This is a genomic window from Turicibacter sp. GALT-G1 (assembly GCF_025594995.1).
Lineage (GTDB): Bacteria > Bacillota_I > Bacilli_A > MOL361 > Turicibacteraceae > Turicibacter > Turicibacter bilis.
The window spans coordinates 57,672-102,331 of sequence record NZ_JAMQUS010000015.1 but is presented as its reverse complement, the minus strand read 5'-3'; the positions used below and the strand labels follow the sequence as shown (position 1 = coordinate 102,331).

The following is a 44,660-nucleotide window of genomic DNA, read 5'->3' as shown; positions in this document are numbered from 1 at the left end:
ATTTTGATACAGCCCCTTTTTTTATGAAATTAATAAAAGTAAGAAAAAGTATAGATATGTCTGTTATCTTTCAAAATTAGACAAATGAATCATCCATTCTTCGTTATAATAACAATAAAGTGATTGGGCTATGAGTTGAAAAAGTGTAATGCTTTACAGTAACAACAGTTCTTTTCAATCAGATAATGTAGATTATAATTAAAAGGACTAGGTCTAGACTATCACTGTTGTTTACTAAGGGGGAAATGTGAATGTTTGAATTTGAATTAGCACAAGAGAATCGCCAATTATTTAAGAATGAGATTAAAAAGAATTTAGTAAAAAAAGTGAAGCCGTATTGTCAATTTACTGAGATTGATCGATATCTTTTTAGTGAAGGAACACATAAACAACTTTATAAGAAATTTGGTGCTCATGTCGTTCAGAATGAGAATGGAGATTTAGGAACTTATTTTTGTGTGTATGCACCACATGCAAAAGCTGTATCCGTTGTTGGTGATTTTAATAATTGGAATGGAACTCATCATGAAATGATTGGAGATCATGGAATCTGGTCGCTATATATTCCAAAATTAAAATCTGGTGAAACATATAAATATGAAATTACAACTTCATGGGGGGCAAAAATCCTTAAAGCTGATCCATATGCTTTCTATGCTGAGCATCGTCCACATACTGCATCAGTCGTTTATGATATTGAAGATTTTGAATGGACAGATGAGGTTTGGGTGGAATCACGTAAACAATCTAATATCTTTGAACAGCCACTTAACATTTATGAATTACATTTAGGATCATGGCGCCGAGGTGAAGATTTAGTTGAGGCGGAAAACTTCCATAGTTATGCAGAAATTGTTGACGATTTAATTGAGTATGTACTTGAACATAGTTATACGCATATTGAGGTAATGCCACTTTATGAGCATCCATTCGATGGATCATGGGGATATCAAGCAACTGGTTATTATGCAGCAAGTAGCCGTTATGGTGAACCGAAAGATTTAATGATGTTTATTAACCGTTGTCATGAAGCAGGAATTGGTGTAATTATGGATTGGGTTCCAGGTCATTTTTGTCGTGATGCACATGGATTATATCAATTTGACGGTGAACCTGTTTATGAATATCCATTTGCAGATGCCGCAATTTCTGAATGGGGAACAGCAAATTTTGATTTAGCAAAAGGTGAAGTCCGAAGCTTTTTAATTTCAAATGCATTATTTTGGATGAAATATTATCATGTCGATGGTTTTCGTGTCGATGCTGTTGCTAACATGATTTATTGGGGCGGAAATAAAGATCGAGGTGAGAATCATGGAGCCATCGAGTTTTTAAAACGATTAAATACAGCACTCTTTGCTGAAGATGATAAATTATTAATGATTGCTGAAGATTCAACAAGTTATCCATTAGTAACAGCTCCGGTATCAGTGGGAGGATTAGGATTTAGTTATAAATGGAACATGGGATGGATGAATGACACACTAGATTACATTGAGTTAGATAATATATATCGTCCATATCATCATAATTACATCACCTTTGCGATGGCCTATGCTTATAGTGAGAACTTCATTTTACCATTTTCACATGATGAAGTTGTACACGGTAAAAAGTCATTAGTAGATAAAGCACCAGGAGACTATTGGCAAAAGATGGCTCAGTTTAGATTATTGTGCACGTATCAAATGACCTTACCTGGGAAAAAACTTAATTTTATGGCCAATGAGATTGCGCAGTTCCATGAGTGGAAAGATAAAGAACAAGTTGATTGGCATTTATTAAAATATCCTGCGCATGATGCATCGAATCGTTACATTAAAGATTTAAATAAAACATATTTAAATGATGCAGCATTCTGGGAATTAGATCACTCATTTGAAGGATTTGAGTGGATTGATGTTAATAATAATGAGCAAAGTATGTTCTCATATATTCGTAAAGCAAAAAATCCAGATGATTTTGTAGTCGTTGTATTAAACTTTAAACCTGTGGCATATCATCAATATCGAGTAGGTGTTCCAATGGAAGGGGAATATGTAGAGATTTTAAATAGTGATCGTGATTATTATCATGGATCAAATCAATATAATGGTTTACCTTTAAGCTCACAAGAAGGAGTCACTCATGGAAAGCCTTATTTTGTTGAAATGACTATTCCACCTTTTGGAGCGGTTATCTTAAAATATCAAGCCAAACCTTTAAAAGAAGACGTTTTATTAGATGAAAAAGAAGACGTTTTATTAGATGAAAAAGAGGATGTTGAAATTGTATTAGAGGAAGATGTTATAAACATTAACATCGATTAGTTTGAAGAATTAGAGGGGGATGAAGGGATGGCCGTTAACGTTGTTGCTATGATATTAGCGGGAGGAAAAGGAACTCGCTTAAAAGAATTAACCATTCATCGTCCCAAACCTGCTGTTTCATTTGCAGGAAAGTATCGCTTAATTGATTTTGTATTAAGTAATTGTACGAATTCAGGGATTGATCAAGTAGGGGTTTTAACACAGTATGAACCATTAGAGTTAAATAGTTATATTGGAGAAGGTAGTTCATGGGACTTAGATGTACATGGGGCCTCTGTCACAGTGATGGGGCCTTATACCTCTCGTGATTACGGCTTTTTATGGCAAGGTGGAACAGCAGAAGCTGTGATTTTAAATATGCCATTTGTTGAGCAGCATAATCCAGACTATTTATTAGTTTTATCTGCTGATCATATTTATAAGATGGATTATCAAAAATTAATCGATTATCATATTGAGAAAAAATCTGAATTAACGATTTCAACCATTCGTGTGCTAGAAGAAGATACGAATCGATTTGGAATGTTAAAGGTTGATGATCAAAACCGTGTGGTTGAGTTTGAAGAAAAGCCAAAGCAAACGGATAGTCGCTTAGCTTCTATGGGGGTGTATGTGTTCAGTTGGCAAAAGTTTAAGGAGGATATTGCTCATAAATACTATAAGCATCTTTATGATGGGGTTGATTTTGCTCAAGATGTGATTCCTCATTTTATTGATGTTGATTGTGCGGTATATGCCTATGAGTACGAGGGTTATTGGCGCGATGTCGGGACAGTTGAGGGCTACTGGAAAGCACATATGGATTTATTAGATCCTGAAAATGATTTGAATTTACACGATTATAGTTGGCCAATCTTCTCAAAAACTCCTAACTTACCTCCACATCATATTCTAAAAGGTGCAAAAGTTCATAATGCTTGGCTAAATGAAGGAAGTATGATTTTTGGTGAGGTACATAACTCGATTATCGGGCATCGTTGCGTCGTTCAGGAACGTTCGATTGTAGAAAAGAGTGTCATTTTAACGAACGCTTATATTGAACATGATTGTCATATTAGTTATGCCATTATTGGCGATGAAGTTATTATTCCAGCTCATACTGATATTCAAGGGGATGAAAATCATATTATACTAGTGACTAATGATAATTTGGAAGAAATTCTTGAGAATCAAGGTAGGGGGGATGAATAATGAAGAATAAGGCTTTATGTGTGATTGATGGAACGAATACGTCACAATCACTACAAAACTTATTAAATCAACGCTGTGTCGCAGCTTTACCCTTCGCCGGTCGTTATCGTTTAGTTGATTTTGCACTATCGAATGCTGTGCATTCTGGAATTACAAATGTCTCTATTTTCCCAGATGGTGATTATCACTCATTAAGTGATCATATTCGTTCGGGCAAGTTTTGGGGGCTTGATCGTAAGGTCGATGGTCTTTTCTTGTTACCGCCTAAAAAAGAGGTGAGTGCGATTGCGAATACATTGACTTTTGCGAGGATGAGAGAATATATTGAATATTTTCTACGTTCAAGGCAGACGTATGTTGTTATGTATCATGCTAATATTATTACGACCATTCGATTTGAAGAGCTTGTTAAATCTCATATTGAATCGGGAGCCGATGTGACGCAAGTATACTATCGTAATAAGCCTGTGAGTATCTTTGTTTTATCACGTGAGTATTTGATTGAGTTAATTTTAAGGTATGAAATTTCACCATATCAAACAGTAATGGATTTAGTTGAGATGAATGATGGAATTAAAATCAATCGATATGAACATACGTTATATACGCGTACAATAGATTCCATTTTATCTTACTATCGTGCGAATTTAGATATGTTACACTATGAGTACGGCTTTCAAATCTTCTTACTGGAACGTCCTGTTTTAACGAAAACGAAGGATGAATCCCCAACGTTTTATACGAAACAGGCTGATGTCAGTAATTCAATGATCGCAAATGGCTGTCATATTGAGGGGAAGGTTGAAAACTGTATTCTATTTCGTGATGTAACGATTAAGCGCGGGGCAATTGTAAGGAATTCGGTTATTTTACCGAGAACGGTGATTGGTGAAAACAGTATTGTTGAACAAGTTATTACAGATAAGCATGTTTATATTAGTGATGGCGCAAGGTTAAGCGGACAAGAGTATACACCTGTTGTGATTGGAAAAGGACAGCGTGTTATCGGAAATAAAGGGATTAATGTCGTTCAAATTTCAACGGAATGCGTTCCTTTCTATAAAACAGGAGGCTTGGCTGACGTAACATCCGAATTAACGCAGGAGTTAATTAATCAAGGATTAAATGTTGATGTGATTCTCCCGCTGCTTAATTCCTTAGCTGAACGTTATCAAGAAAATTTAAGTCATGAATTCCGTTCTGTTGCGGTGATTAATCAGTTAGAAGTGCCATATGATGTGTACCGCTATTCAAAGGATGGGATTAATTATTACTTCATCTCCTGTGGAGAGTTAACGCGTGAGAAGCTATATGGCTATAGTGATGATTGTCGACGCTATGAATTATATTGTTATTTAACCCTCGATTTTATTGAAAAATGTGGATTGAAATATGACGTGGTTCATTGTCATGATTGGTTGACGGGATTAGTTCCTTATTTTATGAAGTATGTGTTTATGAAGCGAAGCAATTATTTTATGTTTACGAAAACCGTCTTTACGATTCATAACATTCATTATCAAGGAATTTGTGATGTATCAGATTTAGCAATTATCTCGCAGTTTGATTCAATTCCAAATGAAGTGATGTTGTTTGAAAAGGTTAACTTCATGAAGACAGCAATTGTCATCAGTGATGAAGTTACAACAGTTTCTAAAACATACTGTAATGAAATCTGTTATCCATACTTTGCTGAAGGTTTGGATCGCTTTATTGTCGCACGTAAAGATCATCTTCATGGCATTTTAAATGGAGTTAATTATAATTATAATAATCCAGCAACGGATTTGAGTATTTATAAACGTTACTCGGCCAAAAATGTAGAGGTCAAAAAAGAAAATAAATGTCAAATGCAACGCGAGCTTGGACTCCAAGTCGATCCGAATGTACCAGTCATTGGAATGGTTTCGCGTTTAGTTGAACAAAAAGGGTTTGATTTAATTTTAAAAGTTTTTGAAGAGCTCATGTGTGAAAATGTTCAATTTGTATTGTTAGGTGATGGTGATTATAAGTACACTAGCTTCTTTAAAGCAATGGCACAAAAATATCCGACTAAAGTTTCTGTGAATATTGGTTTTTATTCTTATAATTCACAGATGATTTATGCAGGAAGTGATCTGTTTTTAATGCCATCGAGATTTGAACCATGTGGAATTAGTCAGATGATTGCCTTGAAGTATGGAACGATACCAGTTGTTCGTGAAACAGGTGGCTTAAAAGACACGATTATCCCATATAATGAATTTATTCAGTATGGAAATGGATTTGGATTTGCTCATTATAATGCGCATGATATGTTATTTACACTAAAGCGCGCGATTAATTTCTATCATATGCCAGAACATTGGAATAAGCTTGTTCAAAGCGCTATGGCACAAGATTTAAGTTGGAAAAGTTCAACAGAACAGTATATTAACCTCTATCGAAATTTAATAAACGAAGAATAAAGAACCAAAATTTCATTGGTTCTTTTTTTATAGTCTTTAATCATAAATGAGATAAAAAGTTTGGCTCTGTTTTAGATAAATGTTGATGCTTAAAAACATTGATATTAACTACTGTATCTTGAAGTTATCGAACGACGATTTAAGTAAATTAGTATGTTTTAAATAAATATCAACACTCTTTTAAAACAGAGCCAAAAGTTTATTAAACAATAAGAGATTATAGGAAGGAATCATCTCATGGATCTTATTTACTCAATCTATACTTTTTTGAATAGGGCGCAATCTGTATTTGCTTATTGAAAGAGTTAACAGAGGCTCAATAGGGATAACGTTAGATGCTATTTCTATACATAAATCGATCAACTATTTACATGAATTCCGCGTAAGTTGAATTTTTAAAATTTTAGCGATTATTATATAGAAGTAATAGAATTTTTTGCAATTTAAAAAAGTTATAAATTTTTATAGCTCTCTAATTTTCACAACACGAATTCCATCACAAGAAAAAAATACAAGATGGAATGTGAATCTTGTATTTTTTAGTGCTTTATAAAGTTTAATTCAACTGAGTTTAAATTGGGTTAATTTAATTGTTGAAATTTCTTCACCGAACTCTGATTCAACTAATTTTAGGCAGGCGATTAAACAGAGTTCTTTTGACATAAACCTATTTTTTTAGCAAGTGTTCTGTTAAAGATGATGATATTTTATATTTCTAAAGAAGTTATATTAAATTATCGGTTCACTATTTCATAGAGCAAGTCTTTTTAAATCCTTGTGAAGGTGACAAAAAAACAGAAGATTGAGAAGCTAGTGGTTAAATCCAGAGAAAAAAAATGTAAAAAATCCATTGTTTTTATCTACAAAAGGAACGCGTTACATGGGAAACAATGGTTTAATATCGATGATTATCTGCTATAATAAGTTTATGAAATGGAAAAATGTGTAACGTCAGAGGGGTGTTACATATATGGAAGGGAGATATCTTCTTATGGCTAATGTATTTGCTAATAAAGATGTATTCAAAGAAGCGTTTCAAACACGTGTGGAACAAATTTATGGGGTTAAATTCGAAGAAAGTACACCACATCAACGTTATTTCACGCTTGGGACACTTGTTCGTGAGTATATTTCATCAAATTGGATTGAGACAAATGAGGCAATTGCAGAGGGGAAACACAAACAAGTCTATTATTTCTCAATGGAATTTTTGATGGGACGTTTATTAACTAATAATATTATGAACTTAGGCATTCGCTCAGTGATTGAAGCTGGGATGAATGAATTAAATATTGAATTAAATGAATTAGAACGTATTGAGGCTGATGCGGGTCTTGGTAATGGAGGACTTGGACGTTTAGCAGCGTGCTTTATGGATTCGATTGCTTCATTAGGATATCCTGGGCATGGAAATGGGCTTCGCTATCGATATGGTTTCTTTGAACAAAAAATTATTGATGGTTATCAAGTAGAGGTTCCAGATAAATGGTTACAACGTGGCTATGTTTGGGAAGTTCGTAAATCAAATGAATCAGTTGAAGTTCCATTCTATGGACAGGTGACAGTTGAGCACGTTGATGGAAAAGACGTATATAAACATGTTCCAACTGAGTATGTTCGTGCCGTACCTTACGATGTTCCTCTTGTAGGTGACATTTCAAATGGAAATAAGACGGTGAATACGTTACGTTTATGGTCATCAGAACCAACAGAAAATCAATATCCAGATCATCTTTCAGCCGTTGAATACGAAAAAGGTGTTCGTAATATCTCAGAGTTCTTATATCCAGATGATTCAACAACGGAAGGAAAAATTTTGCGTTTAAAACAACAATATTTCTTTGTTGCTGCAGGGGTACGTTGGGCAGTTCGTCAACACAAAGAAACTTATGGGACGCTTGATAATTTCCATGAAAAAAACGTGTTACATATCAACGATACACACCCAGCGTTAATCGTTCCTGAATTAATGCGTATTTTAATTGATGAAGAAGGTTATGGTTGGGATGAAGCATGGGAGATTACGCAACATTCATGTGCTTACACGAACCACACAATTTTAGCTGAAGCGCTTGAAAAATGGCCAGTTCGTTTATTCCAACCGTTATTACCACGCATCTATATGATTACAGAAGAAATTAATCGTCGCTACTGTTTACAATTATTAGAGCTTTATCCAAATCAACCACAAAAGGTTGCAGAGTTAGCGATTATCGGTTATGATCAAGTTCGTATGGCTCACTTAGCAATTGTTGGGTCATTTAGTATCAATGGAGTAGCACAATTACATACAGATATCTTGACACATATTGAAATGAAAGATTTCTATGATATGTATCCAGACCGATTCAATAATAAAACAAACGGAATTACACATCGTCGCTGGTTATTACATTGTAATCCGGAATTAACAACTATTTTAGATCAGGAAATTGGAACAGGATATCATACAAATACATTTGAACTAGCGAAGTTAGAGGAAAAAGTTAAAGATAAAGCAGTTCAAGAAGCTATTACGAAAATGAAATATGCACGTAAAAAAGCATTAGCAGAACGTATTGAACGTGAACAAGGAGTTAAATTAGATCCAAATTCTATTTTTGACATTCAAGTAAAGCGTCTTCATGCGTATAAGCGTCAGCTATTAAATGCGATGCATATCATGTATTTATATAATCGTTTAAAAGAAGATGAAGTATTTAAAGCGAACTTCCATCCTCAATCATTTATTTTTGGTGCAAAAGCAGCTTCAGGGTATTATTTTGCAAAGAAAGTTATTAAGTTAATTAATTCAATTGCCGAAAAAGTAAATAATGATCCAGATACATGTGACTTATTAAAAGTAGTCTTTGTAGAAAACTATAATGTGACATATGCAGAGTTAATTATGCCAGCTGCCGATTTATCGGAACAAATCTCAACGGCTTCAAAAGAGGCTTCTGGAACAGGAAATATGAAATTTATGATGAATGGAGCTCTTACAATCGGAACAATGGATGGAGCGAACGTCGAAATTCATGAATTAGTTGGAGATGACAATAGCTTTATCTTTGGTTTAACTGCAGATGAAGTAAATGACTATTATCAAAATGGTGGCTATAATCCATGGGATCTTTATAACTCAGACTCACGCATTCGTCGTGTGCTAGATCAATTAGTAAATGGATTCTTAACACCAGATACAGAAGAGTTCCGTGATATCTTTAATGCAGTCACACATAACGGAGATGAATACTTCGTATTAAAAGATTTCGATGCTTATGTTCGTGCTCAAGAAGCTGCAAATCAAACATATAAAAATCGTAAAAAATGGATTGAAATGTCAATGATTAATATTGCACGTTCTGGTAAATTCTCATCAGATCGTACAATTGAAGAATATGCAGACCAAATTTGGCATTTAGAAAAATTAAAGTTTTAATAAATATCAATAGAAGCAACTCTTTTTAGGGTTGCTTTTTTGATGTGCTAGTATCTTTTTAAGGAACTAAAAAAGATACCCTCAAACGAGAGTATCTCTAAATAGATTTAGCCAATAATTGATTCGTATAAGTTTGATTTGGCTGCAAAGTATTTTGTTGAGGCATCAGCATAAGCTTTGTATGTTTCCTCAAGTGTTGAGAAGTCATTGTTTAATCCGTTGAAGTATTGTATAGCCTCACTCGGTTTTTTTGTGTAAAACATCTCTTCTGTTTTAGATAGCTTTGAGTTTAATGCTTCAATTTGTTTATGTAAAAGTGATAATTCATTTAGACGAGTTGTTTCTAATTCAATAGCTTCATCTGCTAATTTTTTTTGCTCAGCTGATAATTTGGAAGTAGTATTTTCTAACTTATTAGTTAAATCCATATTTATTAAGTCTGTTAGCTGTGACTGTAATAGTTGAGTATTTTGATAAGCTATATTGAATTGTTCAAAGGTAGTTGTTACATCTGTTTCTTCTGTGTAAGTTTCTCCAATTGTAATTAAGTTCTGCACAGATGATTGTAATTCATTTAAATTTTGTGCCATTGATTGAGTATTTACTTCAATATTTTGTTCAATTTTTGTATCAATATTACTTAAGGCTGTATAGGTTCTTGTTTCAGGAACCTGATATGAAAAGGCAGCCATTAATCCAATCACTAAAATAGCAAGTAAAATAACGATTGATAATGCTTTTTTCATGATGGGTACCTCCTAAATTTCATCACTATGGAAGAAGTTTCGAGTAAAGTGTTGCTCTGGATTATAAGGTAAGAATTCATACCCTAAACTTTGATAATATTCAATAACACGTGGTAAAACTTCTAATGTTGAATTTTTTTCATGGAATAAGACAACTAAGTTGGTTGCATCTTTTCTTAGCTCTGTATAGTGTTGAACATTTTCAAAGACTTGGTTGGCATCAGTATATTTCCAATCAAGAGAATCAACGTCCCAATCCCAACATTTAAATCCTGCTTCATTTAAATCTTTAATATGTTCAGGTTTGAAAGTGCCTCCTCCAGTTCCATAAGGTGCACGACATAATTCACTTTTGAATCCACCAGTTATTTCTTCAATTAAAGCTTGCTCTTCTTTTAATTCAGCAACAAAGTTAGCAGGTCCATTCTCACCATATAAGTGATTGTAGTTATGAGTCATTGTATGCATTCCAATGTAATGACCTGAGTCCTTCATACGTTGTAATAATTCTTTTGAGTTAGCGTTATTACTTATAGAGGTTCCTAACACAAAGAATGTTCCTTTAACATTATACTGGTCTAAAAGATCCATTATTTTTGAAGCGTTATTAGATGGCCCATCATCAAATGTTAAATAGACAAATTTAGCTTCTTGATTGTGCCAGCGTTTAATTGGTGTTGTTTTTTCAAATGTTAATTGTTCAACAGGCTGTTCATTGTAAGTTAAATGTCTGCGTTGTTGCGAGAGGTTGGCAAAAAGTCCTCCTACAATGATCGCAACGATTACCAAACTAAATACGATATAAAATAATGGTGATGGTTGCTTTTTAGTTGAGTAGTAGCTTCGATTATAGTTTCCCATAAATAATCTCCTTTTCATTTAATGTATGTCTAATTGTTCATTATTTTCTAATATAATTAGATCTTCCTTCACTGGAAGGCATTTTTTAAGATAATGAATAAGCTCTTGTTTGGTTTTAAATTTAATTAATTGATATGGATAAATTGGGGCATATTTTTCTAAATAGTATAAATCAGTAGCTGTATAAAATAAAAGTCCTGATTGTTCAATATAAACTTGGTTATGACTTTTATCATATATGAAAAGATTGATTAACGATAATTGTTCAGGTGGATGAAAAGATAGTGTTCGGCTTTTCCAAGTCTTTTTAATTTCATTAATCATTTGTTGTTGATCACTGTCAGAGACTTCAATAGGAGCATAAAGGGCTGTAAAGAGTTTGAATTGATCTGAAGATAAAGTAGCATATGGATTAGTTTCTATCAGATCTAAATCAAAACTAGAGATGTTAAATATTGAATCTGATTGAAGTTTTAAATAATGATTAAATAGGCGAAAGGACAAAAGTTTAGAATCCAAATCATAATAAGGTAAGTTGTTTTCATACCAGGTATCCATCAACTCTTTAGCTGGATACTCAATTTTAGAAGTACTCATCTTTGTTTTAATGAGTTGATCTTTCTTCATCATATTATTGTAATCAGAAATAGTATTCCAAAATAGTGTTAAATCCTTTTGAGGAATCGTTTTGGGAATGAGAGTTTCTAATAGTTGTTTTGATTGTTGATCGTCAAGATTAGAGTAGGTATAGGTGTCTTTTTTTACAAGGTAACCCCCTATGAGAATAAGAGTTAATAGCCAAAAGATTATTAGTTTACGTTTCATTTAAGTTCATCTCCATCGGTAGATTGATGATGAATTCAGGATAGCCCATATATCCTGGGGCGATTTCATAACGATCAAAAGAAATAACAACTTGTCCTTGTTCATTAATATAAAATTTTTCTTCATTTTCAAGAACTTCAAAAATATTAATCTCATCAAAGAAGAGCATATTTTCATCTTCTTTCTTTTTAGATTCAATTTGTTTATAGATTTCAGTTCCTACTTTTGTTAAATAATCAGGACCAAATAATGTCCGAAGTGTGATGTGACCTCCAGTTTGTAAATCAACGTTGTAGTAGTATTGTTCTTTATCAACTGTAGAGTAAGGAATATTCTCATACTTTTTAATGATAAATGATAGATATCGATCATTATAGAACGTTGTTTGATAGTCAACCTCAACTAATAATGGTTCGATTTGAGACGGCTTGTATCCTGCTTGAATGTAAGTATCATAAAGTTCTTTAGCTAACTGTTCTGATTTAGAGACGCTGAAATCAATTTGTTTTTTTATTTCATAATTGATTCGATCTTCGAGTTCATTATTTCCTGTATTTTCAAGAACAGGGATCCTAACATAAATATTTTTCATCTCATCCATTGTTTGATAGTTTCTAAAGGTTAAGACTTTAACGATCTGAGTTAAGAGTGGAATATCTGATAAGTTGCTAGCTAACACAGGGGAGGTGTTTAAAAGAATCACAAAGACAGTAGTCATTGCAAGGGTTAGAGGAACAAGAAGTTTAAAGAAATGTCTTGTTGATCGAGGTGGAGAAGTTTCATTAACGGTTTGTTGGATGATTTCACTTAAGTTATCAGGAACTTCAATCTGGTCATATATTTTTTTCGTATTTTTAAGCTTATTCATAAGGGTCAATCTCCTTATAATTGAGTTTTAATAGTTTTAATGCTTGGTAAAGTCTTGATTTAACCGTACTTAAGTTAGTATTTGTAATAGTTGAGATTTCTTCAAGAGTCATTTCTTCATAAAACCTTAAAATGATAATTGTTTTTAGTTTATCGGGTAATTTATTGACTTCTTGGTATAAATTTAATTCATCCAAGTTGTATAAATCAGAGTGTGGAATCTGTTCAATTTCTGATGAAAAAGTGAGTAGTTGCTTATTCGTTCGAAGATAAGTCAGACTTTCATTAACGAGAATGCGATAAAACCATGTTTTAAGAAATTGAATATCTCTTAAAGATTGATATTTAGTTAAAGCTTTATAGATAGCATTTTGAACAGCATCAAGCGCTGCTTGTTCTTCACGCGTATAACTATATGCAAATCGATAAAAGTGCTCTTGATTTGTTGTTACAAACGTAACAAGCTGTTCATAAATATCTTCCTTGTTATTTATTTTGAACACAACTGTGAATCTCCTTCCAACCTCATCCTGTTAATTTAGTTATCTTTAACAGTCCTCCATTTATTAGACGTATATTTGTCTAAAAAAGTTTAAATAAAATAAAAAAAATGTTCTTTTTTAGCTTATTTTATGTAATTAAAGCAAAAATAATAGTTAAAGGAGCGGTATTAATGGAAAAACGCTGTGAATTATGCGAACGTAGTGATATCAAATTAACCAAACATCATTTAATTCCAAGAGAAGAAGGTGGAACAGAAAAAGATATTGTCATGATTTGTTCAGATTGTCATCGGCAAATCCATGCTTCGTACTCAAATCAAGAGTTAGCACTTCGATTATTTTCTATTGAAGCGTTAAAAAGCGACGAAAAATTAAAAAAGTTTATTCGATTTATAAAGAAGCAACCTGCATCAAAACGGATATCTATTGCCAAGTCTAGAGATAGAAAGTGTAAATAATTGATAATTGATTTATTAAGGGCATAAGATAGTATTTATAAGCCATTAAAAGAGGGAAGATTAAAAAGTTGAATTTCATATTTCAGTTTGTAGTTTGATGGTGTTGTAAAAAGAAGAGTTTGTTTCAAGGTTAGTATTGCAAAGTATGAACTATATGTTAGGGGGATGTATCGTGGAAGTATAAATCTCATTCATTTTTTTCTAGAGTGCGGTCATTCAGTTTATAAAAGTTCTAATAGGTGAAGCAATGAAGGAGGTAGCAGTTTAGGAGCCAAGTGAGTATGGAATGTTAAGGATAAAATCTTAATTTAGATAGTTTCATTTTAAATTGTGCTCCTAGACGAGTACATACTGGTGAGGAATAGATAGATTTGAACGAGTGTATAATCACTTAACAGAGGTGTTAACAGCATCAGCTATATAAAAAAAGACTGCGAGTCTTTGCAGTCTTTAGTATGATAGTTGATAAATTAAGAAGCGTTCTCGGTGATCACGTTTGTAGTTAGGTAAAGTGATTTCTTGTTTCAGTGTAAATGCGGTACGATGTTCAAGGAAGTATTGATATTCATCTGAAGCATAATAAAGAATTAGTTCAACTTCTCGAGGCGTATTTTCTAGTGAGATTAAAATATTTTCCACGATCTTTCTAAAAATTTGAATGGAGAATGGATTAAAGAAATAGAATTTGTTATCTGTTGGTTGAATGAGGTAGTCTTCAGCTAAACAGCAATAAAAATCAATGCAATCTTTTGGGCGACGATGTTTTTTTAGATAGTTATCTTTATTTCGCATTGCATCCTCATAAAAGGTTTCGTTTAATTCTATTCCTATGACATGCGCATGAAAATAATGTTGGATATAGAAGTTTAAACGTCCTTTTCCACACCCGTAATCAACGACATGGTCGGTTGATTTGAGCTGATATTGTTCAAATAAATAATTTAGCATCTCATAAGGGGTTGGTTCATATCTGTGATAAAGATGAGAGGTATGATATTTATCAACACCACTTGTTTCAATATTTAATAATGTTTCATAATCTTTTTCATTCATTTCATTTATCCTCATTTATTGTGATGATTTAATTGTATGAGTTTATCCAAAAAGTTTCAAGAGAATATGTGTGGATAACTCATAAAAAGGAGAGATTTAATTGAATAAGTCTAATAATAGAGTTCAGATTAAAAGCTCTAGCTTTGAGGAGTTAGGCTATGTCAAAAAGCTTTGAGCAGACGAAGAGACGATGCGTGATGTTGGTGGAATCATTGAATTTGTACCCGAGCGTCATCAAAGTTGGTATGAACGTATGGTGAAAACTAGGTGATGGCTGTAATGTCTATTGTTTGGTTTATAACGAAAATCAGAGGCCCGTTGGTGAGATTAGTTTTCATTGTTATGATGAAAATGAAAAAAGTGCCTCGTTTAATATTAAGATACAAGCTCGTTATCGAGGGAAAGGATATGCTAAAGCCACAATGGATTTAATGCTTGGTTATTATTTTAATGAGTTTGGTGGCGAAGTCATGATCGATGAGGTCATAAATGAACGTGGGATTCGCGTCCTTATGAGTTATGGTTTTGAGAAGGTAGATAAAACTGAAGTTGGAATATTGTTAAGATTAACAAAAGACAAGTTTAATCAAATTCAAAAGAGTGACTAAATGTTACTCTTTTTTATGATGACATTGACGTTTGATGAATATCTTTTATATAATAGAAAGCTGTATGTAATTTTTATAAAAGTGAGGTTATCGATGAAAAATTTAAGGCAAGAGTGGTTAGGGAATACAAAAGGTGATATTTTAGCAGGAATTGTTGTGTTTATGGCGTTAATCCCAGAAGTGATGGGCTTTATGATTGTAGCAGGTGTTGACCCGATGGTTGGGGTCTATGCAACGTTTTGCATGACGATGATTACGGCTATTTTTGGAGGTCGTCCAGGGTTAATCTCAGCTGCAGCGGGAGCTATGGCATTAGTTTTAGCAAATTTAGTTCGTGATTATGGGATTGAATATATGTTTGCAGCAACTATTTTAACGGGGATTTTACAAGTTATTTTTGGATATTTAAAAATCGGGAATTTACTAAAGTTTATTCCTAAACCAGTGATGCATGGATTTGTGAATTCACTTGGAATTATGATGTTTATTTCGCAGTTAGAACATTTCCAAGGAAATTCTATCTTATTGCTACTAGGTGCAATTGGAATTGCGATTATTTATCTGTTCCCTAAAGTAACAAAGAAAATTCCATCTCCAATTGTGGCGATTACAGTTGTTACAACAATTGTGCTTACATTTAAAATAGATATTAAAACGTTAGGAGATATGGGGCGATTAACACGTGAATTACCAAAGTTCATGATTCCTAATGTTCCATTTAATTTAGAGACGTTATCAATTATTTTTCCCTATGCGATTTCGTTATCCATTGTAGGGATTGTAGAGTCATTATTAACAGCGCAGTTAATTGATGAAATCACTGAAACGTCAAGTCATAAAAATAAAGAAACAGTGGCACAAGGACTTGCTAATGTAGTGTCAGGATTCTTTGGTGGGATTGCTGGTTGTGGTATGATTGGTCAATCAATGGTGAACTTGAATTATGGTGGACGCGGGCGTTTAGCGAGTGCAGTCGCAGGATCATTAATGTTAGGCTCAATGATCTTATTTAGTCGATTTGTGATTAAAGTTCCTGTTGTTTCATTAGCGGCAGTGATGGTGGTTGTTTCATTGACCACGATTAATTGGCAATCGTTCAAGCGAATGCATAAAGTTCCATTAACCGACAATGTAGTGATGTTAACAACAGTAGGGATTGTGGTAATAACACATAACTTAGCTTATGGAGTTGTGGCAGGAACGTTATTAAGTGCTATTTTCTTAGGAATCAAAAGTTCAAAAGTACAAGTAATTAAAGTGGATCATACTTATATGGTTAGTGGACAATTATCATTTGCCTCTGCTTCCGACTTTATCGCTGCTTTTGATTATCAAGATGAAGACAAGACAATAACGATTGATTTTACAAATGCTCGTCTTTGGGATGAGTCAGCAGTTGATGCTATTGATAAGGTTATGCTTCGCTTAGACAAAAATGGTATTGAAGCAACATTAAGCGGATTAAGTCCAAGTTGTAAAACATTAGTGGATAAATGTGCACTTCATAATAAAACAGATGAATTAAAAACAGTCTCAGGCCATTAAAAAGAGCGGTAAAACGCTCTTTTAATTTGTCAAAAAACATGATAATTCGATATAATAAAGCTAAGTTTAGATGAAGGATGAGGCAATATGATAGGTGCAGGAGAAATTCGGGTGAAACTAAAGCGTAACCCAAAACAGTTATATGAACATCAAGTAGAGGCATTAGAGGTATTAAAACAGATAGATCAGCACGAGTCATTTAAATCAGTCTTAGTGATTCCAACAGGTGGAGGAAAAACATTAACTGCTTGTTGGTGGTTATTAAATGGTGCACTGAATAATAAGAAGAAAGTTTTATGGTTAGCACATCGACAACTTTTATTAGAACAGGCGGCTAAGACTTTTGAGCTAAATGCTTATGCAGATGTGATGACTAATCGATGGGGATTTAACTATCGAATTATTTCTGGTACTCATCAGTCAACTCAAATGATTGAACGTACCGATAATTTATTAATTGTCAGTAAGGATAGCTTAGCTAAGCGTGTGAAGAGTTTAGATTGTTGGTTAAAAGGTGAAAAAGAATTATATATCATTGTAGATGAAGCTCATCATGCGAGTGCGCCAACTTATGAGAAGATTTTAAATCATCTTCAGACTAAAGTTCCAAATATAAAATTACTTGGGTTAACGGCAACCCCTTTCCGAAGTGATGCTCGTCATCTAAGTGAAGTGTTTCCAGATGATATTGCCTATAAAATTGATTTAACAGATTTAATTAAACGAGGGATTTTATCGCTTCCTCATTTTGAAGAATGTCAAACAGATTTAGTTTTAGAATTAACGAAAGAAGAACAAAAAAAGTTAGAGCTTGAAGATTGGATTCCATCTGATATTGCTATTAAAATGGCGAAGCATAAACTGAGAAATGCTATGATTGTGAGGAAATACGATTATAAAAAATATGGACAAACCATTGTTTTTGCTATTAATCGAGTCCATGCCTTAGTTTTAAAGTCATTATTTGAAAAATCAGGTGTGAAATGTGGGGTTATTATTTCCCGGGAAACTGATGATATTTTGGAAATGAAACAATTTGGTGCAGAAAATGAGGCTGTTATTACGGCTTACCAATGTGGGGAAATCAATATATTAATTAATGTCAATATTTTAACGGAAGGGGTAGACCTTCCTCAAACTCGTTCTGTTTTTTTAACCCGCCCAACGACTTCAGCAACATTAATGACCCAAATGATTGGTCGGGCTTTACGCGGAAGTAAAGCAGGTGGAACTAATGAAGCCTATATTGTCAGCTTTATTGATGATTGGCAAGATAAGATTACTTGGGTGAATGCAAAGACATTGATGAATGAACAGAAAGAGTTACGAGAAGGAGAGTTGAGTGATCGGGTCGAAAAGATTTATGAGCAGATCTCATTTGCTAAATTAGAGGAATATATTCATTTATTAGATGCAAGTATTGATACAACTCAATTCGAGTCGATTCGGTTCATTAAACGAATCCCATTAGGAATGTATGCTTTTACGTTTGTTGATCGAGGGATTGAACGGAGTCATCAAATTTTAATATACGATAGTACGAAGCGTCGCTACGATCATTTGATTGAACAGTTACCACAGTTTTTTAATTATCATCAAATTAAAGGTGAGATTACTTCACCTCATTTATTACAAAAGTTAAGTGATATTTGTGCACGACGTTGCTTTTTAGGTGAGTTCATTCCCGCCTATGATGAACGTGATGTTAAAGCCTTGCTTCAATATTTTAGTGTTCATCAAGAAGCGCCACCATTTATTCCATTTGAACAATTAGATCGTGAGCGTGTGGATTTATCGAAGGTGGCTCAAACTATTATTGACGAGCATTTGACGCGTTCAGAGCAACGTGCTTATATCGATCAGTTGTGGAATAGCCCAGAGTCTTTATTCTCTATTTATTTTCATAAAAAAGTATTTTTTATGCGACAACTAAATATTGAATTGAGAAAATTAGTGGAGGGAGAGACACGTGGAGTTAGTTAATGTCTATGATATTGCAACATTTTTATCTGTTATTGACGTTTCATATATAAGAGAACGACAAATCATTAGTGAATTATATCGGGATTTACAATATGAAGGATCTTTGAATGAGTTTATGTTAAACGTTGATGAGCAATTAGAACAATTAGACGTTCAAGTGATGAAAGAGATTGATGAATTACAATCACAAATGAAAAAAAATCTAATTAGTTGTCACTTTGAAAAAGATATGGCGCACTATTTGAAAGTTATGAAACTTAGGATGCAATATACTGAGGCTGACTATGTGAAAATCAAGCTACGCACTCTTTTAAAGCAATTAGGTTATAAGCGCCGTAGTGATAAATTAGTAGCGGAACTAAATAAGATGTTTCAACAATTAGGTTTAATGGTTTATAAAAAAGGGGGGATTTTAGGTGATTTATCTGAATTAGCATTAGATGAATTTATGACTATTCGATTAAGGAGTGAATAAGATGATTAAAAAGCAGATTCAATCATATGTTCCGATGAATGAGCAAGAAGTACAGGATCAAAAAGTGATATTAAATTATATCAAATTATTTGAGCATAATATTTTAACAAGAGAAAATGAATTTGCACATCTGACAAGTTCAGGATTTATTTTAAATGAGGCAAGAGATAAAGTTTTAATGATTTATCATAATTTATATAATAGTTGGGCTTGGACAGGTGGGCATGCTGATGGTGAGGCAGATTTATTAGCAGTGGCAATAAAAGAAGCTAAAGAGGAAACAGGGGTTACAAATATTCGTCCATTAAGTACAGAAATCATGTCATTAGATATTTTACCGGTTTGGGGTCATATGAAGAAAGGGAAGTATGTAAGTTCTCATCAACATTTAAATGTTTCTTATTTATTAGTTGGAAGTGAGGAAGATGTATTACGTATTAAAGAAGATGAGAATAGTAATGTCGGTTGGATTCCAGTTAATGAAATTGAAACATACTGTCAGGAACCACAAATGATCCCTATTTATCAAAAGTTACTACAACGTGCAACAGTTCTATAAAAAGTTGATAAAAGAAAAGTCTTAGAAAGTATTTTTTCTGAGACTTTTTTATTTATGTAAAGGGGCAGTTTTATTTTCAAAAATGTTCTTTTTGTGTTCTATGTAAAAATAGTGGTGAAAATGTTGATTTTTGTATAGAATTTGGATATAATGCTTTCGTAAGTAAAAAGTACTAAAATTATCCAAATTTAAGGATGAGATTTTAGCGAAAAAATTCAATGGCCATATTGAATAGGAGGGCATGAAAGTGAAAAAATTAGCAGCATCATGTGCAGTATTATTTGGACTATCATCAATGGTAGCTTGTTCAAATCCAAATGAAAATCAAAACGAACAAGAAAACAAAGATTTATTGACTTCAATTGAAAATCCAGTTGAAATCGAATTCTGGCATGCTATGTCAGGACCAAACGAAGCAGCAGTTAATCAATTAGTTGAAGATTTTAATGCGACAGTTGGTCAAGAAAAAGGAATCACAGTTAAGCCTATCTATCAAGGGGCTTATAATGACTTAAAATCAAAGGTAACAGCGGCAATTAAAGCAAAAACAGCACCAGCTATTTCTCAAGCATATCCTGACTGGGTAGCAGAGTATTTACAATCTGGAGCGGTTGTTGAATTAGATAATTATATTTTCCATGAAGAAGTAGGGATTGAAAACTTTGATGATATCGCTGAAGCATATCGTAAAGAAAATAGCCAATACGAAGGGAACAAATTTTACTCTTTACCATTTAATAAATCAACAGAAGTTTTATACTACAATAAAACATTCTTCGAAGAGCACAATTTAACAGTGCCAACAACTTGGGCAGAAATGGAAGAAGTTTCTAAACAAATCACAGAAATTACTGGAAAGCCTTCATTCGGATTCGATTCAGCAGAAAATGCCTTCATTACATTAGTTAAACAGTTTGGTGGAGAATATACAACATCTAAAGGTGAAGTATTATTCGGTGAATCTGATGCAGCTGTTGAAATGTTAGAAATGATTAAACGTAATACTGATGCTGGATACTGGCGTTTACCAGGTGAAGATAAATACATGTCTGGGCCATTCACAAGTGGTTTAGTTCAAATGTTTGTTGGATCAACTTCAGGGGCTTCACATGTAATCAACGGATTATCAGGGGCTGAGAATGCATTTGAGTGGTCAGCTGCTCCAATTCCACAACAAAGTGAAGATACTAAAGCAGTTATCCAACAAGGAACAAACGTTGTTGTTATGAAACAAGGGAATACAACAGATGAGCAAGTATATGCTGCTTATGAATTTGCAAAATTCTTAGGAACATACGATGCTAACCTTTACTGGACAATGAATACAGGATATTTACCGATTCGTCAAACAGTTGTTGACTCAGAAGAATATCAAAACTACATTGTTGAGTCAGGAGATATGACAAAAGAAGCTGGACCTGCACAATCAGACTACTACTTCTATGATGTTGTTTTCACAAATGATGACTTCACATCATACAATGTGCGTACAGCTGCTGGGGTTGCAGTTGAAAATGTTGTATTAAATGGTATGGAACCAGCAAAAGCAGTAGAAGAGGCTTTAAGATCATTAAATTTAAAATAATCTTTTAATTGGGATAGTCTTGATGACTATCTCTTTTTTATTTTGATTAATACCATTTTGTTTTTTGTCGAACTTTGTTATAATATTAAAAAGTAAATAGATGAGGAGTTAGATGTTATGTTAGTGGATTTACATATGCATTCTTATTATTCAGATGGATCATTTTCTCCATGTGAAGTGGTTGAATTAGCGAAGCAAAAAGGATTGGGATTTATTTCGATTACAGATCACAATACGATTGAAGCACACGAAGAGTTTGAGTTAGCTTGTCAACAACTTGGCATGAAATATGTACTTGGTGTTGAGTTAGATTGTGTATTTGGGGAACGATCAGTACATTTATTAGCCTATGATTTTAAAGTAAATGAAGAATTTGCTGCTATTATTAAAAAATCACGTCATCAATTAGATCAAATGGGTGTTGATTTGATTAAGATTATGGAAAAAGAATATGATCATATTTCATTAGCTGATTATGAAGGTTATACATATGATCGCCGTTTAGGGGGATTTAAAGGTATTCATTATTTACATGATCGTGGATTTACTGAAAATGTGATGGATGGATTAAAAATTTATCGTGATTATGAAGTTTTTTATAGTAACTATGACTTCCCAACGGTAGAAGAAGCGATTAAACACATTCATATATGTGGAGGAAAAGCAGTTCTAGCACATCCAGGTAAGTATTATCGTAATAGTACGATGGAAGAGGTTATTACTGATTTTGAGAAGTTATTAGCAAGTGAGATTGATGGGATTGAATGTTACTATCCGATTCATAGTGAGGAATTAACGGCTTGTTGTGTGAATTTCTGTGAAGAGCATGATTTGATGATTACGGTTGGGTGTGACTGTCATGGAGAGATGAGTAAAAAAGAAAACGAGTATATCATGGGATGCATTAAAAAAGATGAAACAGAATTAAAACTTAAATTTTAATTCTAAAAAAGCGAAGTTGAACTTCGCTTTTTTAGAATGTAACCGGTATCTCAACATGTGTAACCGTTAACAGTGTATATTACATGTATTGAATGTATGCGCTTTAGGTGGTATATTACCTAATGTGAACAGCTAATAAAATATGGGGGGCATAGAAATGAAAAAATTATTATCAATCGGATTAGTTGCGTCATTATCATTAACAGGTCTTGTAGCATGTGGAAATGATGGGAATACAAATACACCATCGTCAACATCTGATGCTGGAGAACAGGGTGGACAAACAGGAAGCTCAGAATCAACAGCAAATGGAGACAAAGTTGAAATTAAATTATGGTTAGATGATGATGATTTTGCAGCAGCTATTGAGCCAGCAATCGAAGAAGCACTGCCTAACATTGATATTATTTATGAAAAAGTTGGGTCTGTAGATGCTCGTAAAAAGCTTGCGTTAGATGGTCCAGCTGGATTTGGGGCAGATCTATTTATTCAGCCACATGATGGAATGAGTGATTCTATTCAATCACAAATTTTATTACCATTAGGATCTGAGATTGGAGCAAATATTGAAGAGCGCTTTTTAGAAGGATCAGTTGGAACAGTTAAATCAGGAGATAATTATTATGGTATTCCACTAGCAACTGAATCAATTGCATTATTCTATAATAAAACATTATTAGAGGAAAACGGATTTGAAGTCGCTACGACATTTGAAGAGTTAATTGAACAAGCTAAACAATATAATGATGCCGCAGCAAATAAATTCTTATTCCGTTTTGATGCTGGTAACTCATATACAATGCATCCATTTTTAACGTCTGCAGGATTTGAACTATATGGACCAAATCATGACGATGCTTCACAAGTAAACTTAAACACACCAGAAGTAGTGAAAGGATTAACATTCTATCAATCATTAAAAGAAATTTTACCTGTCCCATATGCCGATTTAAATTGGGATTCAATTGAAGTTGAATTTGCTAAAGGTAATGTTCCTTATATTATTACTGGACCTTGGTCAATTGCTGAAGTTCGTAACCAAAATACAGGATTTGAATGGGGAGTTACAACAATTCCAACTATCAATGGTGTACAACCTGAAACATTCTCTGGAAACATCATTGCTTGTATTAGTGCCTATACACAACACGTAGCTGAATCTAAACAAGTTCTTGAATTCTTAGCATCAGAAGAAGGATTAAAAATTCTTTATGATGTAAAAGGAAGTATTCCAGCATTAAAAGATAATTCAGTTATTGAAGGTGTTTTAGAAGATCCATATGTTTCAGGAATTTTAGCACAAGCAGAATTCTCTCAACCAATGCCAATCTTACCAGAAATGTCAAGTTACTGGGGACCAGTTGAAACAATGTATCGTTCAGTATGGGAAGGATTAGCAACTCCAGAACAAGCAGCAGAAAAAGCATTAGCAGATTATAATGCTGCATTAGAATTAGCACAATAACACACACATTAAAAGGGTTATCTCATTATAAATTGAGATAGCCTTTTTTTATAAGTTTACGTCATCTTCTGTGAGTTCGTATGTTTTTTCATTGATTGGTGGTAATGCTTCAATGAGACTTTCTTTCTCAAAGCGAGACAAAAGTTTGTAAAGTATTTCTGCACCAACTATCAGTTAACTCTTAAATATCCCCCATAATTGTGTAACCATGACGAGTCGAAAATATAGTATATTCATTCAGTTAGTATCCTTAAAGATGGTCTAGCTACCTATTTTCTCTTTATATCGAATATTTATATATCTAATATCAACACAAAATGATTGGTTATAATGGCAAATAAAAAGTGTCGATATTAGGAAGAAATCATATGATTATAAAGAGTATAGATTTTATGAAAAGAGGTTTTAAGATGGATGGATTTATTTCTGAAGAAACCAAAGCAAAGCTAAAAGGGAGTAAGACAGAACAAAATTTAAAAGATGCTTTTGCTGGACAATCGATGGCACAGACTAAATATCGAATGTTTTCAGATGTGGCTAAAGAAGAAGGGTATGAACAAATCTCTGAAATCTTTATGAAGACAGCAGGAAATGAAAAGGAACATGCAGAAGTATGGTATAAAATTTTGCATGATGGCTTAGGTGATACATTAGCTAATTTAAAAGATGCTGTCAGTGGAGAAACTCATGAACATACGAGTATGTACCCTGATTATGCAAAGATTGCTAAAGAAGAAGGATTTGATGACATAGCAAAATTATTCGAACAAGCTGCTAAAATTGAGAGAAGTCATCAAATGAGATATGGAGAATTAGAAAAAAACATAGAGGAAGACAGAGTATTTAAAAAAGATCAGCCAGTCGTTTGGGAGTGTCGTAATTGTGGGAATCGAGTATATGTGAAAGAAGCGCCTGAACGTTGTCCATTCTGTGGCTATCCGCAAGGATTTTTCGAGTTGCCTTGTCATAATTATTAAGAAGCAGATAAGATACCTTATCTGTTTTTTTATCAAATATTTGGATTTATTTCCAATAAACAGGAATATTTTGGTATAATGTTTGATGGATGAAAGAGGTGGAGAGAGTGAAGAAAATTGGATATGTAATTGATGAGGCAATTGGCTATTTCACACCAGATATTTCCCGAATTAATCATCTTTTTAAGGTATATAGTTATGCCAAAACGATTGGGGAAATGGAAAATCTAGATGAAAAAATGCAAGAGATATTAGAAGTAACAGCTGTTCTTCATGATATTGGAATCAAGGTAAGTGAAGAGAAGTATCAATCTAGCGCAGGCTGTTATCAGGAAATTGAAGGGCCAGGGATTGCAAGAAAAATACTAGAACAATTAGGATATGATGAAGTTTTTATTGAACGTGTTTGCTACATAATTGCACATCATCATACATATCATGAGATTGATGGATTAGATTTTCAAATCTTAGTTGAAGCGGATTTTTTAGTTAATATTGATGAAGATCAAATGAGTAAGGAAGCAATTCAATCAATTAAAGAGAAAATTTTTAAAACCCGCACAGGAATTAATTATATAAATTATTTATATTTATGAAGTAGTAAAAGTATAATTTTAGGATTATCTCAGACTGACAGCTTTATAATAGAGACATTTAGGGTGAATAATCCTTATAATAAATAACTAAATAATTTCACAAAAATTTGGTATGTAAATATTTATGCTTTAGCCACTCAACTTAAGAACAAGCATGCTCACTTATAGATGAAAACTTCTTGATATGTGAGCACCAGGAATGATAGAGGAAATTAGGTGCTTCATATGTAGAGGATGATATTTATTTAATCGTGTACTTTAAATAAAAAGCGTAGAACAATATAGTTTTACGCTTTTTTAGATGAGATGAAAAAAGACGCCCATCAAATAATGGTGTCTAATGATTTCTTATTTTATTTCTTGAAAGTATGCTTCTTCATTTAAACAGTTTTCTGATTTAGCAACCACAACAGCTGTTGCAGAGTCTCCAACCACGTTTAATGCTGTTACTAACATTTCTACTGGGCGGTTGATCGCTAAAATTAACGAGTAAGCTAATAGTGCTGCATCATTTTGATATCCCATTCCAGATAAGACTGTAAATAAGATAACAGCTCCGGCACCTGGTGCAGCTGGTGTTCCGATTGAAGCGATTAATGCTAAGATAGCAATTAATGAAATACTTCCGAATGTTACGTCATAGCCTGCACTTGAAGCGATGAAGATGGCAGCAATGACTTGCATGATTGCTGTTCCGTTCATGTTGATTGTCATTCCTAGTGGTAAGATAAATGAGGCAACTTCTTCATTTACTCCTAATTCTTCAGTTGTTGTTTTTGTGTTTAACGGTAATGTAGCAGCTGAAGATGAAGTTGAGAACCCAAACATTGCAACTTTTCCAATCTTTTTAACGAATGGCATTGGATTTAAACGAGTTGTAATTAAGATGAATAAGGCATAACCAACTGTTAAGAATACTAATAAAGTAACAATGACTGTGATGACATAGGCTAAGGCAGGTTTTAAATGTTCAACACCATAAATGGCAAAGGTGCGAGTTAATAATACAAAGATAGCGAATGGTCCGAATTTTGTAATTAAGAATGTTAAGAAGACGGTGATAATTTTATTGACATCTTCTAATAATTTTTTAAGAACTGAGATTTGATCGCCTAAATGATTGATTGATAAACCTGTGATGACTGCTAAGAAGACGATGGATAAAATGCTTCCGTTTGTTGCAAAAACTGAAGTGATGTTGTTAGGGATAGCTTTAACAAGGATTAATAATGGATTTGATCCGGTTGTTCCAGTTTGAGTTGTAATATTATCAATGCTAACGTTAAATACTCCAAGTTTATTTGCGAATAATCCAACGACACCTGCTAAAATTAGAGCGAAAAATGAAGTAGTTAAAAATCCAGTGATTGTTTTGTATGATAAGCGTCCTAATGTTTTTGTATCAGAGATACGGCACATTGCTAATGCAATTGATGTAAATACCATAGGTACAATAACTAATTGCATTGAATTTAAGAATAATTGACCTAGGATATAGAAGATTCCAACAGCATCTGTTGCACCTTCAACACTAATATCTTGGAATAAGATTTTATTGATAGTGGCCCAAAGATCAGCATTTCCTCCCGCTAATAAGTTTTCACGTAACATTAAGAATAATGATCCTGTTACTAAACCACAGACAAGGGCAATGGCCATATGAATGGCTAAACGATTTTTATTTTGTTTTTTAGTCATTGAATAAGTCTCTCCTCTATTATAGATGTTAGGACCCAATCATCTTATTAGATTAAACAGGGTTATTGTCTATAAGATGAATAAAAAAAGCCTTAAGTTCCATTAGATATCACGAACTTAAGGCATAAATGAATACAGCAATATAACTAAAAGATAGACCAATACTATCATTTAGTATAAAATAACGACTATATTTTTCCTTAATTACTTCTCGTGAGTAATCTTAAAGGGTTCCTACTTGAAAATAAATATACTGATTTCTAGTCGTAGAGTCAAGCTTTTTTTGAAATAATAGTATAAAAAAGTCGTAACTCGTCGATTTAATTCATATTTTTTCTTAGTTATCTTATTTTGGTAGACCTGTATACAAATGTTAGAGCATACTATCATTTGATAAAATAGACAATAAGTCACTAGATACTCTGAGATAAGATTGTGTTACAATAAAGGTGAACGCAGGAGTTACCGTAAGACATACTCAACAAATAGGAGAGATACTTATGAATAAGAAACTTGTTGCGATTATGACTTTTGTTCTTGTTGCTTTAGGAGCAACAATGACGATTACAAGTCACAAAATAGAAGCAGAAAATCCGAATGAAATAGCGATGGTATCTTCATTACGACTGCCACAGTTTAAAGAAAAAGGTACGATATCATCTATGGAAATAAAACAACCTGTAAAGCAAGAAGAACAGCCTTTCTTACTATCAAATGAAACTAAAACAGATGATGTATTTATGGCAAAAGAAGAGAAGTTTGAAGAAAAATCTTTATTACAGCCATTAACAACAGAGCCAACAGGTGGAACAGTAGCAGAATCCGTTGATGGATTTATGCCGTATGTTGAGCAGCTGATTTTTGAAAAGGTCAATCAAGAACGTGAAAAAGTTGGATTATCACCTCTTGAGAACAATCAGATCATGGGTCAATATGCTCGAACAAAATCACAAGATATGGGTGATCGAAATTATTTTGCTCATGAAAATCCTGAAGGCGATTTAATGAGTGCCTTCATGCAACAGGATGGAGTTATTTATCAAGCATGGGGTGAAAATATTGCCTATATTGGTCGCGATATGAATGAAAGTCTAGAGGCGTTAGCACAACAATTTATGTCTAATTGGATGAATTCGAGTGGACATCGAGCTAATATTTTATCTACTAATTTTTCTAGTATTGGAATTGGTGTTTATCGATGTGGAGATAAAGTTTATGCCACTCAAGAGTTTTATCGTTAATTATATTTTTAGGCTATGTTAGACAATTATGTGATAAATAAATTAATATTATTCCTCATAATTTATGACTTTTTCTAAATTCGAGGGATGGCGATTTTCTCGGTAATATAAGCACTTTTTGAGAATTGTTCCATTTTGAATCCCAAACAGAAATAACCTCAGGGTGTTTTGAGCTTATTTTCAGGCACGAAAAAAGCAGGACCAAAGTCCTACTCTGTTCGGCATATTGGAATTTATTCCATCTTCCATGCTCCGCCTTTGCTCTCGTAATAGTCTTGCAATGCATGGACTACCTCTGGAATAGTTTTTAAGGAATGAATATCTATTTCCTCATAAACTGTTTCATCACCCTCAATTTCTAATATTTTACCGTCATCCCTCATTTTTATGTAAAACACCTCAGTTTCACCGCCTAATTCGCAAGTGATAGTAGATTCCATTGTAATACTCTGAGAAGTCGTTGGGAACAGTATGAAGCCGATTAACGCAACAACGATTAAGACAAACACAAATATCCCTTTCTTATCTACTTTCTTAAATAGCACCACGAACATAATGAGAAGAAATATAATACCCAAAATGCTGTTTGCTAAATTTGTATGCGAATAGTAGAACTTCATGCAGTTGTTAATCGTATCAACTAACATACCCGCAACAGGAAGTGCATACAACACACTACCCCAAACTGTCTTTTTGTTCCAATAGAACAAGACATAAGCTACAAGTCCGCAAAGAACAGCTATACCAATCCAGTGGAATAGATGATTCCATTGGAGAAACTTATCAACTGTTACATTTGGGGTAAAAAAATCAATGATACTTTGTAACAAATAATAACTGATACACATACTCGATAAATATGAGAAGGTATTTATCATTGCATTTTTATTAGAAGAACTAAAGTAAATCACAAACGTTGTTGAGAATATCCAAAATCCAAAAGAGCCTGCAATAGAACTCCAACCCCACAAATCATCATTAGGATAAAAATTCAATAACTCAGTAATCAGACCAATAATTGCACCAAAACATATTACCTGTATATATGATTTTTTCTCATATTTAGATTTCATGCCTTCCTCCCTTTCAAATTTATATAACAATTGCGAACTATCTTATATTACTTGTATTATATAACTTGTTAAATAATATTTCAATCAATAAACCGTCTTATTAAGGGTTTCTTAGCTTTAAGCTAATTCAATATATCTATTCCTAATAGTATTTATAGTTATACAAGTTTCTTTAGTTGCTACATTAACCAACATATCCTTGATTCTATCATTCTTTTTGTTCTTCTTGCTTAATTGTAAGAATTTAAACCAAGCCAAGTAATTAGAAATATATTTAGTAGAAACGCCATTAAAGGGCATTAACCATCTCTTAAAGCTACTATGAAGAGAATTTACATGTTGTAGATGGTAAACACTATCTAGCATAGATTTACCTCTAGGAACTCGTTTTAATTCAACATTTAGGTCTTTATTTATACTAAAATAAGATTTGTGGCTATCAACTACGAAAGTAACATCTTCTCCTATTTTTCCATCAAAAAATCTAACGATATCATTAGTTGTAATTCTACCATTACAAACTGCTCCCATTACTATATTTCCTTTACGGTCAATACCAGTTTCAATGCAAATTTGGTCATTAGAAATACCTCTTTTTTTCTTATCTTTTTTTCCTTTACCTCTTTTTCTAGGTTCTCTAGGCATCTTAAAAGTAGTACTCTTTGAATGATTACCTTTATATGATTCTCGAATAAAAACTTCGTCTACTTCTACAATACCTTCAACCATATCATTTTTTAATGATAGATTAATAACATCTAAAATCCTATGTCTCATATAAAAAGATGTTTTAACTCCAACTCCAATTTCAGTTGCACATTGTCTTATAGAAAGTCCTAATATCATTAATTCGCAGTATTTAAGCCATTTATCTAATCCTAAGTTAGTGCTAGAGAAAGGAGACATAGTAAACTCATCAAAAGAACAACGACATCTTTTACAAATATATCTTTGTCTACCTCTAGTCTTTCCATTTTTATTAACATCCTTACATTGACATTTAGGACATTCATATCCCTTAGAAAATCTACTTTCCTTAATATTATCCTTGATTTCATCAGAGCTAAATAAAGCACTTAAAACTCCTTGTGCTACAGAAATTAAATCTCTAAGTTCTTCTTTATTCAAATTTTTAACTATGGCTTTTATATCTACTTTTTGCATAATATAAGTAATCCTTTCTATATAATATGGTGAAGTATAGTTAATACCTATATTATAACCTATTTTCTGTATATTAATCACACAATTGTATAACATAGCCTATTTTTAAAGAAATTACATGTCTTTCGGTTTTGGAGTGGAATTTTCAAAATGACATGACTAATTACATAAAAAAACTGCGACTATTTTATAGTCGCAGTTTTTTTGTTGTATCAATGATTATTAGGATTATCTTTGAAAATATATTAAGTTTTACAATAGCTTTTGAAAGAGTCGAAACTCCGTTATAAATTTATGATTGTTTATTTTATTCAGTGAAAATAATGACATTTTTTATAGAAAAAAGTGATGTAAATTTACTTTTTCAACCCTAAAACTGAACCTGTTGGTATTGATTAGGATTACCTTTTTATTAGTAAAGCTATCAATTATTAAAATTATTTATTTCTTTAACATTTTTTTCTATAATAAAAGAGTAGTTAGTGAAGAAATATGAACGTTAATAATAGTACAAAAAGGAGGATGGCCATGGAGTCACGTATTAGTGGAACAACTCAATTAATAGGGATAATTGCAACACCTATTCGTCATAGTATTTCACCTAAAATGCATAATGCAGCTTTTTCTAAGTTAGGACTGGATTATACTTATTTAGCATTTGATATTGAACAGTCTCAATTAGAGGATAGTGTGAAAGGTTTAAAGGCAATGGGAGCTAGAGGGTTTAATGTATCCATGCCATATAAAACAGCAATCATTGAGTATTTAGATGAATTATCGCCTGCGGCAAAATTATGTCAAGCAGTCAATACAGTTGTGAATGAAAATGGTAAATTGGTTGGACATATGACGGATGGAAGTGGATTAATTCGTTCACTACAAGATGAAGGTTATGATATTCGAGGGAAAAAAGTAACGGTGATTGGTTGTGGTGGAGCTGGAAAAGCGATTCAAATTCAAGCAGCGCTAGATGGAGTATCGGAACTCTCTATTTTTAACCGTTCAGCTGAGCGAGGACAACAAGTCGTTGACTTAATTAACAAACATACAAATTGTAAAGCAACCTTTTATCACTTAAATGATGAATTAGCATTAAAAGAACAGTTAGCAGATAGCTATCTTCTTATTAATGCGACGAGTATTGGGATGGCTGAATTAGAAGGCCAGTCTTTTATTAGCGATTCTAGTGTTTTACATCCTGGCTTAATCGTCTGTGACATTATTTATAATCCAAGAAAGACGAAGTTGCTACAACAGGCGGAAGAAGCGGGATGCAAGGTTATGAATGGAGTTGGGATGATTATTTATCAAGGAGCAGAAGCCTTTAAGTTATGGACAGGTGAGGAGATGCCGATTGATTATATTAAAGATGTTTTAGATCTTAAATAAGATAGGAGAGGTATTGATGAAAATCTTAGTCTTAAATGGTCCAAATTTAAACATGGTTGGAATTCGTGAGCAAGGTATCTATGGAAATCGTAGCTATGGAGATATCGTAGCCTATATCAAGGAAGAAGGAACAAAACGTGGACATGAAATTGAGGTTCTTCAAAGTAACTATGAAGGACAAATGATTGATTGGTTCCAAAAAGCATACTTTGAAAACTATGATGGGATTATTATTAATCCAGGAGCATATACTCATTACAGCTATGCCATTCATGATGCAATTAAATCAGTCGTCACGATTCCAACGGTTGAAGTCCATCTTTCAAATGTTCATGCCCGTGAGGGATTCCGTCATAAATCAGTGACAGCTCCAGCTTGTATTGGACAATTATGCGGATTTGGTGAGTTTGGATATATTCTAGCCATTCAAGCGTTAGAAGATTATAAAGCAAAACAAAAGGCTTAATTGAAGTTAATTTGAATCACAAAAAGACTTTCTAACTTTTCTTAGGAAGTTTTTTTTCATGGTAACAAAACAGTCAGTTATTTTTTAGTTGAAGATGAGATAATAAAAATAAGTTCTTCTATAATAGTTTGAGGGGAAATGGCATATAATTTAGTAGATTGTTAAATTTTAATGAATATTCTTTATAAAGGAAGTGCACGGGATGAAAAGACGATGGATGTTAATCATGACGATGGTGGTTTTATGTGGATACCTTTTTTCATGTTCAGCAAAAGCGGATCAAACGGGAAGTCAACCACCACAATCGCAAGAATCTCATCAACGTGAGCCGTGGAGTTTGATTTATTGAGTAGTATTTTTTAAAAGATTAACCATAAGATTGAGTTGAATGAAAAGAAATAGCCTTATCGGGAAAATGATAAGGCCTTTTTATTTGGTTAATATAGGATTTTTAGTTTATAATATTAAATAAAAGGGGTGATTTCGTTGTATCAAACACGAGGGCGTATTCGATTTAGTGAAATAGGTGAAGATGGACGGTTAACACTGCATCATTTAATTAATTACTTTCAAGATTGTAGTACTTTTCAATTAGAGGATATTGGGCTTGGCACAGATTATTTTATGCAACAAGACTTAGCTTTTTATATATTATCGTGGCAAATCGAAATCAATCGGTTACCTAGACTTGGTGAAGAGATTAAAGTTGGAACGTTAATCTATGATTGTAGAGGGATGTTTGGCTATCGTAATTATGTTCTGTTTGGTGCAAATGATGAAGTTTTAGCGTATGCTAATGTGTGTGGGTGCTTCTTAAGTGTAAAAACCGGATCTTTTGTTAAATTAACGATAGATGAAATTGAAAAATATCCAATTGAACCGAAGTGGGAGATGACCTATTTACCACGAAAAATCAAAGCACCTAAGGCTGAGAAATATATGGATGCGATTCGTGTTAGTCAATTTCAAATCGATACAAATGGCCATATGAATAATAGTCAATATGTGGCAATTGCTTCGGAATACTTACCTGCACAAATTCAGGTTAAGCAAGTTCGAGTCGAGTATAAAAAGGCAGCAAAGTTAGGAGATTGTTTAGTCCCAACTATTGCAAGGCAAGAGGATATTTATTATGTCACCTTATGTGATCAAGAATTGAATCCTTATGCCATTGTTGCGTTTCAGGTTGAATAAAAATTTTACTCCTTTTATCACTGATTTGTGTTTAGGAGGTTTTAAGCCTGTCACTTTGATGAATTTTATGTAAGTTATATATCTGTTTTGTTAAAGAACCGTGAATGAATGGTTCTTTTTTTGTTATAATGTGTCATTTTTTTAATTTAGGCTCATACATTATATTAATAAGATCTATTTGTAGATTTTTATGTTCAGTGAGAAGTGAAGGAGAACAATGGAATAGGTGTGGGGGGGATGAGAGGATGACAGTCGTAGAAGATGGATTCATGAGCGATGAACGAGCAACCTCAATCATTCAGGCAGCCAATGATATGCTTGATTATTGTGAGCTTTGCGAAAGTAAAGTGAATGATTTTATAAAAATCGCCAATTGTATTTTAACTCGTCAAGAATATTATGATTTCTTAGCATTATATAAACGATTTGATAATAATTTCGGAATTTTAGAAAGTTTAGTCTCACAATTAACTTATCCAACAACTATTTTGCAAGCCGTATCTATTTCAGCTGTCATTAAAGAAATCCAACGAAATATGGATGAGTTAGTTGACATGATGGAAACCTCAAATGTACGAATTGAAGCTCAACAAATTAATGTCAATATGGCTAAGCTTATTGAAGAATTAATTAACTTCATGGATTTTGATGCGATTGATTATGATGATTTAGATGAGGCGATGACACGCACGTTTATTATTTTAAAAGTAGTAGATGTATTTGATAAAGAGTATAAGCAAGCCTATTACCCAATGAATGTTTTACATATTATTTCATTTGATACGAAAGTCGAAGCCTATACGTATGCACTTGAACATGGAATTAGTAAAGATTTTATTTTAAATAGATATGGGCACCTCTTATGAAATCATAAGTGGTGCTTTTTTTAAAAATATGTCTACTGAGTGCTTAATCTGGATCAAGAGTCAATAAGAAAAGGATTGAAGTGAGATGACATCAATCCTTTAGTTTTTTTATTTTATTGATTTGAGTAGCCGCATCCTGATAACCAAGTTCATATAATTCTTTTAATTTATTAATGTCTTTTTCAAAACGACTGATTTTTATCGGATGAGAAGGTGCAATGACGGTTGCTTTTCCTTCTTGTTCAAGTTGTTTAATGAATTCAAGGGTTTCGTTATACATGAGGTGGCGGTTATCAAGTGTCTTAATCATATTAGGATATTTTTTTAAAGCTCTTGAATAGATAAATCGGAAGCTTTCTGGTTCTTTAATAAAACTACGATCTCGAGTTAGCACAACAATGACATGATCACACCCGTCTTTTAACGCCTGTTTGACAGGAATAGAGTCTGATGTTCCCCCATCTAAATATTCTCCCTCTTGGTAAGGTACAATAGGTGAAAAGACGGGAATAGAAGAAGACGCTTTAATAATCGTTGAATCATAATTTAAATGAGTTTTATCGAAATAAACGGGTTGACCAGTTAAGGCATCCGTGACCCCTACCTTGAATTCACACGAAGAAGCCAAAAAGGTATCATAATCAAATAAATCAAGTTGATGAGGAATCTGATTAAAAATAAAATCCATTCCAAATAAAGATTTTGTTTTAATAAAATTATTTAAGCTTAGATAACGTTTATCATTTAAATAACCTGTATTGACACGAAAGTTACGTCCTCTCTGTTTGGAAACATAGGAAACCCCATTACAAGCTCCCGCAGAAACACCGATCACGTAATCAGCCATAATATCTTGATCTAATAAATAATCTAAGACACCACTCGTATACAATCCGCGCATACCGCCACCTTCTAAAACGATTCCTACTTTCATGTGAACACTCCTTTAATGATTATGTTAGTATTTGTATTCTAACGAACTTAATTTTAAAAAAATGACGAATTTTGTCGATGGTTTTTCACTTTCTAGACACTTCGCTTTGTCGTTAAACGAACATTTATGCTAAAATAATTTTTAGGTGAAAAATTACCTGTGTTTACAATGTATTATTGGATAAAGTGGGAGGTTTTAGACATGCCTCGATTTAAGAAGATTTATATTGAAATTACAAATCGTTGCAATTTAAAGTGTGACTTCTGTCCGAGTGCGACACTTGGTCGAAAGGGGCGTGTGATGACAGAGTCAGATTTTATACATATATTAAATGAAGTGAAGCCGTATACGAATTATTTATATTTTCACTTATTAGGAGAGCCGTTTTTAAATCCACGTATTGGACGCTTTTTAGAACTGAGTCATGAAGCAGGAATGCAGGTTAATTTAACAACGAATGGGACATTGATTAAGAAGGTTGAAGATATTTTAATTCAAGCACCCGCCCTCAGACAAATTAATTTCTCAATTCATTCATTTGAAGCGAATGAACAAAATGGAACACTCGAAGATTATTTATTAAGTATTGCTGATTTTATTGACCGGATTCAAGCGGTGAAGCCTATATATTGTAATCTTCGTTTATGGAATATGGATGCAGAAGAATTAAAGGCGAAAAATTCATTGAATCAAGAGATTTTAACGTTAATTGAAAAGTCTTTTAAATTAGATGTTAATTTAAGTGAGAAATTACAAGAAACGCATAATATTAAGATTAAAGATCGCGTGTTTATTAATATGGCCGAAAAGTTTGAATGGCCAACACTTGAGCGTGACGTGATTAGTGAGAAAATGTTCTGTTATGGGCTGCGTGATCATATTGCGATTCAAGCCGATGGAACAGTCGTACCTTGCTGTTTAGACAGTGAAGGAAAAATTCCACTAGGAAATGTTCATGAAACACCATTAAATGAAATTTTAGAAAGTGAGCGTGCTAAAAATATGTATGACGGATTCTCACGCCGTTGTGCTGTTGAAGAGCTTTGTAAACGTTGTGGCTATGCCAAAAGATATTAAAGGAGTGTTGGAATAAAGATGATTAGACCCATTATGAAGGATGAAGTCTTTTTAGCGCAAAAATCAGTACCAGCTACAAAAGCAGATTTACCAGTCGTTGAAGATTTAATCGATACATTAAGAGCCAATCTTGATGGTTGCGTAGGAATGGCAGCTAACATGATTGGAGTGAAAAAACGCATTATCGTCTTTGCGATAGGAGAAATAATTGTTCCGATGATTAATCCAATAATCGTGAAAAAAGAAAAAAGTTATGTGACTGAGGAAAGCTGTTTATCTTTAACAGGTGTTAGACAAACAACACGATATGAAAGTATCGTTGTCGAATACTTAGATAAAGACTTCAAAAAACAAAAAGGAACATTTACAGGATTTGTCGCTCAAATTATTCAACATGAAATTGATCACTGTAATGGGATTATTATTTAGGAAAGAATATAGTGTATGATGTGAGTTAATGATAAAAGAAGTGTGGTAGGATAGAATAGTTTAAAGCTAATTAGAGTAAAATTTGATTAGCTCTTTTTTAATAGCTAGGTATAGATTATTATGATGGGGACTAAAATGAGAAAGAATATGTGTTTATTCAGTCAATAAGTCGTAGTACCATTAAATAAAAAGCTCTCTAAAAAGTGAGAGCTTAGTGATTATGACTAGTATTTGAAATTAAAAAGCCGATGGTTGTTGAAATTAAATGATCAACTTGAGTAATGCCATCACTATAATTATTCTGCTTGGTTAAAGCAATAACCATTAATGTGATGAGACAGATAAGGCAAACGCCTGCCGCAAATAGTACTCGAATACTCGTTCCTTTCAAAAGTGGAACTTCAGTTTGTAAGACAGGGTCTTTTTCCGTTTCTAAATCAGGTTCGGTCACTCCCCTTGTAAGAAGACTGTCATTGTCTATCTCTTGATTTTTTATTTGAGGTTCCATGTCTTGATTGAATATTTCACGAGTTATATTTTGGACTGATGTTTCAGGATTTGATTCAGGTGTTTCAGTATTTGAATCTTTTTTTTGTCCGTTAGAGTTATTGTTTTGGTGTGGAATATTCATTCCTAAAATATACCCGAATATACTTGAAAGGCTCGTTTGAAAAATCGCATTAATAGTAGGTTGCGAATGGAAAGCTGGCACAAATATCGCGCAAATTAATTGAACTAAGAGAAAAACACCAATAATTAAGACCGTCTTACAAGCGATATCAAGTTCTTTCCATTCGTGTTTTAGTAGTTTGTTTAATGGAACGTTGTTTTTATTCATAGGTATCACCGTTGAGTAAGGATTAAATTTAAATCATGATATCTTATGTTTTTTATAAAATATTGAAAAGGATATCTATCCAAGTTCTATAGGTATGATAAAATAAAACATCATAGTGTTAAGCAGTAGTTATTTTTTACATCGAATGATTAGAGATGACCTTTGTTTAGCATAAGTCAATCTGTTAACTTATATATATAGAAATGGAAGTGAATTAATGAAGGAAACAATGAAAAAAATTTTAGAGTTTCGAGATGAACGTGGTTGGAAACCATACCATACACCTGAAAATTTAGCGAAGTCAATTTCGATTGAAGCGGCAGAATTACTTGAATGTTTTCAATGGAACCATGAGTTTGATCCGATTCATGTTAATGAAGAATTGGCTGATGTTTTAATTTATTGTTTACAAATGGTAGATGTGTTAGGTGTCGATGCAAAGCAGATTATTTTTGAAAAATTAGAAAAGAATGCAGTTAAATATCCCGTTCAAAAATAAAAAGCCGTTTCAAATGAACGGCTTTTATCACGGATGAAAGGCATAAACCATCACAGTATAAGTCTCATATACAAAATAAAGGACCATACTGACTAAAAGGGCGGAATTAACAAATCGTTCGCCTTTAGCTCCTGTTTTAAAGTTCGCTAGTTTAATTTTTATTTTACACGGATAAAAAAGACACACGCCTTGATGCGTAAATAAATCGAGAACAATATGAGAAATATGACCGACCATTAATCCACACGTTAGAATGATATAAAAATCTTGTCCTACATTAAGTAGTGGTGCAAACGACATGAGAATAAAGAAAAAAGCAATGGACAAAAGACTGTGAGTTAGTGTTCGATGTTTAAAATGAGTTGAGATAAACTTTGAAATAAAGGGAAGAAGTTTTCCCATTTGTGAACTTTTCATATCAATATCAGGCAGTAAAGAACCGACAGTTGTAGCTACACAATAGAGGGTAATAATGAAAAGTTTAGAAAAGGTATTAGCTTCGGCATAAATCGGTGCGATAAATAATTGATGAGTGATTAGTCCACAAAGTAAGCCTCCGCGTTGGTGAGTAGCGGCTGTCATGATTAAAGTCCTCCTATGATTCTATAGATGTCGAAAAGTGTCTTATATTCCAATATTATACCCTAAACTATCGAATATTTGTTTGGATTTTATCAGTAAAATTATGGAAAGGAGTGGGTCTGAAATGGGGTTAAAGGAAGAGTTACAGAAATTGAATGAGGCTCAACGAGCGGTAGTAGAAAATTTAAATCAGCCTCTTTTAGTTATGGCACCTGCTGGAACTGGAAAAACCAATGTCATCTCCTTACGAACAGCTCATTTTATTCAGTCAGGCATGAGTCCGAATCAAATATTGTGTTTAACTTTTACGAATAAGGCCTGTCATGAACTTAAAAATCGCGTCATGAAAACAATTGGAGCGGATGGGAAAGCAGTCTGCGTCAAGACGTTTCATAGTCTTTGTTATCAATTAATTAAAGAAGAATCAAAATCGCTTGGAAAATTATCTAATGATTTTATGATTATTGATGAAGAAGATGCGAAGTTTGTGATTAAGCAGTTGATTGGAAATGTAGGAATTTTAAGTGATAAAGCCTACGAATACATCCAAGCCCTCAAACTTTATCAAATTGGACGTGGTGAGGTGGACCAAGACTTAATTCATACATTTCACCAGTCTGAGTCAGCCTTGCGACTTTATTACACCTTGAAAAACTCTAATCAGGGGAGTGAAACATTAGCTTATTTATCGAATTATGGTTGGTGGCTTTATGAAGAGTATCAACGCCATTTGAAAGAGCATCACCTGCTAGACTTTAATGATTTATTACTCTATGCTACGGATTGTTTAGCTCAAGAGGAAATTTTGAAGAGGTGGCAATCTAAGTTTCAAGTCATCGTGGTTGATGAGGTGCAAGATACAAGTATCGTAGAGTATGAGTTAATTCAAAAGTTAGCTTTACATTCAAACTTCAGTGCCTTTGGTGATTTTAATCAGACGATTTATGAATGGAGAGATTCAAATCCTGTTTTAATTCGTGCCAAAATTATGGAAGATTTTAATCCAATCTGTTTAGAATTATCATTAAATTATCGAGCGACAAAACGTCTCGTTCAAATGAGTGCGAATTATTTAGAGAATGGAAAGCGTGCACGCTTAATTAATCCTAGTTTATCACCAAAGTTAATTGAAGCAGCCAGTGACGTACTGGGGACTCGTCCTGTCTTTTATGAAGCGGGAACAAAACAAGAAGAAATGAATTTTATTATTGATCACTTAAAACATCATCGACAGGAAGATCTTGCGAAAACAGTTATCTTAACACGAAGTAATCGTCAAAATAGTGAAGTTGCTAACTTTTTAAAAGCAGATGGAATTCCGTGTTATCTAGTTGATCAATTATCTTTATTTAAACGCAAAAGTATTAAAGATTTACTTGCTATCGTTCGATTTTATTTGAATCCATCGGACGAAGTTTCTCTTCAACGATTTATTCCTTTGTTATTTAAGTCGGTTGATTTAATACAAATGATTCAGCCTCAATATTTAAAACGTTATAAACAATACGAGATGCGCCTTGTCGACTTATTTTCAAAACAAGCTTATGATTATGAGGAACCTTACGGCTTATTGAAGCAACATTATGAAAAAGGACGAATTATCATTTTTGATGTGGAATCAACTGGGCTTGATGTCACTAAAGATGAAGTCATTCAAATCGCTGCTATTGAGTTAAAAGAAGGAATAGTTGTTCAATCTTTTGAACGTTTTATTAAGCCGTCGAATTTGGTTGGAGATTCTGCGTTAGTTCATGGATTTAGTGATGAGTTTTTAGAAACGCATGGACAATCAGCTTCTGATGTTTTTCAAGAGTTTTTACAGTTTATTGATGGTGCTCTTTTAATTGGTCATAATGTTCAGTATGACTTGAAGATTGTTCGTTCACATATGAATCGAGTTGGTTTATCATGTGACACAATCGTAGGTTATTGTGATACGCTAGATATTGTGAGGCGATTATATCCTAATCTCAAAAACCATAAGCTAGATACGGTGAGTGATTTTATTGGTGTGGAACACGAACCAACGCATAATGCGATGGATGATATTTTGGCCACAAAAGATGTGTTAGTTAAAAGTATGGAACGCTTAATGCAATGTCATGAACAGCGTAAGAAGGTCATGAGTTATTATCAGGCATCATTAATTCCTATCGTTAATCAGTTGGAACAAATAAATGCTTGGATTAATCAAGAACTTCCTTCACAGTTTTTATTAAAATTAATTGATGAGTTTAAAATCTGGGAGACAGCCCCATGGGTTGAAGATGAAGTGGAACAAATGAAGCATCATGAACTATTAGCTTGCTTAAGAGAAATTGAGGAGCAACATTTAACCGATTGTCCTCATCTTCCAATGTGGGAGTTATGGACACGAATTTTAGCCCAAACTTCGTTATCGGCTAGTGAACTGGATCGAGTTATGAAAGACCAAAATAAATTAGCGGTGATTACAGTACATCAATCGAAGGGATTGGAATTTGATCATGTGATTATTCCATTTTTAAATCAAGGGATGTTCCCGCTTGATTTTAATGGTACAAACCAAGAAGAGGAATGTCGTCTTTTTTATGTTGCCATGACCCGTGCGAAACAAACCCTTTTATTAACGCGTCATCTTAAGGATTATAGTTATTCTAAAAAAGAAAAGGAAAGAAGTCGGTTTATTGATTTCTTATACACACAAATAGGTGATTAAATGAATAAAATTTTTGAAGTAGAATATAATGCACAGCTCCCACAGTTAACAAAACAAGGCTTAACTTTAGTGGATTTTTATGCCACATGGTGTGGGCCATGTAAAATGTTAGCGCCTATCTTTGAAGAATTATCAGAGACTTATCAAAATGACGTTCAATTTGTTAAAGTGAATGTGGATGAAGTTCCTGTTTTAGCGCATGAATATCAAGTCATGACGGTGCCAACATTAATGTTGTTTAAGGATGGAAAACCGATTGAATCAGCAAAAGGATTTCATCCATTAAACGAACTAAAAGGATGGTTAGATTATCATCTTAAATAATAAAAAGGCTATGTTCATCTTTTTTGAACATAGCCTTTTTATTATTTAAGAAAACTAGTCTATTTATGGGGATAGGTAATCCCCCCCCCGTACCCCACCAAAGGACAATGTAAGTCGTGTAGGGGTCCCGTTTAAGATGTTTTCATAGACTAAATAGTCCTTGAGTGATTCCGATATTTATTTTTATCTCTTGATCGCAAATTTTAACTATTTTGAGATAGCTTCTTTATAATTATAATTTTTTATCAATGATAATGTATGGTTGTAGTTGGTATGGTTTAGGAGCCACTTTGCGATCTTGCCACATGTAGAAGAATTTTTCTAATGGGAAGATTGAATACCCGTCTTGCCAATGATCAGAAGTATCGTATGGGTCAGCAAAAATTAAAGTGTCATCTCCAATTGAAGGTGTCCCATTGTTATCATAACCAATAATAGCGACCCAATGTCCATCCCAATCGCCCCATTCAACCATAATTGGACGTCCAGCTTCTAAGTGACTAGTCAACCATTTTACAAAGTATGAATCTTTAGCATCATCTACCCAGGCAGAAGTTTCATCACTATTTTCAGAAGCGTATAGTGAGGATGATGAGAATGTTGGATATAAGTTTCCGATATTAGATGGTGTAACCCCATCCTCTTCTTTTACTAAATCTTCTTCTGTGTAGTTGGTTTTATAGCTAGTTTCAATTACTTCAAATCCTTCTAAGTTTGAGAAGAAGTTATACATTTCTTCAACATTTGTCCCGTATTCATAGAAATTATTAGCTGTTCCAGGTAACGCATTTTCCTCATCCTCATCAACTGATGATCCCATTGCCACGGCGATATCCCATTCTGATAAATCAGTTTTTCCCATATGTGTGAGTGTCATTAATGCAACAGCATTTCCACAAGACCATTCTGTTGTTTGTTGCATTGTTTTAAAAGATGGGATAATTGTTAAGATTTCATCAGAAGTTAAGTGATAAAAATCAGGATTTACATAAAATCGTGACGTAGGATTATCACCAGCGAAAGCATAAGCATCTGCTCCACCATATTCATCAAAATCTTCACCTTAAATGAAATCAGGTTTTGTTTTTTCTATTGTTACAGCATGATTTGAACCATCAGTGGTTGGATTATTTTGACAAGCTGTTACAACTCCTAATGCCATTAGAAGTGAGGTGAATATTAGTTTTTTCATTTCGTTGCATCTCTCCAATCTATTTTTTTGCTATAAGTTTAGTAATTATAAACTTTGTGTAAAAAAACTAAAAAAAATTACTCTCATAAAAAAAATAGTTAAATCTATTTTTTAAGTTTTATTTACGTCATGAAATGTATCATATACCATTTTAAAGCATAAATCAATAAAAAGTTCCGAAAAAAGTTTAAAAATATTAAACTGAAAGATAAGTAAAAATAAGAAAAGAAGAGGTATCATTAAACTTTACTCTCAATAGCTAGATTTCATGTGTGTGTTAGTGTATGATAAGTGAAGTATAGTTTTATCGTTAATATTGAAACAGTAAGGAAGATGAGGTATGAATGAGAATTTTCAAACGTTTTATTGGAGTAAATTAGATAATGTAGCGAAGTTATATGCCCTTGTTTCTAGTTCGAAGGCAACGAATGTATTTCGTTTATCTGTCAAGATGAAAGATATGATTCAAGTTGACCTTTTATCAGAAGCGGTGAGGGCAGCGTTAATTGAGATGCCTTCCTTTAGTGTACGTTTACGTAATGGATTTTTTTGGTATTACTTTGATATGAACTTACAAAAGCCTCGTATCCGAAAAGAATATACATATCCTTGTTCTAAAATGACGAAATTTACAAATAATAATTATTTATTTAGCATTACTTATTATGAGAAAATGATTCATTTAGAAGTCTTTCATGCGCTGGCAGATGGTGCAGGAGCCACTCAGTTTTTAAAGGTTATCATTTATCATTATCTCAAACGTTTATATCCAGAATTAGCGACGGAATCCATTGTGATAGGTGGAGATCATTCATCTTTACCTGCGATGGATGAAGACAGTTTTTTAAAGGTAAAAAGTGAAGCTCAATCAAAAGTCATACCGAAAACAACTGTAGCATATAAAATAACAGGTATTAAAAAACGTCCTCAAGAATTAAAGGTCATTCATGGGATTATGTCTGCTAAACAGGTCGTTCGTATCGCAAAGCAATATGAAGTGACCGTATCCAGCTTGCTATGTTCAATTTTGATTTATGCGATCTATGAACAAAATTATAAATTTAATCAGGATCTTCATCCTATTATTGTCACGGTTCCTATTGATTTAAGAGGGAGATTTGGTTCACATACGTTAAGAAATTTCTTTTCAAATGTTAATGTGACGATTACACCAGGTCCTGACTTAAGCTTTGATGACTTATTAAAAGACGTTTCAAACCAATTGAATGAGGGAAAAAAGCCAGAAGTTGTTAATCGAAAAATTAATGATAATGTCAGTGCTCAAAAAAACATGATGATTCGTTTCGTGCCACTAGGAATTAAGAACATGGTGATGCGTCATATTTATCATGAAGCGGACAAAGGAGTTACAACAACGTTATCAAATTTAGGGCGTGTCGTCTTACCTGAATCATTAGCTCCATATGTTGAGGAAATGCGAATGATGATTCCTGTGACACCTCATCAACCGATTCGTTGTGGTGTTATTTCTTGTAATGATCAATTCGTTTTAACATTTACTTCTTCTTTAGAGGAAACAGATATTCAAAGATACTTTTTCAGATTTTTAAAAAAATACG

General features: G+C 33.2%; 41 protein-coding genes (1 of these 41 only partly in view). 27 read left to right on the top strand and 14 right to left on the bottom strand.

All coding sequences use genetic code 11. From position 1 onward, the window contains the following. The first annotated feature begins 251 nt into the window (after positions 1–251). The 4 genes from glgB (at position 252) to NEH74_RS03575 (ending at position 9,368) form a co-directional block, all read left to right on the top strand. Positions 252–2,309, top strand: a complete 2,058-nt coding sequence (glgB, locus tag NEH74_RS03590; RefSeq protein WP_082427796.1) for a 1,4-alpha-glucan branching protein GlgB — start codon at positions 252–254, stop codon at positions 2,307–2,309. Between the two features lie 27 nt (positions 2,310–2,336). Beyond that, the gene (locus tag NEH74_RS03585; RefSeq protein ID WP_055304897.1) at positions 2,337–3,500 is read left to right on the top strand and encodes a glucose-1-phosphate adenylyltransferase; all 1,164 of its coding nucleotides are present in this window, start codon (positions 2,337–2,339) and stop codon (positions 3,498–3,500) included. Further along, positions 3,500–5,947, top strand: coding sequence for a glycogen/starch synthase (locus tag NEH74_RS03580; RefSeq protein ID WP_055304895.1), 2,448 nt, complete (start codon positions 3,500–3,502; stop codon positions 5,945–5,947). Before NEH74_RS03585 ends, NEH74_RS03580 begins: the two co-directional genes overlap by 1 nt. Before the next feature lie 991 nt (positions 5,948–6,938). Continuing rightward, positions 6,939–9,368 (top strand): glycogen/starch/alpha-glucan phosphorylase, encoded by a 2,430-nt coding sequence (locus NEH74_RS03575; RefSeq protein ID WP_055304893.1) that lies wholly within the window; start codon positions 6,939–6,941, stop codon positions 9,366–9,368. A gap of 107 nt (positions 9,369–9,475) precedes the next feature. Here NEH74_RS03575 and NEH74_RS03570 read toward each other — a convergent pair whose 3' ends face one another. The 5 genes from NEH74_RS03570 to NEH74_RS03550 are packed head-to-tail and all read right to left on the bottom strand — an operon-like array spanning position 9,476 to position 13,170. Then, complete coding sequence (locus tag NEH74_RS03570; protein ID WP_055243319.1) at positions 9,476–10,114, bottom strand: hypothetical protein; 639 nt, start codon at positions 10,112–10,114, stop codon at positions 9,476–9,478. 12 nt (positions 10,115–10,126) lie between these two features. Then, entirely contained in the window at positions 10,127–10,975 is an 849-nt protein-coding gene (locus NEH74_RS03565) for a polysaccharide deacetylase family protein (protein WP_147614343.1), read from the bottom strand. 18 nt (positions 10,976–10,993) lie between these two features. Beyond that, complete coding sequence (locus NEH74_RS03560) at positions 10,994–11,800, bottom strand: DUF4300 family protein (protein ID WP_055304889.1); 807 nt, start codon at positions 11,798–11,800, stop codon at positions 10,994–10,996. Continuing rightward, positions 11,790–12,668 carry a DUF3298 and DUF4163 domain-containing protein gene (locus NEH74_RS03555; RefSeq protein ID WP_055243316.1) on the bottom strand — a complete coding sequence of 293 codons (879 nt, stop codon included), beginning with the start codon at positions 12,666–12,668 and terminating at the stop codon, positions 11,790–11,792. The genes NEH74_RS03560 and NEH74_RS03555 overlap by 11 nt, the downstream gene beginning before the upstream one ends. Then, complete coding sequence (locus NEH74_RS03550) at positions 12,661–13,170, bottom strand: RNA polymerase sigma factor (protein ID WP_238581162.1); 510 nt, start codon at positions 13,168–13,170, stop codon at positions 12,661–12,663. The genes NEH74_RS03555 and NEH74_RS03550 overlap by 8 nt, the downstream gene beginning before the upstream one ends. Before the next feature lie 170 nt (positions 13,171–13,340). Here NEH74_RS03550 and NEH74_RS03545 point away from each other — a divergent pair, with 170 nt between their 5' ends. Then, on the top strand, positions 13,341–13,628 hold the full coding sequence (locus NEH74_RS03545; protein ID WP_055304887.1) for an HNH endonuclease: 288 nt from the start codon (positions 13,341–13,343) through the stop codon (positions 13,626–13,628). Between the two features lie 450 nt (positions 13,629–14,078). Here NEH74_RS03545 and NEH74_RS03540 read toward each other — a convergent pair whose 3' ends face one another. Beyond that, a complete protein-coding gene (locus tag NEH74_RS03540) occupies positions 14,079–14,681 on the bottom strand; it encodes a class I SAM-dependent methyltransferase (RefSeq protein ID WP_055244737.1) in 603 nt (200 codons plus the stop codon). 290 nt (positions 14,682–14,971) lie between these two features. Here NEH74_RS03540 and NEH74_RS03535 point away from each other — a divergent pair, with 290 nt between their 5' ends. From NEH74_RS03535 to NEH74_RS03490, 10 genes are all read left to right on the top strand, one after another. Continuing rightward, entirely contained in the window at positions 14,972–15,289 is a 318-nt protein-coding gene (locus NEH74_RS03535) for a GNAT family N-acetyltransferase (protein ID WP_055304885.1), read from the top strand. A 93-nt stretch (positions 15,290–15,382) separates the two neighbouring features. Beyond that, complete coding sequence (locus NEH74_RS03530) at positions 15,383–16,834, top strand: SulP family inorganic anion transporter (protein ID WP_055304969.1); 1,452 nt, start codon at positions 15,383–15,385, stop codon at positions 16,832–16,834. Positions 16,835–16,921: 87 nt separating this feature from the next. Further along, positions 16,922–18,817: a DEAD/DEAH box helicase gene (locus tag NEH74_RS03525; protein WP_262941092.1), complete on the top strand. Its 1,896-nt coding sequence runs from the start codon at positions 16,922–16,924 to the stop codon at positions 18,815–18,817. Next, positions 18,804–19,292 (top strand): hypothetical protein, encoded by a 489-nt coding sequence (locus tag NEH74_RS03520; RefSeq protein WP_055304881.1) that lies wholly within the window; start codon positions 18,804–18,806, stop codon positions 19,290–19,292. The genes NEH74_RS03525 and NEH74_RS03520 overlap by 14 nt, the downstream gene beginning before the upstream one ends. A gap of 1 nt (position 19,293) precedes the next feature. Further along, positions 19,294–19,851, top strand: coding sequence for an NUDIX hydrolase (locus tag NEH74_RS03515; protein WP_055304879.1), 558 nt, complete (start codon positions 19,294–19,296; stop codon positions 19,849–19,851). A gap of 247 nt (positions 19,852–20,098) precedes the next feature. Further along, entirely contained in the window at positions 20,099–21,436 is a 1,338-nt protein-coding gene (locus tag NEH74_RS03510; RefSeq protein ID WP_055304877.1) for an ABC transporter substrate-binding protein, read from the top strand. Positions 21,437–21,553: 117 nt separating this feature from the next. Then, on the top strand, positions 21,554–22,378 hold the full coding sequence (locus NEH74_RS03505) for a PHP domain-containing protein (protein WP_055244725.1): 825 nt from the start codon (positions 21,554–21,556) through the stop codon (positions 22,376–22,378). A 157-nt stretch (positions 22,379–22,535) separates the two neighbouring features. Continuing rightward, positions 22,536–23,843, top strand: a complete 1,308-nt coding sequence (locus NEH74_RS03500) for a maltose ABC transporter substrate-binding protein (RefSeq protein ID WP_055304875.1) — start codon at positions 22,536–22,538, stop codon at positions 23,841–23,843. Positions 23,844–24,253: 410 nt separating this feature from the next. After that, positions 24,254–24,820 (top strand): rubrerythrin, encoded by a 567-nt coding sequence (rbr, locus tag NEH74_RS03495; protein WP_055304873.1) that lies wholly within the window; start codon positions 24,254–24,256, stop codon positions 24,818–24,820. A gap of 107 nt (positions 24,821–24,927) precedes the next feature. Further along, the gene (locus tag NEH74_RS03490; protein ID WP_237297070.1) at positions 24,928–25,416 is read left to right on the top strand and encodes an HD domain-containing protein; all 489 of its coding nucleotides are present in this window, start codon (positions 24,928–24,930) and stop codon (positions 25,414–25,416) included. Positions 25,417–25,764: 348 nt separating this feature from the next. On the opposite strand, the gene NEH74_RS03485 is transcribed toward NEH74_RS03490, so the two are convergent. Beyond that, positions 25,765–27,114, bottom strand: coding sequence for a dicarboxylate/amino acid:cation symporter (locus tag NEH74_RS03485; RefSeq protein WP_055244719.1), 1,350 nt, complete (start codon positions 27,112–27,114; stop codon positions 25,765–25,767). A gap of 500 nt (positions 27,115–27,614) precedes the next feature. Here NEH74_RS03485 and NEH74_RS03480 point away from each other — a divergent pair, with 500 nt between their 5' ends. Further along, complete coding sequence (locus NEH74_RS03480) at positions 27,615–28,355, top strand: CAP domain-containing protein (RefSeq protein WP_055244717.1); 741 nt, start codon at positions 27,615–27,617, stop codon at positions 28,353–28,355. 233 nt (positions 28,356–28,588) lie between these two features. Here the strand turns inward: NEH74_RS03480 and NEH74_RS03475 are convergent, their stop codons facing one another. Next, entirely contained in the window at positions 28,589–29,428 is an 840-nt protein-coding gene (locus NEH74_RS03475) for a DUF6518 family protein (RefSeq protein WP_055304871.1), read from the bottom strand. Positions 29,429–29,545: 117 nt separating this feature from the next. Next, entirely contained in the window at positions 29,546–30,592 is a 1,047-nt protein-coding gene (locus tag NEH74_RS03470) for an IS1595 family transposase (protein ID WP_055304869.1), read from the bottom strand. A 528-nt stretch (positions 30,593–31,120) separates the two neighbouring features. On the opposite strand from NEH74_RS03470, the gene NEH74_RS03465 reads away from it, so the two are divergent. The 5 genes from NEH74_RS03465 (at position 31,121) to NEH74_RS03445 (ending at position 34,507) form a co-directional block, all read left to right on the top strand. Continuing rightward, positions 31,121–31,981, top strand: a complete 861-nt coding sequence (locus NEH74_RS03465) for a shikimate dehydrogenase (RefSeq protein WP_055306011.1) — start codon at positions 31,121–31,123, stop codon at positions 31,979–31,981. Between the two features lie 16 nt (positions 31,982–31,997). Further along, positions 31,998–32,447, top strand: coding sequence for a type II 3-dehydroquinate dehydratase (gene aroQ, locus NEH74_RS03460; protein WP_055306010.1), 450 nt, complete (start codon positions 31,998–32,000; stop codon positions 32,445–32,447). A 202-nt stretch (positions 32,448–32,649) separates the two neighbouring features. After that, positions 32,650–32,796, top strand: a complete 147-nt coding sequence (locus NEH74_RS03455; protein ID WP_262941090.1) for a hypothetical protein — start codon at positions 32,650–32,652, stop codon at positions 32,794–32,796. A gap of 137 nt (positions 32,797–32,933) precedes the next feature. Next, a complete protein-coding gene (locus tag NEH74_RS03450) occupies positions 32,934–33,641 on the top strand; it encodes an acyl-[acyl-carrier-protein] thioesterase (RefSeq protein ID WP_055275631.1) in 708 nt (235 codons plus the stop codon). 245 nt (positions 33,642–33,886) lie between these two features. After that, positions 33,887–34,507, top strand: coding sequence for a hypothetical protein (locus NEH74_RS03445; RefSeq protein ID WP_055244443.1), 621 nt, complete (start codon positions 33,887–33,889; stop codon positions 34,505–34,507). A 91-nt stretch (positions 34,508–34,598) separates the two neighbouring features. Here the strand turns inward: NEH74_RS03445 and NEH74_RS03440 are convergent, their stop codons facing one another. Next, entirely contained in the window at positions 34,599–35,441 is an 843-nt protein-coding gene (locus NEH74_RS03440) for a patatin family protein (protein ID WP_055275632.1), read from the bottom strand. A gap of 201 nt (positions 35,442–35,642) precedes the next feature. Here NEH74_RS03440 and NEH74_RS03435 point away from each other — a divergent pair, with 201 nt between their 5' ends. Both NEH74_RS03435 and NEH74_RS03430 read left to right on the top strand, forming a co-directional pair. Next, positions 35,643–36,518 carry a radical SAM/SPASM domain-containing protein gene (locus NEH74_RS03435; RefSeq protein ID WP_055306008.1) on the top strand — a complete coding sequence of 292 codons (876 nt, stop codon included), beginning with the start codon at positions 35,643–35,645 and terminating at the stop codon, positions 36,516–36,518. 18 nt (positions 36,519–36,536) lie between these two features. Beyond that, a complete protein-coding gene (locus NEH74_RS03430) occupies positions 36,537–36,947 on the top strand; it encodes a peptide deformylase (RefSeq protein WP_055244449.1) in 411 nt (136 codons plus the stop codon). Between the two features lie 211 nt (positions 36,948–37,158). Here NEH74_RS03430 and NEH74_RS03425 read toward each other — a convergent pair whose 3' ends face one another. Then, complete coding sequence (locus NEH74_RS03425) at positions 37,159–37,785, bottom strand: hypothetical protein (RefSeq protein WP_055306007.1); 627 nt, start codon at positions 37,783–37,785, stop codon at positions 37,159–37,161. Positions 37,786–38,002: 217 nt separating this feature from the next. Here NEH74_RS03425 and NEH74_RS03420 point away from each other — a divergent pair, with 217 nt between their 5' ends. Next, positions 38,003–38,284 carry a nucleotide pyrophosphohydrolase gene (locus NEH74_RS03420; RefSeq protein ID WP_055275647.1) on the top strand — a complete coding sequence of 94 codons (282 nt, stop codon included), beginning with the start codon at positions 38,003–38,005 and terminating at the stop codon, positions 38,282–38,284. A 27-nt stretch (positions 38,285–38,311) separates the two neighbouring features. On the opposite strand, the gene NEH74_RS03415 is transcribed toward NEH74_RS03420, so the two are convergent. Further along, entirely contained in the window at positions 38,312–38,866 is a 555-nt protein-coding gene (locus NEH74_RS03415; RefSeq protein ID WP_055306006.1) for a metal-dependent hydrolase, read from the bottom strand. A 124-nt stretch (positions 38,867–38,990) separates the two neighbouring features. On the opposite strand from NEH74_RS03415, the gene NEH74_RS03410 reads away from it, so the two are divergent. After that, positions 38,991–41,564 carry an ATP-dependent helicase gene (locus NEH74_RS03410; protein WP_055306005.1) on the top strand — a complete coding sequence of 858 codons (2,574 nt, stop codon included), beginning with the start codon at positions 38,991–38,993 and terminating at the stop codon, positions 41,562–41,564. Next, the gene (gene trxA, locus NEH74_RS03405) at positions 41,565–41,888 is read left to right on the top strand and encodes a thioredoxin (protein WP_055306004.1); all 324 of its coding nucleotides are present in this window, start codon (positions 41,565–41,567) and stop codon (positions 41,886–41,888) included. It abuts the gene before it with no gap. Positions 41,889–42,120: 232 nt separating this feature from the next. Here the strand turns inward: trxA and NEH74_RS03400 are convergent, their stop codons facing one another. Both NEH74_RS03400 and NEH74_RS03395 read right to left on the bottom strand, forming a co-directional pair. Continuing rightward, positions 42,121–42,810, bottom strand: coding sequence for a papain-like cysteine protease family protein (locus NEH74_RS03400; RefSeq protein ID WP_238581316.1), 690 nt, complete (start codon positions 42,808–42,810; stop codon positions 42,121–42,123). A gap of 141 nt (positions 42,811–42,951) precedes the next feature. After that, positions 42,952–43,080 (bottom strand): hypothetical protein, encoded by a 129-nt coding sequence (locus NEH74_RS03395; protein WP_262941088.1) that lies wholly within the window; start codon positions 43,078–43,080, stop codon positions 42,952–42,954. A 340-nt stretch (positions 43,081–43,420) separates the two neighbouring features. On the opposite strand from NEH74_RS03395, the gene NEH74_RS03390 reads away from it, so the two are divergent. Continuing rightward, a protein-coding gene (locus NEH74_RS03390; protein ID WP_262941087.1) for a hypothetical protein crosses the window boundary here: on the top strand, positions 43,421–44,660 show its 5' portion. It continues 56 nt past the right edge of the window; the window shows 1,240 of its 1,296 coding nt (coding positions 1–1,240); it begins with the start codon at positions 43,421–43,423; its stop codon lies off the right edge, out of view.

Excerpts from the sequence above, each read along its gene's own strand:
- glgB (WP_082427796.1), top strand. The coding sequence starts at position 252 with ATGTTTGAATTTGAATTAGCACAAGAGAATCGCCAATTATTTAAGAAT.
- NEH74_RS03585 (WP_055304897.1), top strand. The coding sequence starts at position 2,337 with ATGGCCGTTAACGTTGTTGCTATGATATTAGCGGGAGGAAAAGGAACT.
- NEH74_RS03580 (WP_055304895.1), top strand. The coding sequence starts at position 3,500 with ATGAAGAATAAGGCTTTATGTGTGATTGATGGAACGAATACGTCACAA.
- NEH74_RS03575 (WP_055304893.1), top strand. The coding sequence starts at position 6,939 with ATGGCTAATGTATTTGCTAATAAAGATGTATTCAAAGAAGCGTTTCAA.
- NEH74_RS03570 (WP_055243319.1), bottom strand. The coding sequence starts at position 10,114 with ATGAAAAAAGCATTATCAATCGTTATTTTACTTGCTATTTTAGTGATT.
- NEH74_RS03565 (WP_147614343.1), bottom strand. The coding sequence starts at position 10,975 with ATGGGAAACTATAATCGAAGCTACTACTCAACTAAAAAGCAACCATCA.
- NEH74_RS03560 (WP_055304889.1), bottom strand. The coding sequence starts at position 11,800 with ATGAAACGTAAACTAATAATCTTTTGGCTATTAACTCTTATTCTCATA.
- NEH74_RS03555 (WP_055243316.1), bottom strand. The coding sequence starts at position 12,668 with ATGAATAAGCTTAAAAATACGAAAAAAATATATGACCAGATTGAAGTT.
- NEH74_RS03545 (WP_055304887.1), top strand. The coding sequence starts at position 13,341 with ATGGAAAAACGCTGTGAATTATGCGAACGTAGTGATATCAAATTAACC.
- NEH74_RS03540 (WP_055244737.1), bottom strand. The coding sequence starts at position 14,681 with ATGAATGAAAAAGATTATGAAACATTATTAAATATTGAAACAAGTGGT.
- NEH74_RS03530 (WP_055304969.1), top strand. The coding sequence starts at position 15,383 with ATGAAAAATTTAAGGCAAGAGTGGTTAGGGAATACAAAAGGTGATATT.
- NEH74_RS03525 (WP_262941092.1), top strand. The coding sequence starts at position 16,922 with ATGATAGGTGCAGGAGAAATTCGGGTGAAACTAAAGCGTAACCCAAAA.
- NEH74_RS03515 (WP_055304879.1), top strand. The coding sequence starts at position 19,294 with ATGATTAAAAAGCAGATTCAATCATATGTTCCGATGAATGAGCAAGAA.
- NEH74_RS03505 (WP_055244725.1), top strand. The coding sequence starts at position 21,554 with ATGTTAGTGGATTTACATATGCATTCTTATTATTCAGATGGATCATTT.
- NEH74_RS03500 (WP_055304875.1), top strand. The coding sequence starts at position 22,536 with ATGAAAAAATTATTATCAATCGGATTAGTTGCGTCATTATCATTAACA.
- rbr (WP_055304873.1), top strand. The coding sequence starts at position 24,254 with ATGGATGGATTTATTTCTGAAGAAACCAAAGCAAAGCTAAAAGGGAGT.
- NEH74_RS03485 (WP_055244719.1), bottom strand. The coding sequence starts at position 27,114 with ATGACTAAAAAACAAAATAAAAATCGTTTAGCCATTCATATGGCCATT.
- NEH74_RS03480 (WP_055244717.1), top strand. The coding sequence starts at position 27,615 with ATGAATAAGAAACTTGTTGCGATTATGACTTTTGTTCTTGTTGCTTTA.
- NEH74_RS03475 (WP_055304871.1), bottom strand. The coding sequence starts at position 29,428 with ATGAAATCTAAATATGAGAAAAAATCATATATACAGGTAATATGTTTT.
- NEH74_RS03470 (WP_055304869.1), bottom strand. The coding sequence starts at position 30,592 with ATGCAAAAAGTAGATATAAAAGCCATAGTTAAAAATTTGAATAAAGAA.
- NEH74_RS03465 (WP_055306011.1), top strand. The coding sequence starts at position 31,121 with ATGGAGTCACGTATTAGTGGAACAACTCAATTAATAGGGATAATTGCA.
- aroQ (WP_055306010.1), top strand. The coding sequence starts at position 31,998 with ATGAAAATCTTAGTCTTAAATGGTCCAAATTTAAACATGGTTGGAATT.
- NEH74_RS03455 (WP_262941090.1), top strand. The coding sequence starts at position 32,650 with ATGAAAAGACGATGGATGTTAATCATGACGATGGTGGTTTTATGTGGA.
- NEH74_RS03445 (WP_055244443.1), top strand. The coding sequence starts at position 33,887 with ATGACAGTCGTAGAAGATGGATTCATGAGCGATGAACGAGCAACCTCA.
- NEH74_RS03440 (WP_055275632.1), bottom strand. The coding sequence starts at position 35,441 with ATGAAAGTAGGAATCGTTTTAGAAGGTGGCGGTATGCGCGGATTGTAT.
- NEH74_RS03435 (WP_055306008.1), top strand. The coding sequence starts at position 35,643 with ATGCCTCGATTTAAGAAGATTTATATTGAAATTACAAATCGTTGCAAT.
- NEH74_RS03430 (WP_055244449.1), top strand. The coding sequence starts at position 36,537 with ATGATTAGACCCATTATGAAGGATGAAGTCTTTTTAGCGCAAAAATCA.
- NEH74_RS03425 (WP_055306007.1), bottom strand. The coding sequence starts at position 37,785 with ATGAATAAAAACAACGTTCCATTAAACAAACTACTAAAACACGAATGG.
- NEH74_RS03420 (WP_055275647.1), top strand. The coding sequence starts at position 38,003 with ATGAAGGAAACAATGAAAAAAATTTTAGAGTTTCGAGATGAACGTGGT.
- NEH74_RS03415 (WP_055306006.1), bottom strand. The coding sequence starts at position 38,866 with ATGACAGCCGCTACTCACCAACGCGGAGGCTTACTTTGTGGACTAATC.
- NEH74_RS03410 (WP_055306005.1), top strand. The coding sequence starts at position 38,991 with ATGGGGTTAAAGGAAGAGTTACAGAAATTGAATGAGGCTCAACGAGCG.
- trxA (WP_055306004.1), top strand. The coding sequence starts at position 41,565 with ATGAATAAAATTTTTGAAGTAGAATATAATGCACAGCTCCCACAGTTA.
- NEH74_RS03400 (WP_238581316.1), bottom strand. The coding sequence starts at position 42,810 with ATGCAACAAACAACAGAATGGTCTTGTGGAAATGCTGTTGCATTAATG.
- NEH74_RS03395 (WP_262941088.1), bottom strand. The coding sequence starts at position 43,080 with ATGAAAAAACTAATATTCACCTCACTTCTAATGGCATTAGGAGTTGTA.